Source organism: Aquirufa rosea (assembly GCF_004118285.1).
Lineage (GTDB): Bacteria > Bacteroidota > Bacteroidia > Cytophagales > Spirosomataceae > Aquirufa > Aquirufa rosea.
The window spans coordinates 288,356-346,026 of sequence record NZ_SDHY01000002.1; the positions used below are offsets into that span (position 1 = coordinate 288,356).

The following is a 57,671-nucleotide window of genomic DNA, read 5'->3' on the forward strand; positions in this document are numbered from 1 at the left end:
TCGAAAAAATTGCTGGGCTTTCTGCGGATGAGGCTCGTCAACAAATCATGGATGCTTTAAAAGCGGAAGCTGAAAGTAAAGCAAGTTCATTGGTAAAACAAGCGATAGAAGAAGCGAAATTAACCGCTACCAAGGAAGCCAAAAAAGTGGTTATTGAAACTATCCAACGAACTGCGGCAGAGAATGCCATTGAAAACTGCGTATCAGTATTCAATATTGAATCAGACGATGTCAAAGGAAAAATCATTGGTCGTGAAGGTAGAAATATCCGTGCGCTGGAAGCCGCTACTGGAGTTGAATTCATAGTAGATGATACTCCAGAAGCCATCATTATTTCTGGTTTTGATCCTGTTAGAAGAGAGATTGCCCGTTTATCCTTACACCGTTTGGTACAGGACGGACGTATCCACCCAGCTCGAATTGAAGAGGTGGTCAACAAAACCAAGAAAAATATTGAAGATGAAATTATAGAAATCGGAGAAAAGACGGTCATTGATTTAGGCATTCATGGATTACACCCTGAGTTAATCAAGATGATTGGTCGTATGCGTTTCAGATCTTCATATGGTCAAAACCTTTTACAACACTCCCGTGAGGTAGCAAAACTTTGTGCTACCATGGCAGCTGAACTAGGATTAAATGCTAAGTTGGCCAAGCGTGCTGGTTTATTGCACGATATTGGTAAAGTTTGGCATGAGGAGCCGGAGTTACCACACGCTTTATTGGGTATGGAACTGGCTCAAAAATACAAGGAACATCCTGAGGTATGTAATGCCATCGGTGCTCACCACGATGAGATTGAGATGACTTCAATGATCTCCCCTATCATCCAAGTTTGCGATGCCATTTCTGGCTCTAGACCAGGAGCTAGACGTGAGATGATGGAGTCTTACATGAAGCGCTTACGTGATTTAGAAGCACTAGCTACTTCATTTGATGGTGTACAAAAATGCTATGCCATCCAAGCTGGACGTGAGTTACGAATCATGGTGGATTCAGAAAGTGTAACTGATGAAAAAGCATCCAATTTATCTTTCGATATCTCACAAAAAATTGAGAAAGAAATGCAATATCCAGGTCAGATTAAAGTTACGGTAATTCGCGAAATGCGTGCCGTGAATTTCGCTAAATAATCTAGAACTTGATTATTTGAAAGAGTTATCAAGTAGTAGAAACTTACAGTGGCTAGAATCAGCTATTTTCACTAAATTTTCCAACGCTGTCAAGGTTTAAAACCTTGACAGCGTTACATTTTTCACCACAATCATATTTTCATGGAAATCCGTAGTCCAGAGAATCCAGAGGAATGGGAAGCCTATTTTCAGCTTCGTTTCACGGTTCTACGCGAACCTTGGAATCAACCAGCTGGTTCAGAACACTTAGCTGACGATTCCGAGGCCATCCATGTCATGGCTATTGAAAATAAACAGGTAATAGGAGCTGCACGAATGCATCAATCCAAGGCTGGACAGGGACAAGTAAGATGTGTGGCTGTAGATGAAGCCCACCAAGGGCGAGGAATAGGAAAATTACTAATGCAAAACCTAGAACAGCAAGCGAAAGCACTATACTGGAAAGAAATTATATTAGAGGCTAGAGAAAATGCAGTCCCTTTTTATCAAAGTTTAGGATACCGCATCGAAAAAGAATCCTATCTTTTATTTGGTAGCATTCAGCATTTTACCATGAAAAAAAAACTATAAACTAGTGCTAGACACACCCCTATAAAAATAAATGGGCAGAGATAAATCTCTGCCCATTTAAGCTTTAAAGATAGATTAATGCTTATGTTCTAGCCCCTGTGCACTAGGAATTTGATTGAATTCAATACCTTGCTTTTTAGCATCCTTAAATGCCTCTTTAGGCTTAATATTCAATATTTGAAATAACTCAGCATCCGATTTAGCATCTGGATTAGGCGTAGTTAACAACACATCTCCTGAAAAAATCGAATTCGCACCCGCCATAAAACAAAAGGCTTGACCTTCGTAATTTAATTCCAAACGACCTGCTGATAAACGCACTGCCGACTTAGGCATCATTATTCTGGCGGTAGCAATCACACGAACCAATTCCCAAACAGATGCTGTTTTTTGATTCTCAAATGGAGTTCCCTCAACAGGCACCAAATTGTTTACTGGCACAGACTCTGGATGCTCTGGCAAATTGGCTAGAGTCAATAACATGCCAATTCTATCATCCACACTTTCTCCCATACCAATAATTCCACCCGAGCAAACAGAAATATTTGCTTTCCGCACATTGCCTAAGGTCTCTAAACGATCATCATAGGTACGCGTGGAAACCACATCATCATAATATTCCTCACTCGTATCAATATTGTGATTATAGGCATACAAACCCGCCTCTTTAAGGCGCTCGGCTTGTTGCTCCGTCAACATACCAAGGGTACAACAAACCTCCATACCTAGGGAGTTAACCCCCTTCACCATATCCAAGACTTTATCAAAATCAGAATTATCGCGTACCTCTCTCCAAGCTGCACCCATACAAAATCGAGAACTTCCATTTTCTTTGGCTCTCAATGCTGCTTCTATTACCTCTTGATAAGGTAATAATTTATGAACCTTCACATTGGTATGATATCTAGCTGCTTGAGAACAATAGGAACAATCTTCTGGACAACCACCTGTTTTAATGGACAACAAAGTGCTGATTTGTACCTCATTGGGATCATGGTATTGACGATGTACCGTGGCAGCTTGATAAACCAAGTCTAAAAACGGTTGATTAAAAATCGCCTCCACCTCAGCACGAGTCCAATTATTACGAATCATATTTTAAATTTTTACCAAAGATACTTTGAAAATCTTTTACCACGAAACACTAATCCAATTCCATCATGTAAGGCATCATAGCCAAAAAGCCTTCTCTCTTTTTGATGCGGTCCAATTCAAAGATTGATTTAGCCCAAGGGATATTGGATTGGGCCCAACGTAATTCCATACTTTCAGAAGAGGTAGCTGATTCCAGAAGTGTATCAAAAAAAGACTTTGCCTTTGGGTAAACCGCTACTTTATAGTCACCATCTTTCAACTTAGATTTTTGAGCAGCTATGGCAATAGCCTTATCCAATCCTCCCAACTCATCTACTAATCCATTCTTTTGGGCTTGCTCCCCCGTCCAAACTCTTCCTCCCGCCAATGATTTTAATTTTTCAACCGACATTTTTCTGCCCTCAGCAGCCTTGGTCGTAAAACTCTCATAGCCCTTATTGACCATATTTTGAATAATCGACTTCTCGAAATCGGTTAATTGACCTGCAGAATTTAAAAAATGTGAATGCTCATGGGTACTCACATGATCTTGGGTAATACCAAGTTTATTTTTAAAGAAATTATCCAAATTTAACCATTGAGCAAATATGCCAATGGAACCAGTTATCGTAGTTGGCTGTGCCACAATCACATCTGCCCCCATAGCCATATAGTAACCCCCGGAAGCAGCATAATTAGACATAGAAGCAATGACAGGCTTCACTTTTTTGGCCAATAAAATCTCTCGCCACATAATATCCGATGCCAAAGATGATCCTCCTGGGGAATCAATTCGTAAAACAATAGCCTTTACAGAACTATTGTCCCTTAATTTCCTAAGTTCTTTTACAAAATCATCCGAGCCAATTGAGCCTTCTCCCCCTCTAGTACCAACAATTTCACCTTCTGCCACCAAAATAGCTATTTTCTTCGTTCCTTCTACCTCTGGGATGGGATTTTTTGCGTGTAAATAATCCGTTAATTTGACCAAAGATAATTTTTCTTTATCCCCAATCTTTATTGATTTTTTCAATAAGGACTCAAATTGATCCCAATAACCCAATTTCAACATACCTAGCTTTTCCGCTTTTTGAGGATTCATGGCTTGAAGACTATCCGCAATTCGATCCAATTTAGGAATGGACAAGCCCTTACTGAGGGATATTTTATTAAATACTACATGATTGATGGATCGAATAAATGATAAGGTTTGTTCCTTATTTTCAGGACTCATATCTTCTCGAATAAATGGCTCCACTGCCGACTTATACGTTCCCACGCGAAATACCAAAGGTTCGATTTCCAGTTTATCAAATGCCTTTTTGTAAAACATATATTGAACTGAAATACCATTAAAATCCAATAATCCTGATGGATTCAAGTAGACTTGATTGGCAACAGAAGCTAAATAATATGCCTTTTCTGAGTAAGAATTGGAATAGGCATAAACAAATTTCCCAGACTTCTTAAACTTCTCTAAAGCGTCCCTAATTTCAGACAGCTGGGCATATCCTGCCATTGGGAAGCTTATATCCAAATAGATACCTTTGATTTTATCGTCCACGCGAGCTCTCTCCAAGGCCGAAATGATTTGAATTAAACCTACCTTTTCGGTACTTGAAAAAAAAGGATTAGGTATTTCTGCGAAGGGATTATCCTCATCCGAGGCATTTTCTGCCATGGGGCGATTCAAGTCCAATTTCAAAATGGAGTTTTCCTTTACCTCATAAACGGAATCAGATGAACTCATAGCCGAACCCACTCCTACTAGTAAAATGATGCTTACTAGAAGAAACAAAAACATGCCAACTATGGTCGCTAGTGTGTATTTAACAAATTGCCACATATACATTTGAATTTACTTGCGAATTTGATGTCATTACTTAACAATCCATCACAAAATATGTTCAAAGGAAAATTCCAACAAACAACGGAGAAATGTCTATCCGAAATTTTTACGGTAATCTTCTCTTGATTGCTTAATCACTTCATGTGCCACTTCTCGGCCATATACATCGTCGATGTCCACTGCCAATGAACTCGTTTCCCCTGGCAACATTTTATAAGTCCAAAAATAATGCCTAATTCTTTGAACAATATCTTTGGGAGCCTCAGAAATATCTCTCCACTTACCGTAAATAGGATCATCTTTCAATACCGCAATGATCTTATCATCTGCTTCACCCTTATCAATCATACGTATTCCACCAATAGGAATGGCTTGACATAAAATATCGCCATGAGTAATAGCTCTCTCAGACAGGACACAAATATCTAATGGGTCACCGTCTCCTTGTAAAATTTCCTTTCCAGAATATTTCCTTGCTAACTCAGCAATGCCTTCCGCGCAATAAGTTTGAGGTAAAAAGCCGTATAAGGCAGGAACAATATTGGAAAACTTTTGAGGACGATCAATCTTCAAATAGCCTGTTTGCTTATCAATTTCATATTTAACGGTATCCGTAGGCACAATTTCAATAAAAGCCGTCACCAATTCTGGCATTTGATCTCCGATTTGAATTCCATGCCATGGGTGGGCTTTAAAGAAGTTTCTATTCATGATATTTTTCTGGGTTAAATTGCTACTCAGGTTTTAATCCTGCTAAATTACAAAAAATATACTGAAATCAGCCCTGCTAAGTCCTTTCTAAGCTCAGCCATTTAGCAAGCATTCCATTTAATTTAGTTAAATTCGTAGTTTGAATTCCATTGATTATGATTTATCCCATCATACCTTACGGTGATCCTGTCTTAAGGAAAGTGGCCAAGGACATTGAACCTGGCAGTATTGATTTAATCACCTTGGCAGATGATATGTTTGAAACCATGTATGCTGCTAGTGGTGTAGGATTAGCTGCACCTCAAATAGGTAAAGACATTCGATTGTTCGTCGTGGACGGCCGCCCTATGAATGAAGGTGAAGAGGATGAAGATATAGACACCTCGCTCATTGATTTTAAAAAGGTTTTTGTCAACCCTACTATCATCGAAGAAACCGGGGAAGAATGGGGATTTGAAGAAGGATGCCTTTCCATCCCTGGAATTCGAGGTGAAGTTTGGCGGCCAGAATATGTGAAAATTCATTATTTCACCGAGAATTGGGAAGAGAAAGAGGAGGTATTCGAAGGCCTTGCCGCTCGAATTATTCAACATGAATATGACCATATCGAAGGCATTCTATTCACCGATCATTTGAATGTGGTTAAAAAACGATTGATTAAAAATAAATTGACTGATATCACCCGCGGAAAAGTTTCTGTGGATTACAAAATGAAATTCCCTAGGTAATCAAATATGAAGATTTCAACTACTTGGCTTAAAGATTTTATTGATTTATCTCAACTTCCTCATCAAGGCAGCCCAGAAGAACTAGATGTATTATTAACCAATACGGGTCTAGAGGTGGAGGGCATTGAATCACACGACCAAATACCTGGCGGTTTAAAGGGCTTTGTGGTGGGCGAAGTGATGAGTTGTGAAAAATTCCAGGTGAAAGAAAAAACGTTAAGCGCTACTACCGTGGATGTCGGCCTGGAGGAATTATTACATATCGTATGTGGAGCAGCCAATGTGGCTCAAGGACAAAAGGTCATTGTGGCTACCCCAGGTACCACTTTATACGATAAAGAAGGAAAAGCGCTTTTTACCATCGAAAAACGCAAGGTATATGGACAGGCTTCCGAGGGAATGATTTGTGCTGAGGACGAAATTGGAATAGGAGATTCACATGATGGAATTTTAGTGCTTGATACGGACTTACCCAACGGCACTCCAGCCACTAAATACTTCAATATTCAATCGGATTTAGTATTAGAAATTGGTCTTACTCCTAACCGTGCCGATGCGGCTTCCCATTGGGGCGTAGCTAGGGACATTAGAGCAGTGAGTGGATTGTCCATCACATTACCTGATGTTTCTGCTTTCCAAGATGCGGAAGATAAATTACCTATCGAAGTCAAAATTGAGGATGATGGCTGCACCCGCTTTTGTGGCATCAGTTTAGATCAAGTGCAAGTAGGCCCTTCTCCGGAATGGTTAAAAGAACGCTTGCAAGCCATTGGTTTGCGTCCCATCAATAACATTGTCGACATCACAAATTTCATTTGTCATGGATTAGGTCAACCGATGCATGCTTATGATTGGGATCAAATCAAAGGACAACAATTGATCGTCAAAACCTTGGCCGCGGGCACTCCATTTACCACCTTGGATGGTGTAGAAAGAAAATTAGATGGGGAAGAAATCATGATCTGTGATGCCTCTGGGCCGATTGGTTTGGCTGGAATTATGGGTGGCGCGGGCTCGAGTATTCAAGATAGCACTCAAAAGGTATTTTTGGAAGTAGCCTATTTCAAACCCGAGCGCATCCGTAAATCATCACAAGTACATGGTTTAAAAACAGATGCCTCTTTCCGTTTTGAGCGTGGAACTGATATAGAGGCAAAATTATTGGCTTTGCAATACGCGACCATCTTGATTCAAGAATTAGCGGGGGGAAAGGTAGCCTCTCAATTAGTGGACTACTACCCGAACAAAGCTACCTTGGCATCCATCGATATGACTTATGAGCGAATTCATTCCATCATGGGAATAGAATTAGCTCCTTCGCGCATTCAAGAAATTTTGAAGGCATTGGATTTTGAAATTACTCATGTATCCGAACAAGGTTTTACTGCCTTGGCACCTGCCTATCGGGTAGATGTGACTCGTGAAGCGGATGTTATTGAAGAAATTTTGAGAATTCATGGCTTAGATAATATTCCTTTATCTGATCATCTTAGCGCGCATTTCATTTCTGAGTTTCCGGCTTTGGACAAAGAAAAAGTGCAAAAGGACCTTTCACTACAATTAGCGGCAAAAGGTTTTCAGGAGATTATCAGCAATTCCTTGACCAAAGCAGAATTTCATTCTTGGATTCAAAAGGATTTAAACTTTGAGACAGTAGAAATTTTAAATAAACTATCGGAAGATTTAGGGGTCATGCGCCAACACATGGTGTTCCATGGTTTAGAGGCTTTAGCTCATAATATCAACCGCCGTCAAAAAGATTTAAAATTGGTGGAGTTTGGGAAAACTTATCATAAAAAAGGCAACAAATACATAGAGAAGCGCCATGCAGCCCTCTATGCCACGGGTTTATGGCAAGGAGAAACCTGGGATGCCAGTCCTCAAAAAACTCAATTACACCACCTATATCAGGTTTGTCAAGCAGTGATGCAAAAACTGGGCAACAAGCCATTTGATACGGAGGCCATAGAAGGGTCTTCTGTCTTTGCCTATGGATTGCGTATTTCTGTCCAAAAGAAAGCCTGTTTAGAAATAGGCATGATTCAACCGCAATTGGCCGAGAAATTCGATGTCAAGCAAGATGTGTTTATGGCTGATTTCGATTGGGACTATTGGGTAAAACAGGAAAAATCAGATTTCGTCTATCAAGAAATACCAAAATTTCCTGAAGTACGTCGTGACCTCTCTTTGGTCTTAGACAAAGAAGTTAGCTTCCAGTCCATTCAAAGACTGGCGGATCAAACGGAAAAGAACATTTTGAAGCAAGTAGCCTTATTCGATGTCTATGAAGGTAAAAACTTGGGGGAAGGAAAGAAATCCTATTCCATCAGTTTCATTTTGCAGGATGAGAATCAGACCTTAACCGACAAGGTCATTGATGCTACCATGTCTCGATTCATCCAGCGCTTTGAGAAGGAATTAGGCGCCATTATTCGTAAATAAAATTCTTAATTGTCTTTAAAGTATAAGTTTACTGGTAATATTTTATCAGTAAACTTATATTTTCATACACTATTATCAGGCAATTATTTCATAATATTGCCCATAACTGCTTGATCTTTGCTGATATATCATGGGCAGTTTCGAAGCACTAATAGTTATGAATACCTTTGTCCATTTTCAACAAATACCTTTTTATTTTACCCATCTCATTCCAACAAAATTACAAGTAGATGGAAAAACATATCCTTTAAATGAAGATATCATAATCCATCATGACCCTGCAGTTCAGGGAGCTAATCAATTCAATCTAATTTACTGGGGTTTCATTCAATCGCAAGCCAGCTATTTATCTCTAGACGGCCAAGTATTACAGCTAAATGTGGTATTCATTAGAAATAAATTACCCGTGATTTCAATGAATGTATTCTTACTGGGTTTAGCATTATGGCATCGAACCAATATGCCTTGGATTATGGTCGCAACTATGACCATATTTCCGATTTCTTATTTGCTCGAAAGCATTATAAAATTCGTCAAAATCAGAAAATCCAGTTCTGTCTTATAAACAAAGAAAGAGGGCCAAAGCCCTCTTTCTTTTCTCAGCTTATAAAGCTTAATTATCTCTTCATGAAATTACCCATATTAGGCATTTTCATTTTTCCATCTTGCACCTTGTTCATCATGCGCATCATTTTACGCATATCTTCAAATTGCTTCAAAAGATTATTCACTTGTTGAATAGAAGTTCCTGAACCCGCCGCGATACGATTTTTACGAGATGGATTCAAGATATCCGGATTTTGGCGCTCTTTCAAGGTCATGGATTGAATGATTGCTTCAATGGGCTTAAAAGAATCATTCGAAATATCTACATCTTTGACGGCTTGGCCCATACCAGGTACCATACCCATCAAATCTTTGATATTTCCCATCTTCTTGATTTGCTGCAACTGCGTGTAGAAATCTTCAAAAGAGAAATTATTTTGACGAATCTTTTTATTTAAACGGGCAGCTTCATCCTCATCAAAGGCCTGTTGTGCGCGCTCCACCAAAGAAAGTACGTCACCCATGCCCAAGATACGATTAGCCATACGATCAGGATAAAACTGATCCAGAGCCTCCATTTTCTCACCCGTCGAGATGAATTTAATAGGTTTCTCTACAACCTGACGGATAGACAAAGCCGCACCTCCACGAGAATCACCATCCAATTTAGTTAAGACAACCCCATCAAAATCCAGGCGATCATTGAAGGTTTTGGCTGTATTCACCGCATCCTGACCCGTCATGGAATCCACTACAAATAAAATCTCTGTGGGTTTAATGGCGGCCTTAACCGCTGCTATTTCATTCATCATGGCCTCATCCACCGCCAAACGACCGGCGGTATCCACAATGACTACCTTCTTACCCATCTTACGAGCATAAGAAAGAGCATTTTCAGCTATGTTAACCGCATCTTTATTTTCTGGCTCTGCATAAACCTCTACTCCAACCTGCTCTCCCAAAACTTTCAATTGGTCAATCGCCGCTGGACGGTAAATATCACAAGCTACCAACAATACCTGACGACCTCCTTTTTTGATGTATTGAGCTAATTTACCAGAGAAAGTGGTCTTACCCGAACCTTGCAAACCCGCAATCAACACCACTGAAGGATCTCCTTTTAAATTGATATCCTGCTTTTGGCCTCCCATCAATTTGGTCAACTCTTCGTGCACAATCTTCACCAACAATTGACCTGGCTCCACTGAAATCAAAATCTTTTGACCCAAAGCCTGCTCTTTGATTCGATCAGTAATTTCCTTGGCTACTTTATAGTTCACGTCGGCATCCATCAAAGCTCTTCTGATTTCTTTGACGGTAGCAGCTACATTGACATCGGTAATTCGGCCATTTCCCTTGAGGGTACGCATGGCAGAATTCAACTTTGAACTTAAATTTTCAAACATAATGTGGAATCGATTAAAAAAGGGAGTGCAATTTACGCTTTTTCGAGCAAAATTTATTCAAATAAAATCGTCTTGTTTTGATGAATAAACACTCGATCCTCTAAAACTAAACGCAGAGCCTTGGCCAATACGATCTTTTCTACATCTTTTCCGGCCTTAGACATGTCCTTGGCTGAATAGGTATGATTGACGGGTACTACCTCTTGGCAGATAATTGGCCCTTCATCCAAATCATCCGTTACAAAATGGGCTGTAGCCCCAATAATTTTCACTCCTCGATTATAGGCTTGTTGATAGGGCCTTGCACCTATAAATGCTGGCAAAAAGGAATGATGAATATTTATTAATTTTCCCCTGTGCTTCAAGGAAAACTGAGGGGTTAAAATACGCATGTATTTCGCCAAAACTATCAAATCAGGTTGGTAAGTGGCAATTTGTTCATCCAATAATTCCTCATGCCTGTCCCTGGATAAACCTTCGGCAGAAATAAAATGAAAAGGGACTTGAAATTGAGCACAAAGGGGCGCCAAATCTTCGTGGTTACCAAGAACGGCTTCTACCTTAAAATTCAAATCTTGGTATTGATATTTAATCAATAACTCTCCGAGGCAATGATGTTCTTTCGTGACAAGTATCAGCACCCGCTTCTGCTTGGGTGAAATTATATCAACCTCGGCTTGGGCTGGGAGCATGTCTAAAAGCTGTCGTTGTATTTTTTCTACATCGCAAGTACCTGTAAAAGATATCCTCATAAAAAAACGATCGGAGTCCTCATCTACAAACTCATTTGTTTGAGTCACATTCACCATTTGTTCAAATAAAATCCCTGTGATCTTATGAACAAGGCCCTTCTCATCTCGGCAGGCAATTTTAATAATCGTTTCCATGAAAAAATTCTTCGTAAATTCTTCAAATTTAGGCTGAATTAATGGAGTAAAAAAGATTTAGTCCGTACCTTTGCAGGATTATCTGAAGCCTTACAGATAATTGTATGAACATAACATCCTTTATTTGATTTAAACAATGGAAAAAATTAAAGTAGCTAACCCAGTCGTAGAACTTGATGGGGACGAAATGACCCGAATCATTTGGAAATTCATCAAAGATAAATTGATCTTACCTTACCTAGATTTAGATATTAAATACTATGATTTAGGGGTAGAATACCGTGATGAAACCAATGATCAAGTAACGATAGAGGCTGCTGAAGCCATCAAAAAATATGGAGTTGGTATCAAATGTGCTACTATTACTCCGGACGAAGCTCGTGTAACTGAGTTTGGTTTAAAGCAAATGTGGAAATCACCTAATGGTACCATCCGTAATATCCTGGACGGAACCGTATTTAGAGAGCCTATCGTTTGTGCCAATGTACCTCGCTTAGTTCCTAATTGGACTGCTCCTATCATGATTGGTCGTCACGCATTTGGTGATCAATACCGTGCTACGGACTTCGTAACCAAAGGAAAAGGAAAATTAACTGTTACTTTCACTCCGGAGGATGGAGGTGATGCTCAAACTTTTGAAGTGTACAATTTCAAAGGTGATGGTGTAGCCTTAACGATGTACAATACAGACGAGTCTATCCGTGGTTTTGCTCACTCATGTTTCAACATGGCTTTGAGCAAGGGATGGCCTTTATACTTATCGACTAAAAACACCATTTTAAAGAAATACGATGGTCGTTTTAAAGATATATTTGAAGAAATTTATTTGGCTGATTACAAAGCGCAATTTGATGCCAAAGGCATCGTATATGAGCACCGTTTGATTGACGACATGGTGGCTTCTGCCTTGAAATGGAATGGAAATTTTGTTTGGGCATGTAAAAACTATGACGGAGATGTTCAGTCAGATACTGTTGCTCAAGGATTTGGTTCTTTAGGCTTAATGACTTCCGTGTTAATTACTCCAGACGGTAAAGTAATGGAAGCTGAGGCTGCCCACGGAACAGTGACTCGTCACTACCGTGATCACCAAGCAGGTAAACCCACTTCTACCAACCCTATCGCTTCTATCTTCGCATGGACTCGTGGTTTGGAATTCCGTGGTAAATTAGACAATAACCAAGCTTTAATTAATTTCTGCCAAACCTTAGAAAAGGTTTGTATTGAAACAGTGGAGTCTGGTAAAATGACTAAAGATTTAGCTGTTTGTATCCATGGAAATAAAGTTCAGCATGGAGAACACTACTTGTATACAGAAGAATTCTTGACCGCTTTAGATGAAAATTTAAAAGCTGCTCTAGGTAAATAATTCTTAGCATACTCATTAAAAAGCCCCTTAAATAAGGGGCTTTTTTGTGCTCTTGTATATCACCCAAATTGATCGATCGTCGGATTATTTAACGACTATCAGACTTTTGTTAAATACTTGTCCTTCCGACTTCAAGACAAGTTGATATTTACCCGAGTAGATTCCTGCTAAATTCAAATTAAAGGCCCCATCTTGACTGATTTTTCCTTGCAAGGCCAAACGACCGTCCCAATTGTACAATAAAAATTCTGCCCCAGCAAGACTGTTAATACATTCAATATTGACCTCGTTACTGGCAGGATTAGGGAAAATCGACATGCCACCATCAGCTGGTAAGGTATAATCAAACTCTGCTTTGGCACTGAGGCAAGTCAAGGTGTTCGTATATCGCTTAGAAAGGGTGAGCGCATATTTACCCGAAGACCTCACGCGCAACAAATTGGATTTCTCACCTAATGACACTCCATTTAACTCCCATTGGTAATTTATTTGAGGGTCTAACTGAGTAGTATTCAGTTTCAACATATATGGCCCAAAGGTCGTTATCGAAGCGACAGGCTGCGGGAAGGTTTGAACTTGAACTTTATTGGAATAATCAGAAATACAGCCATTGGCATCTGTAGTCTTTACCTGAAATGAACCAGTTGTCTTAATGGTCTGACTAAGTCCTTGGAAGCCATTGGACCAAGAATAATTTACACCACTTCCTAAAGCTTTTAACTCAACGGATTTGCCTTCACACATTAAAGTATCTCCTAACACAGAAATTCTAGGTTTAGCTGGAATTGGGAACGTATTCAAACTAAAATTAGGAACAGTAAACTGATTGCCTAAATCATCCTCTAAAATGGCAGAATAATCACCTGTACCAAGCAATTGATTTTTTAGCTGAGTTCCTATTTTAGCGGAGCTAGCATTTAACCAAGTTACCTTCTTGAAATTTGTTGATAAATCTACAGAAAGTTCATAGTTCGGAGAACAAGCAATTTGAATATTTGGCATTGCTTTTGGGATAATTGGAGTTTTAATAGCATCCAATTGTTTCGAGATTTTTTGATACCACAGGTCGGCTAAAGTCAGATAAGCACCTCGAGAAAAGTGAATACAATCTGATTTTCTAGGTATTTCAACATCTTCCGTATTAGGGCCCGAAAATAAAAAAGGAACACCACTAGTACTTACAACATCCTTCTGCGCTTGAACAATATCTGTCGACCACAGTGTGGGCGTACAGCTTCCGTCTGACAATTGAACAGAAACGGAAGAAGCTTCTGCAATTATCCAAGGTACGTCCATTCCCGTATGTTTTCGCAAGGTCGTGATGACTTCTAACAGGTAGTTTTTATAATCGGCGTAGCTTGTCTTATGAAAAGCATCATTTTCTCCTTGATGCCACAAAATCGCTCGAACACCATTCTTTTGTCCAAATACTTCCACCGCTCTCTTCAAATTGGCATAAGGAAATCCCTTGGGATAATAAATCTCTGGCGCCCACTGACTCGCCGTGAGTAGCCCACGTGAAGACTCCGCCCAATTTTTTATCCCCGTCCCTAACCAAGCTGTGTTGATAAAACAAACTGGAACATTGTATTTTTTAACCAGGGAATCTCCTAGAATAGGCCAATAAAAATTCGAAAGTCCCATAGGTCCTATGGTAACAGTAGAGTCAATCTTTCTGAATTCCGTCATGGGATAATCCAAACTATATTCTCCAATGTATTTATTATTGGTACTTGGATTATATTCTTTGAAATAATTGAAAAAATTGGCGGCAATTACCCGATCATCTGTGGCCTCGGTATCATTGGGTCTGCGAAATGTCCCCTCGGCATTGGACTGTCCTGAAATGATAAAATTTTCACCCACCCCTACGCGGGATAGGAGTGTACTATCTTTGACTTGTTGATTGACTAATGTCCTAACTAAGAGTTGGTACCAGCCCCCTTGGACCTTGATACTTCCTTGAAATAGTCCAGCCTTAGGCTTTGCATCCAATGTAAACCAATCCAATGGTTGACCTTGACCAGCCTCCACCGGAATTAGTTTAGCCTGAACCTGATCCACTGTTCCTGTATAGTTTCCTAAAACTGAAAATGTCGCTTCATTTAGATTATTTCTCTGAAAAACTTGCCGCAGGTGCGGATAGCTAATTTTAACTTGTGCCTGAGCAGTCTGAATGCACATGCCAATCAATAGTGCCAGTAAACTTTTCTTCATGAGGAATATTTTGTTTGCTAATTTAGGGATATAATCTAAATGCTAAAAGTCTATAAAAAAGAAAGTCGTACCAGAATAAACCTGATACGACTTCTTTTGAGTTTCAATCCAGAGTTTCTTATTCCGAAACTACTGAGAAAGTTACTTTATGCTTCACTTCTTTGTGTAAATCTAAGGTAGCAGAATAATCTCCGATAGTTTTTACTTCACTATCAAAAGAGATTTTCTTGCGATCTACATCAAAACCTTTTTCTTTCAACATTTCTGAAATCTGAAGGCTAGTAACACGACCGAAGATTTTACCACTATCACCTGTTTTAGCAACGATGGTTAAATTCAAATCGCCGATTGAAGCTGCTAAATCAGCTGCATCTTGACGAATCTTTTCCACTTTGTGAGCCGCTTGCTTGATGTTTTCAGCCAAGACCTTGCGGTTGGATGGTGTTGCCATCATGGCAAAACCTTGTGGAATTAGGTAATTACGACCGTAACCTGGTTTCACAACCACGACATCGTTCTTGTAGCCTAATCCAGCAATATCCGTTTTTAATATTATTTCCATTTTTATTTAAATCAAATGTTTTTAGGATGTAACTGGTTTATTTTAAACCGTCTGCTACATATGGCATTAAGGCCAAGTGACGAGATCTTTTTACCGCTTGCGCTACTTTACGTTGAAACTTCAACGAAGTACCAGTGATACGACGAGGCAAGATTTTTCCTTGCTCATTCACTAACTTTAATAAGTAATCTGGATTTTTATAATCAATGTATTTGATTCCCGATTTCTTAAATCGGCAATACTTTTTCCGATTACTATTTTTATCTACAGGTTCGTTTACAAGTGTCATCTTATGCTTCTGTTTTTTCTGGTTTTCTTCCTACTAAACCTTTTCTCTTTTTCTCATTGTACGCAACTGCGTGCTTGTCCAAGGCTAATGTTAAGAAGCGAATAACCTTCTCATCACGCTTGTATTCAATTTCAAGCTTAGCTATTAAAGCTGGTGCGGCTAAAAATTCAAAAATCTGGTAATAACCTGTGTGCTTGTTCTGAATTGGGTAAGCTAACTTACGTAAGCCCCATGCATCTTCGTGAACAATTTGTGCACCGTTATCTACCAACACTTTCTTGAATTTTTCAACGGCGTCCTTCGTCTGTTGCTCAGACAAAACGGGAGTTAAAATGAACACCGTTTCATAGTTTTTTAATTCCATAAAAAATTGTTGTTAGTAAAAAATTAAAATTGGACTGCAAAAGTATCAAAAATACTTCACAATTAAAAACTTGAATGAAAAAATTGCTTAGCGTACCTCAAATGAGCCCAGACCAATTAAGAAGCCCTCTGCATACAGCTCAATCTCATGCTTACCCTCACGATAAGGTACCGCACGTGCGTAGATAAATTCGACCGACTGGTGATTATTTTCGTAAAAAATACGTTGCTTAGCTGTGTAGGATAAGTCTTTCCCTTTAAAACTGAAGGTACCTGAGCCCAGTGAATAATCCGATAAGGTTTGACCAGTAGGCTCAATGATACGTAAATAGATCGTTTTTACCTCTTTAGTTGCCAATGGATTTTCTTGTAAATGGAAAATCACTCTTATCTTATCAATCTTCTTTGATTTATGAATTCCCACTTCCTTTCCTCTGGATGAAATGGCATACACATTAACCCCCTCAGCACGTAAAGCCGCCGCCACGGAAACCTTTTCTACTAATTCTTGATTACGTACTTCCAAAATCCTGGAACGCTCGTTCAACTCTCTCTGCTTTACTCCAAAGGTTTCAGATGAATCCTTCAAGGCCTTCTGAACATTGGATAAACCTACCTGCAAAATCTTCGCCTCTCTACTCAAGGAATCATTTCTAGCTATCAAAAATGTATTTTCTTTTCGCAACTTTTTGATTTCCAAATCTTTCAATCCCAACAGACGGAGATAATAGGCTAATTTTTGCTTAAAATCTTCTTCATTCATTTTGGGATTCTCTGCCAATTCCTTTTTATCCCCTAGGATTTGTTCACGAGCCATCTCCAACTCGCTCACTCGGCCGCCTAATTTCTTGATTTGGATCATGCGTAATTGAAGCTGCTTGGATATAGAATCCAACTGCTCACTGGCATTTTCTGCAAACTTCTCCTGGGTATCACCAAATGAAAATAGCTGAATTTGATAGCGCTCACTTATCCAGAGCCCACTCATGATGAGAAGAAGCAAAGCAAGCACTACAATTATCCGCTGCTGACTTTTTTCTTTGGAACTCATATTATCTGAATCCATGTTCAAATTTTTCTATTTTTCGGAGCCTTGGTGGAACAAGCTCCTAGATTCAAAAATAATAAATTAATTTTACTTTTATTTTTTTCTTCATTCATTCTTTTCAAAATTCAAGCATGTCCATTGCCCAACACATTGCCAACATCCAAGCGCAATTGCAAGGTAGCCAAGCGAAACTCATTGCAGTTACCAAAACCCGAAGCATAGCTGAGCTACAAGCTACCTATGAAGCTGGCATTAAGGATTTTGGAGAAAACCGAGTGCAAGAAATGGTGGAAAAGCAAGCACAACTTGCCTCTGATATTCGTTGGCACCAAATTGGGCATTTGCAAACTAACAAAGTAAAATACATTGCTCCTTTCGTTCATCTAATCCATTCTGTGGACTCCTTTCGTCTTTTAAAGGAAATAGATAGTCAAGGAAAAAAAAATGGACGTATTATTTCTTGCCTATTCCAAATGTATATCGCTCAAGAAGAAAGCAAGTTTGGTCTAAGCAAAGAGGAATTACTTGAAATACTAGCCAGTCCCGAATTTGCTTCCTTGAGTCATATTCGAATACAAGGACTTATGGGCATGGCAAGTTTTACAGAAAATGACAATCAAATTGCCAAAGAATTTAGTTCTTTAAAGGAATTATTTGACGAGTTACAAGGTCAAAAAATAGCTTATCAAACAGGCTTAGTTGAGTGGAAAGAACTTTCTATGGGCATGTCTGGCGACTACCTTTTAGCTGCCAAACTAGGTTCTACCATGGTCCGTGTGGGTTCAGCGATTTACGGCGCCCGTTCTTAAGGATTGACTATTCCACAACACCATAGCCATCTCTAAGAAAAAGCAAAGTAAGGCCAAACTGAAACACCATAAGGCCCAGCTTTTTCTCTCCGGCGCTTCACCAAGTCCCTCTGGTACCTCTTGCTCAACCTTCACGAGCGACTGACCTCGATAATGATCTTTCAATTCCTCCAAAGAATAGCTGGCAAGCTGACTGAATTCTTTAGGATAATTTAATGCCAAATGAGCCATGGTTTTTCCATCAACCTGTGCTTCTACAAATCCATTCGCACCAGACCTCAGGTCTTGCATCATCGCTAAAGGAATTCGACACAACCAGGATTTTCCTAGCCAATTTTGCTCTGGGATGAACCTTTGGCCCGATTTATTCCAAATCAACAAACTTTTTTCTGCGGATTGATAGATAAAATTAGGGCTGGCTTTCACTTCAATCCCATGAGAAGAAATGCGCTGATGTAAAACGGGATTAGAAGCACTAGACAATACCATCTCATGCCAAACAGGCAAAAATAATCCATGCTTATTAAATCCATCTTGAGGACCCAAAACTTGAGAAGCAAACATAAAAACCTTCCCTTGACCCAGGTTAATTTTTTCTAAAAATGGCTTCCCGTTCATCCAGGAAATCAAGACCTCTTTCCCTGGATTCCATTCCCAAAGGGGTTTAGAAGTCCATAATTTAGCAGCATTTTCTTTTGTTCTCTTAGCCAAAATTTCCTGAAAAAAAGCTTGCTTCGTAGATACTTGTTGGACTGGGAGAGTAGAAGACGAGGTGACCGCCATTTGCTTACCTGAACCCGCCAAAAAACGATTGATATCTTGAAGTGTGGCCTCATTGGGATTCTGATTGGGAATGATGGCCAGCGAATGTCCTTGACTCACCCATTGATTCAAAGCCTTCCAATCTGAAGCTTTTAGATTTTCTACGCCTACTAAACATACAAATGCATCTTCCGGCAAACGAGCCGGTAAAAGTTCCGAAGTCGTAACTTGCTTGAACTCGAAAAATTCTTCTTTCTCAAATACCTTCTCTAAACTTTGTGCTTGATTTCCCACTACGTAAATTTTTCTTGGGGCTGAACTCTGCAACAAGAAATAAAAATTATTGTCAAAGGCCACGGGATCATCCATTTGCAACCTCAACTTGTAAACGCCCGAATTGGCCAAGGAAAAAGGAAAACGAAGTTCGACCGTTTCATCAGGTTCTAAATTCAGAGTTTGACTTGCCATCCTAAAATCATTCATGTATAAGGCAATTTGCCTGCCTTTGGCGGCCTTAGTCCCTCCGTTTTTCATCCGTACTAGTAAGTCATAGTTGGAATTAGGTCGAATAAACTTGGACGATAAACGGATACTATCTACGTATATATTATCCGAATGGATTCCGTCCAATTTTTGTAAAACGATAGGCTCATTTGATGATATTGGTGGTAGTGCTTTATTCTTAGGGAAATCGGAAAACCAATACAAGGTATTTTTCTGCTGATTTTCCTCGGAAATTTGTTGAGCTTGTTGAATGACTTGAGAAGGTTTAACACGACTTAATCCAGTTCCAATTTGATTCCATTGTTCTTGTATTCGAGGCCAGGCTTTGAGTTCAAAATCCTGACTTTCAAAATCATTAAAAAATAGATAGGCCTGTCCGTTGGGACTTTTGGGCAAGTTTTGAGCCTTTTCCAAAAATGCTTTCCTACCCGCAATGACTTGTAATGGACTATTGTCGACGTATAAAATAGGTTTGGAAACCGCTACTGAAGGGCTCGGCCCATCCCCAAGCGGATTCGCTAAAGCAAGGATTAAAAAAATAAGACTAAGCAATCGAGCTGTAAGAAGCCAGATTTTCTGAATTTGTTTTGTCCCTTTTCCTTCTTGGTAAACTTTATTTAGCCAGCTTAGATCAGAATAATACCTCCACTTGCTCGCTTTTCTGTGATAGAAATGCATCCATATAGGTATGATTAATCCCGATAAGGCCCACAAATACATGGGATGAGCAAAATGAATATTCATATCCTCTAAAATACAAAAAATCCCAATCGAACGACTGGGATTTTAAGAAATGAATGATTTAATCTTAGCGAGAAATAGAAATGATTTCAAATTCTAGTTTACCCGCTGGAGCCTGAATTTCTGCCAATTCTCCTACTTTTTTCCCTAATAAGCCCTTACCAAATGGAGATGAGGCTGAAATTTTACCTGCTCTTAAATCTGCCTCCTCCTCAGACACAATAGTATAGGTTACCACTGCTCCTGATTTTGTATTTTTAATTTGAACAATCGAATAAATGGACACTTTAGACAAATCAATGGTAGATTCGTCCAGGACCCGAGCATTAGCAATAATCTCTTCCATCTTGGAGATTTTCAATTCCAAGAGTCCTTGAGCATCTTTGGCTGCATCATATTCTGCATTTTCACTTAAATCACCTTTGTCACGGGCTTCAGCTATTTGTTTAGCCATATCTGATCTACCCTGAATCTTTAAGTGATGTAACTCAGCCTTTAATTTCTCCAGAGCTTCCGCCGTGTAATATTGTAACTTTGCCATATACTTTATTCATTATAAAAGGTGGTAAAAACAAAATAGAACGGCCTCCGACCGTTCTACTTAATTTATTCGTAGTTTTGCTTCGGATTCGTTCTTAAAATAAATATTTTATTATCAACACGTATTTCGGTTTATTTTGCCCTGCAAAGGTAATCAAAAAGCTGATAGTTTACCAAATGATTTCCAATATCTAACATTTAAGATATTTAGCTTATGCGTATAATTTTTTTCGGTACTCCTGATTTTGCGGTGGCTAGTCTGGAGGCCTTGATGGAAGCTCAATTTCAGGTAGTGGCCGTAGTAACTGCACCTGATAAACCTGCTGGTCGAGGTCAACAAATCCAAGCTTCCCCCGTCAAACTTTATGCCGAAAAACATCAGCTTCCAATTTTACAACCCATCAAATTAAAAGACCCGGAATTTCTGGAAGAATTAAAGTCATATCAAGCTGATTTGCAGGTTATTGTTGCCTTTCGTATGCTACCAGAGGCGGTTTGGAATATGCCACCATTGGGTACATTTAATCTACATGCCTCATTATTGCCGAATTACCGCGGAGCCGCACCTATTCATTGGGCAGTAATTAATGGTGAGGAAGAAACAGGTGTGACTACCTTTTTCCTTCAGCATGAAATCGACACGGGAGATTTATTATTTCAGGAAAAAGAGCCCATCTATCCAACAGATACCACTGGTGATCTATATGAGCGCCTGATGAAAAAAGGGGCAAAATTAGTGGTTAAGACCGCTCAAGCCATACAAGATAAAAATGTCCATCCGAGTCCACAAGTATTGACTGGTGACATGAAACCCGCACCTAAATTACATCGGGCCACAGGTGAAGTACATTGGTCAAAACCGGGTAAGGAAATCATCAATTTAGTGCGAGGCATGCACCCATTTCCAGGCTCACATACTACGTTTCAAGGCAAAAATTGCAAGCTGATTCGCGTGGAGTTTCATCCAGAAGTAATTCCCGACTTAGGTATTGGCGTATGGGATTCTGACCAAAAGACTTATTTGAGAGTGGGCTGTGCGGATGGTTACATCCAAATATTGGAATGGCAAATGGAGGGCAAAAAGCGTATGCCTATCGCGGAGTTTTTACGAGGCTACTCGTTTATCCTTTGATTTTTCTTTGCCATTTACCCAATGGAAAAAAATAGCCGGTCGTTCCGCACTGTACATAAGCCCATTGCTCCTGCAAATTGACATGAATCCTAGGTTTAGGATCCTGCTGATATAGTTTTATCCAATCTTGGGCACTGGGAGGCACAGGCATAGCATATTGACATAGGCAGGCTTGATTTAATCGAAACTCATTCATGGCTTCCAATAAATCTTGGGTATCTTGGACCAAATCTTCTCTCCCTATATTAGCCTTTTGCTCATAAATTAATTCATAATTACTTTTAAAATGTTCAAATTCAAAAGCTAAATTAGGATGCTGTCGGAGTAGTGCCGCTGAATTTTTAAAAGCTTGAATATGTCCCAAATCTGGGAATCCAATAAAATCTCCTCCCCAAAAAAGCCCCAATTCTTTGGCCAAAGCGCCCATTTGATCATACATGGGCCCTCTTTTCAAATACCGTTTTTTCCTGTAGATGGCTACATCGGCAGCCAGGCTAAAATTATGCATAGAAAGAGCAATTTTGGAACGACCTCGCTTTTGTAACAATCCTTGTTGAGCCAAGGACCTTGTTTCAGACGAATAGCGCATGCGATAATACCTGAATTTAAATTTTGCATTTAAACTATCTTTCAAGGATTGAAATAATTGGATATCATCGACTAATTCCAAAGCCCAAAAGGCCGTCAAATCTGGCTTATCAATGAGCAATCGCTGAGCAAGGTACTCATCCACTTGTCCACCCATTCTAAAGGTACTATCTGCTTGATAGGTTTTTTCTGAACGTTGACCCGAGGTATTTTCTAGAATTAAGGTCAAATTTTGAATGGGCAACATCCTATCCAGACTATCTTGCTGCGCGTACATCCAAACTAAGTCTTTCCATGAAAGACTATCGATTCGACTGACCTGACAAGTTCGAAGGACAGATTGTGCCAAGCTCGCGTAAGTTGATATACATAAGACTATCAAAAGCCCTATTTTACGCATACTGCACCACATTAATGTAGAGGAATAATCAATTGTTCCCCACGCAAGGTGACATCTTGATCCTTGTGATTTACCTCCATCAAGGATTTTTTAGTTACCCCGTATTTTGCTGCCACTACCCGAAGAACATCTCCTGGACCTACGGTGTGAATGGCTTTAATTTTGACGTTCAACCTCGTTACACCCACTTTGATTCCGTTCGGATCTACTCCAGGATTAAGAGCTTTTAATTGGTCTGGCTTTAATCCAAATCGATTGGCAATACCGAAAAAAGTCTCCCCTTTTTCCACTGTATAGCTATGACTTTTGCCACCAAGATCTTTCACGGCTTCAGTATCAGGAACCTTCTCGGCTTCCGCCTCCTTTTTTTGCTCCTCTAATTCCTTCTCAGCACTAGAAATGGCCAATTCGGCATTAGGACTAGGGTTTGCAGGCACTGTATCCTCAGCGGATTCAACGATAACTGGAGTTGGATCCTCTAATAAAGATTCATTCTCCTCCAATTTAAGCTTCTCAGCTTTGACCAATTCTTCAGATTTAGGGCTCAAAAAATGCTCGTAACCTACCAGCATTAATCCCAACAAAGTCACCAATAATATCAAAAGAGTGATTAAAGGGAGCTTCGAAGAAGAACTATCTTTGATAAATGAAAAAGGATTTTTCATGAATTACTTCCAATTTGATTTAGTCTGTTGGCTCATTTCAGCCACCTTTTCTACCAATTCTTGCTTGTATGTCTCTAACTTATGAGCCAAAGCTTCATCTGCAATGGCTAGCATTTGAATCGCCAAAATACCTGCGTTCTTGGAAGCATTTAGTGCTACAGTAGCCACGGGTACTCCATTAGGCATTTGCAAAATAGATAAAACAGAATCCCATCCATCAATGGAATTGGAGGATTTTACAGGCACACCTATCACGGGCAAAATAGTAGCTGAAGCCACCATACCCGGTAAATGAGCGGCACCACCAGCTCCCGCTATGATCACCTTCACTCCACGCTCTTTAGCCGTTTGTGCGTATTGAAGCATCTTTACCGGTGTTCTATGGGCAGATACAATATCCACTTCATAAGCAACACCAAATGACTGACAGATATCGATCGCATCTTGCATGACCGAAAGATCTGAACTACTACCCATGATAATTCCTACCATACCTAAAATTATTGCTTCTTAACTGATGACACGAATGATATTTTTAACTTGATTGGCCTTTTCTTCCACGGCTTCTCTACTCTCTGCGATAATACTTACATGCCCCATTTTACGAAAAGGTTTAGTTATCTTTTTCCCATATAAAAATGGAAAAACTCCCGGAATAGCCAACGCCTCCGAAAGTCCTTCATACTTTACTTTTCCAGTATGACCAGGCTCCCCTAACAAATTCAACATGCCCGCAAATACGGAGGTGGAGGTATCTCCCAAGGGAAGTCCCGCAATCGCCCGTAAATGCTGCTCGTACTGGGAGGTCATATTGGCTCGAATGGTCTGATGGCCTGAATTATGTGGACGAGGAGCGACCTCATTGATTAACACCTGTCCATCCTTGGTCAAAAACATCTCTACGGCTAACAAACCCACCATTTTCATTTCCTGAATCAACCTGGTAGCTATGTCCACTGCTTGCTTTTCAACATCTTCCGAAATGGCTGCTGGAGAAATTAAAAACTCCACCAAATTTTGAACAGGATGAAATACCATTTCTACTGTGGGGAAAGCCTTGACTTCACCATGTATGTTTCTAGCTACAATAACAGCCAATTCTTTCTCAAATTCTACCGCCTTTTCCAATAAACCTGGGGCATCAAATCCATCTGATATTTGGCCCTCATGGGCAATCAGCTGAACTCCCTTTCCATCGTAGCCTCCTTTTCCTAGCTTCTGATAGGCCGGCAGAAAATCGATATGCTCTTTGATTTCCTCTCTGGATTCTATCAATCTAAAGTCAGCTGTAGGGAAACCATATTGTTGAAAAAACTGCTTTTGGGTTCTTTTATCTTGAATCATGCGAAGCAAATGTGGCTGAGGAAAAACTTGCTTCCCTTCTGCTTCTAATTTCTCCAAGGCATCGATATTTACATGCTCGATCTCAATACTAATCAGGTCATAGAATTGACCAAATTGATATACGGTATCAAAATCCTGAAAAGAGCCCTGTTTGAATTCATAAGCCAAACGATGGCAAGGCGCCTCAGAATCTGGATCTAGGCAGGAAATTTGAAAATCTAAATCTACCCCTGCCTGTAAGAGCATACGCCCTAACTGTCCTCCTCCTAATAATCCGATTTTTGGCAAGTCTCGATACATAAATTCTATTCGAATAGATAAAATTACGGCTTTTGTTTTACCTTTGGAAATTATTTTCTTTGTCCCAATTAGATTCTTACAAATTTTAAGGTAATGTCGAAAAGAACGCTCACCCTTATTTGCATTTTATTACTAGCTGTGGCTAGTCGACTTTTAATCTTAGCAGGACCCGCTTGGGCAAATTTTTCTCCCATTACTTCCATGGCCCTATTTGCTGGTGCTTATTTTAGTTCTAGAACCGCTGCCATCTCTTGGACCATTTTGAGTATTTGGTTGGCGAATTTGGTATTAAATAATCTTGTTTACCCACAGTATTATCAAGGATTTTCCTTCGGATTCGCCCCAGTTCACATGGCTTTGTTCGTGGGTATTTCAATGGTGGGTTCTTACATGCTGAAAAATAGAATCACAGTGCTAAACTTCCTAGGTTCCAATCTTATGGTGGTGATAGGTTTCTTTTTACTTTCCAACTTTACTGTATGGTTAAATTTACCTTCTTGGGGAACTGCAATTGTGGGAGATGAATTAGTATATTCCAAAGATTGGAACGGTCTTATGCAATGTTATGCCATGGGCCTACCATTTCTAAAAAATAGCCTGATTAGCCAATTCCTATTCTCTGGGATTTTATTTGGAGGTTTTGAGTTACTCAAAAAACAAATTCCAGTATTGCGCTAAAACAAGAATGAATAGGCAGGCTATTCATTCTTGTACACTTTGCCATCCTTCATGACAAATTTCACTTTACTCATCGATTGAATCGTCTCGGCAGGATTTCCATCCACAGCGATGATATCAGCCCATTTTCCTGGTTCAATAGACCCCAACATATCACTTTGACCTAATAAATCCGCGGCATTTACTGTGGCAGTTTGTATTGTTTCTAATGCTGGCATTCCTGCTTCATGCATCAGTTCAAATTCACGAGCGTTCTTACCGTGACCAAATACACCAGCATCTGTCCCAAATGCAATTTTAACACCTGCCTTATAAGCTTTACCAAAAGTAGATTGAATCATAGGACCTATCGCTAAGGCTTTTGCACGAACCATTTCAGGATAGTAATTAGGAATTTTTGCCGAGTCCGCAGTAGATCTACCTGCAATCACAGTAGGCACATAATAGGTGCCATGCTTTTTCATTAATTCCATGATTTCATCTGTCATAAAAGTTCCATGTTCAATGGAATTTACCCCGCCCAAAACGGCCCGTTTTATACCTTCTGCTCCATGCGCATGAGCAGCCACTTTAAATCCATAGTCCTTAGCTGTTTGAACTATGGCTTGCACCTCTTCTACCGTAAATTGTGCTCCCATGCCATCTTTAGCATAACTTAAAACTCCCCCAGTAGAAGCTATTTTAATGACATCTGATCCTTCTTTATACCGTTGTCTTACGGCTTTGCGAGCTTCATCAACTCCGTTTATTACCCCTTCATCAGGGCCTAAATCTTTGGTGAAATATTGATTTACGCCGTTAGTTCCGTCCATATGTCCACCCGTAGTAGAAATGGCTACTCCAGCAGCAAATATTCTGGGCCCCTCTACTAAACCACTATTAATAGCATTTCTTAAACTAATACTAATCAATCCACCCAAGTCGCGAACTGTGGTAAATCCTGCCATCAGATTTTTCTTTCCAAAAACTAAAGCTTGATAGGCCTGATCTCCTGGATTCTTAACAAATTTATCCAGGTAGGCATTGGGATTGGTTTCACTTCTCAAATGAACATGCATATCAATCAATCCAGGCATGACTGTTCTATTTTTCAAATCAATAACTTGATCACCTTTTTCTGGATTAATATAACCAGATGAAACACTTATAATCTTTTTCCCCTGTACCGTGATGGACATTTTTGGCCAAACCTTCAATGTTTTCACATCGATAAAATTTCCACAATGAATAATGGTTTTTTGAGCAAGAATAGGCTGAACTGCCCACAAAAGAATCAGTAGAATTTTTTTCATTCGTTGTTGATTTAGTGATGTCGTAATTTATGCAAATACCTTGTTGATACCCTGTGTACCTTGTTGTTACCTAGTCGTTGCCTTACTGTTGCCTTGTTGCTACCTTGTAGATTTGACAACCTTCCAAAGGTTGTCAAATCTAAGTGGAAATCGCGCAATTCTGATGTATTCTGAAAAAAAATCCAGTATACTTATTGCTTCGAATCCAATATTTTATCCACATGTGACCAAAAGCTAGGGTAAGATTTAGCCACTACCCCTGGTTCATGAATCACGATTTCTTGAAGCAAGCCTAATGGTGCAAAGGCCATCGCCATACGATGGTCATCGTAAGTTTCAAATTCAGGAACTGATTTGCTTTCTGCTCGTTTCGAGCTTGTCAACTCATACCTCAGGCAAGACTCCACCTCCACTAATTGAGCGCCAATTTTACGTAGTTCTTGTTGCAAGGCAAAAACCCGGTCTGTTTCTTTCACTTTTAAGGATTCTATTCCCAATAGGGTGAGGTGAATATTTTTTGCTGCAGCTACTACGCAAATTGTTTGGGCCAAATCCGGACAATCCGTAAAATCCCAGGTCAAGCTAGATTTAGCATTTATTTTAGTCAACAAGAATCCTCTACCCGTGTAAGTACTTTTTACACCCATCTCTGCCATAATATGTTGAATGGCGGAATCCCCTTGTAAAGAATTCTCTTTTAAACCCAAAAGCTCCAATGAACTATCTTCAAAAGGCGACAATGCAACCATGGAATACCAATAACTGGCACCAGACCAGTCTGATTCCACAGCAAAAGGATGAACTTGATATTTTTGTGGAGGAATGTTGATCATTGCTCTATTCCAATCCACTTCAGCTTGAATACCGAAATGGCGCATTTGAGCTAAAGTCATTTCTATGTAGGGCTTAGATCCCAAAGAACCCCTAATTGTCAGTTCCAAACCATCCGGTAGCGAGGGTGCCAACATCAGGATAGCAGAAATAAACTGGGAACTTACGTCTCCACGAATAGATAATTGCCTGTTACCAGCATATGTAAATCCATTCAACTGCATGGGCGGATAACCTTCCTGATTCAAATAACTAATATCTGCACCCAAAGTCCTTAAAGCATCTACCAATATACCTATAGGTCGCTCACACATACGTGGAGTTCCTGTCATTTTTTTAGGTTGGCCCTTAATGGCATAATAAGCAGTCAAAAAGCGCATCGTGGTACCAGCATCCAATACATCCGCCACTTCCCCATTTTCTGACAATAAGCGTATCATTGTTTGAGTATCGCGGGCTTCAGCTAAATTGGAGAGATTGGACAAGTCCCCTCCCGCCAAAGCATTGATAATCAAAGCACGGTTACTTTCCGACTTAGAAGCGGGTAATGGTATAATTTCTTGAAAAGACTTTTTTCTCGGGAATAGGCGAATTTGACTCAAAACGGAGGGTGCTTAGCGCAATTTTAATGTGACAAGTGAAATAACAGCCAAAATAATCCCCACAATTAGAAAGCGGATGACAATTTTAGCCTCATGATAATTTTTCTTTTGAAAATGATGGTGCAAGGGAGACATTAGGAAGACGCGCCTACCCTCACCATACTTTCGTTTGGTATATTTAAAATAGGCCACCTGAATGATAACAGATAGATTTTCTACCAAAAAGATTCCACATAATACGGGAATCAACATTTCTTTACGAATAACGATAGCCAAGGTGGCTATCACACCACCCAGCATTAAACTTCCAGTATCTCCCATGAATACTTGAGCTGGATAGGCATTATACCACAAAAATCCTATACAGGCACCCACGAAAGCCGCACAAAATATGGCCAATTCACCTGAGTTAGGGATAAACATTACGTTTAAATACTGAGAGAAAACTTTATTTCCTGATACATAGGCAAGAATGGCCAGAGTCAAACCTATGATTACAGAAGTTCCTGCTGCTAGGCCATCGAGTCCATCCGTAATATTGGCCCCATTTGAAACGGCCGTAATAATGAAAATTACCACCAGAACATAAACTACCCAAACATAATGGTCTGGGATGAAGTCTGGCAATAACATATTATAATCAAACTGATTGTTTTTCAAAAATGGAACCGTGGTCATCAAAGATTTGTGATCTGTAAAAGACTGAATAGTGGAACCATCCGCTAGTACACTGACTTTGGAAAACAATCGTACTTTAATATGCTCATTAAAATACATAGTCAAGCCCACAATGATACCTAAACCTATCTGACCTACGATTTTAAATCGTCCAGAAAGGCCGTCTTTATTCTTTTTAAAAACCTTGATATAATCATCGGCAAATCCGACAGCACCTAACCAGATAGCCGAAGTCAATAACAATACAATGTAAACGTTGGTAATTTTTGCAAAAAGTAGTGTGGGTATAATCAAAGACAAAAGAATGATAAACCCTCCCATAGTAGGGGTCCCCTTTTTCTGCATTTGACCTTCCAAACCTAAATCACGAATTTCTTCTCCAATTTGAAGGCGTTGCAAGCGGTAAATTACCGTCTTTCCCCAGATGGCCGCAATCCCAAGGGACGTAATAATGGCCATAAATACCCGAAATGAAATATATTGAAATACCCCTGCGCCTGGAAGGTTCCATTGCTTATCTAAATAATCAAAGAGGTAATACAGCATACATATGGGTTTTTGGATCAGATATTAAAAGCAAAAATGCAAAATTTTACAGCTTTGTACAAATTAATTCAAGGCTTCGAAAGCTTCTCTGATCACCTGTTTATCATCAAAATCATATTTCACACCTTGAATCTCTTGGTAGGTTTCATGACCTTTACCCGCTACTAAAATAATATCTCCAGCTTGGGCCAATTGGTGGATGGCGTAAAATATCCCCGCTTTTCGATCCACAATTCGATTCATCTTAGCCTTTTCTTCCTGACTCAAACCTGCTTCCATTTGATCTAAAATCAATTCAGGATTTTCCTTCCTAGGATTATCGGATGTTAACACAAAAGCATCTGAATATTTGGCCGCTAATGCTGCCATGATTGGTCTTTTACCCGCATCACGGTTTCCTCCACAACCTATTACAGTAATGATTTGCTGATGTTTATTACGTATAGCTTGAATGGTTTTCAAAACATTTTCCAATGCATCAGGCGTGTGTGCATAATCGACTATGGCCATTTTATGTTGTTTGCCTGCCATTTGCTCAAAGCGCCCTGGTGCGGTTTTGAGGCTGGACAACTGTATCAACACTTCCATAGGATCTTCTCCCATGATTACGGCAGTGGAATAAATTGCCAATAAATTATAGGCATTAAATGTCCCTATAAGTTGAGCATGTACCTGATGACCATTGATATCCAACTGCAAACCAGCTATTCCATTACTTATGATCTTGGCCTTAAAATCTGCAGCATTTAACAAACCATAACTATATTTTTTAGCCTTGGTATTTTGTAACATGACCATACCTCGCTTATCATCCACATTGGTAAGGGCAAAGGCCTTTGAGGTCAATGCATCGAAAAATCCTTTCTTAGCTGCAATGTAGGCATCAAATGTCTCATGAAAATCCAAATGATCTCGAGTAATATTGGAAAAAATGGCCCCATGAAACTCAACGGCAAAAATGCGCTTTTGAACCACCGCATGCGAACTAACCTCCATAAATACATGGGTGCAGCCCTCATCCTTCATTTCTTTCAGTAATTCCTGTAAACTAAGCGAATCAGGCGTGGTATGTGTGGCAGGAATAACGCGGTCTTGAATCTTATTTTGAACCGTGGAAATTAAACCACAGCGGTGACCTAATTTTCTAAACAACTCAAATAATAAGGTGACGCTAGTAGTTTTACCATTGGTTCCCGTAATACCTACCAATTTCAAGGATTTGGAGGGATGACCATAAAATTCAGCTGCTGCTAAAGCCAAGGCCTCATTGGAATCTGCTACCTGTACACAAGTCACATCCGAAGGAATTTCAGTCGGTATTTGTTCCACCACCCAAGTTTTACATCCTTGCTCATATACTTGCGGCAAAAATTGATGGCCATCTACTTGAGTTCCTTTAATCGCAAAAAACAAAGAACCCTCTTTCGCCTTCCTAGAATCAAAGCACAAACTTGCTACCGATTGTTCATTTCCCAATAAGTTGATTACTGGTATCGACTGAAATAAAGACTGAACAGATAACATATTATCGGAGTTGAATTTGCAACAAAAGGTTTTTACGAGTCGGGCTTCCTGGAGGAATCGACTGACTAACTACAGTTCCCAGGCCATTGGCTTTCACTTTTAAGCCTCTGTTTTCTAAGGCAAATAAGGCATCTCGTAAATTCATACCCACCACATTCGGAACCGTTTTAGCAGGAAAGCTGAGTGGTGTATTTTGCACAGTTTGCTTGTCCATTTTAAACTCGAGCCAACTTCCGTCCTCTTCCACTCTAGGCAATCCAAGGCTGGAATATAAAATTGACTGATCCATGGGATGAACAGTATGACTCAAAGATGCCGTGTTCAAAGAATCAGGTAATGTACCCGATAATTTGCGGTGCAACTTCATATCTCTCAAATAAATATTATCCGCAATCTCTTTAAATACAGGCGCCGTTACCTGACGGGCGTAGGTAGCCTCCGCATGTCCTTGTGGATTATCAATGGATACCAATATGGTATATTTCGGTTTTTTAACAGGGAAATAACCAATAAATGAGGTATAGTATTTCCCAGGAATATATCGTCCATTGATGATTCTTTGGGCCGTACCTGTTTTACCTGCTATCCCATAGGAAGTTCCCTTGATGTTATTGGCGGTACCTCGAGTCACGACACCCTCTAACATCGTTTGGATTTTTTCTAGGGTTTTAGGAGAACATAGCGGACTGGCATCTCGAACTTGTTTTGATCGATAATCAATCACTACTTCATCTGCTCGGGTAGCCTTACTTACGATAATGGGTTGTACCCAATATCCATTATTGGCAATGGCATTATAAAATGCAATCAACTGCAAAGGAGAGTATTGGGTCGAATATCCCACAGATGACCAAAGCAATTGAAACGCATCCCATTTGGCTGGAACTGGAAAGTTAGGCTTAGGGTTAGGCTGTATTTGAAAATGTAAAGATTCAATTAAATGATACTTCTTTAGATAATCGTAAAATTTAGCTGGCTTGCTTGAAAAAACCTTCTTCATCAAAACCATGGTACCCACATTTGAAGAACTTTCTATGACCTGTGCCACGGAGATAGTTCCCATGGGATGGGAATCAGACATAGTTCCATTGTAATGATGATATTTACCATTGCCGGTAGAAACAGGCATATCCAAAGGTAAATCCGCTTCCTCTAACATGGCCATCATGGATGGTAATTTAAAAACTGACCCCGGGTCTCTAGCCTCTCGGATAGCATAATTGAAACTCTCCGAATATCCCGTTGGGGAATTGCTATTCTTAGATAAATTGGAAATTGCCTTAATCTCTCCAGTAGCTGTTTCCATCACAATCACCACGCCATAATCACCTTCGTAGGTGGTCATAGCTTTCATCAAGGCAGATTCCACAATATCCTGAATGTTGATATCTAACGTTGTATAAATATCCAATCCTGGCTTTGGCACTGATTCCTCCCCACCTTCCACGGGCCGCCAAGTATTTTTATCCATTTTCTCAAAAAAGCCTTTCCCCGGTGTCCCTTTCAGCTCTGCATTAAAACTACCTTCAATACCCACTGCTACCTTATCTTTCAAATAACCCACGGTTCGATAAGCCATTTGACCAAAGGGGGCATAACGAACATTGACTTTATCAAAAACAATCCCCGTTTTGGTAGCCTCACCTAAATTAAACAAAGGGAATTTGGCCACTTTTTTGCGCTCCTGAAAATCGAGTAAACGATTATTAAGCAATAAGTAAGTTTTACCGCTCTTTTTTGCTGCAACTATTTTATTTTTATATTCTTCGGCTGATCGATCTTGGAAAAAATTAGCTAAAGCATTGGCCAATTCATCAATATGCTCCTTAAAATTCTTTTCTGAAATTGCATTTCGATTATAAACGGATGGATCTAAACCTAAACGATATTTTGGCAAAGAAGTAGCTAGCAAACTTCCATCATCCGAATAAATATTTCCGCGAGTAGCATCTACACTTCGCTCTTTGATGTAGGTATTAAATACGTCATTGCGTAATATCTCGCCATTGATAAAAACAATTTTGTATAAATTAAAAAGTAATACCACAAACAGCATCACCACCAAGATAAAAAAACCAATAAAACGCTTGGTGATAATTTCACGTATGTTTTGTCTTTTACCAACTGCCATATACTATTCGATACTTTTACTTTTCTTTGGACTGATCCACCACCACTTTAGTCGGTGGGGTTAAACTTACCTCCAGGGAATATTTTTTCATGGCACCCGCCAAGTAGCTCTGCTTCCCTATCTTCATAAATTCTGCTTTCTGAGTAGTATAATCCGCCCGGATTTCCTCTAATTCTGCCTTTGTCTTAGCTATCTGATGGATCTTGCCATCCGCCAACATGGAATAATAGATGTAACCAATAATTAAAATAGCTATATGGGTAATTCGGTACACCAATTTCATGGGTAATTCGCCACCTGTCAATGGGTCCATATTGAACAACAAATCCAAGATTCCTTCTTTAGGAACAGAAGACTTGGAGGCCTGTCGTTCGGTATCTGAAACTTGTTTTGCCATCTTATATTTTAACTGCTATTCTCAATTTAGCGCTTCTTGAACGAGAATTTCTTTGTAATTCTTCTTCTGAAGCAGTAATAGGTTTACGTATGACAGACTCCAAAGGTTTATGCACCACCCCAAACATATCCTTGTCCTCTTTCCCTTGACAATTTCCTGTACGAATGAAATTTTTGACCAATCGATCTTCCAAGGAATGAAAAGATAAAATGACCAATCTCCCTTCAGGGGCTAAAACTGCCGCCGCTTGTTCTAAAAATTCCTCAATCACCGCTAGTTCCTGATTTACCTCGATGCGGACTGCTTGAAAGGCCTGAGCAAAGTACTTAAACTCACGGGATCTTGGAGCTAATTTAGCCAATATTTCTTTGAATTCCGATGTCGTTTTTAGTGCTTTTTGAGTCCTGGCTTGAAGTACTGCCTGGGCCAATGTTTTGGCATTTTTTATCTCTCCATACATGCCAAAAATCTTCTGCAATTGATCTGCTGAATAGCTATTCAACACCTCTGCCGCATCTCTGGAGGCAAAAGGTCCCATGCGCATATCCAAAGGACCATCAAAGCGAATGGAAAATCCTCTTTCGGCAGCGTCCAACTGAAAAGACGACACTCCAAAATCCGCCAAAATCCCATCCACTTGTTTAACCCCATGTATACGTAAATATTTCTGGATATATCGGAAATTGGCCGTAATCAAAGTCAATCGATCATCCTCTATTTTCTCTGCTTGTTTCCAAGCATCTGGATCTTGATCAAATGCGAATAATCGTCCATCTGGTCCCAATTTATCCAAAATAGCTCTGGAATGTCCACCCCCACCGAAGGTAACATCCACATAAATGCCTGCCGGCTTTATGGCTAAACCTTCAACGCATTCATGCAATAAAACGGAGGTATGGTAAGGGTTCTCAATCATAGGGTTCATTCCAAACAAATTTACAAATTATCCTGTGCTCCTTTTTATCAATTTGGGAATTTGTCCTCATTTTTTTTAAAGCCGCCTTGCTTTGTCCTATCTTTGTGCACAAGCATTTCTACATCATGATGAAACAATACATATTAAGTATTTTAATTGCCTGCCAAGTCACTTTCAATCTATCAGCTCAAAACTCGCAAGCTCCTAAATTGGGTCCATGGAGAGCTGAGCTACAGTCGCAAGGTGGCGGCCTGCCTTTTAATCTACATGTTGCTCCTGGCAAGAAGAAAAATACATTTTTAATTAAAGTAATCAACGGTTCCGAAAGCTTTCACCTGGGTGAATCTTTTTTTCGGGGTGATTCCTTGGTTATCCCTTTTGATCTGTATGATTCTGAACTGGTTGCCTCGCTAGATAACCAGCAACAAATGAGGGGTTATTGGATCAAAAAAAGAAATGGGAAATTTGTCAATCAGCTACCTTTCCAAGCTCAATTTGGTTCCACTGAACGTTTTAGCAAACTGAAAACACCAACGGTCAATGTAAGCGGGAAATGGAATGTGGATATTTCCGTGGACGACAAGCATACGCCTAGTGTAGGTGTATTCCAGCAAAAAGGAAATAAAGTAACTGGATCGATATTACAAACTTCTGGAGACTACCGTTTCTTACAAGGAAATGTGTCCGGAGACAGTCTATTTATCAGCTATTTTGATGGCAGCTTTGTTCTTTTGTTTAAAACTAAAGTGACTGGCAAGGAAATCTCAGGAACATTGTTTTCTGGATTTGCCACTAAAAAAGAGGTGAAAGGCCAACTAGACCCCAAGGCGAGTTTACCTGATTTAAAAAAATTAACCTTTTTAAAACCCGGTTACGATCGATTAAATTTCAATCTCCCTACTCCAAAGGGGGAGAATATCAACCTGTCTGACGAGCGATTTAAAAACAAGGTTGTCATAGTGGAAATTATGGGCTCATGGTGCCCCAACTGCATTGATGAGGCGAGATTTTTAGCTCCATTTTATGCCAAGAATAAATCGAAAGGAGTGGAGGTAGTCGGTGTTTCTTTTGAGTATTCTCCAGAGATGGTCGTTTCTGGTCCCAAAATTGAAAATTTTAAGAAAAAAATTGGCATAGATTACCCGATCGTGCTTGGGGGTGTGCCTAATGATGAGACCATCGCTCAGGTTTTTCCGATGTTAAACAAATTTTATGGATACCCTACCACTTTTATAATTGATAAAAAAGGGAAAGTGAGAGAAATACACACTGGTTTTTCTGGACCAGGCACGGGATTATATTACACGGACTGGGTACAAGAGTTTGAAAAAACTATTCAAAATTTACTAAAAGAAAAATAATGCTTTCTTTCAAATCCATTTACTTATTAATCTTTTCTGTTTTAATCATTGCTCAACCCATCTTAGGCCAAGAGAAGAAGGAAAATAAACTAAAACCTTGGGTAGCGAGTATAGGCTTGGGACTAGGAGGTGCCCTACTTTATAATCAAGGCGCCCGAGACCAACAAATTACTTGGCATCATGATAATTATGCCAACTTCCATAGCCAGGCAGATGATTTTCTTCAATATAGTCCCACACTGGTACATATTGGTGCTCGTTTACTTGGAGCCAAGGCTGTGCATGCAGGAAAGGAGCAAGTAGGTTTATTTATTTTAGGTACAGGAATCTATGCCCTAAGCACTCAAGGCTTAAAAAGAATTATTCAAGAAACCAGACCCAATGGGGAAGAATATTCATTTCCCTCGGGTCACTCAGCCACTGCCTTTTTTGGCGCAAGAGTTTTAGCTAAAGAAATAGGTAAGGAATATCCTTGGCTGGCTGTCACAGGATATACGCTAGCCGCCAGTACTGCTTACTTGCGAATAGCCAATCACGAGCATTGGTTAAGTGATGTCCTCGTTGGCGCTGGGATTGGCATTGCCTCTGCAGAATTGGCTTATTGCATATATCCCCAATTGAAAAAGCTCTTCTCTGACAAACAAGCTTTACAATGGGAGCCTAGAATCGCACCGAACTATTATGCTGCCAGCATCAGTTACCGATTTTAATTCTTCCTTCATCAACGCCATACATGAAAGTCACCAAATTATTTAAAGAGTTTTTTGAAAGCGAAAAATCGAGTGGAATTATCCTGATTTTTTGCACCCTGTTTTCTCTTTACGTCAGCAATTCGGCCTGGGGAAGTGATTATCATGAGCTCTGGAAGACACCCATATTTGGACATGCTTTTGAGCATTGGATCAATGATGGCTTGATGACCATATTTTTCCTCTTGGTTGGGTTAGAACTGGAACGAGAAATCTACATTGGTGAACTTTCAAAAATCAAAGAAGCTTCCTTCCCGATCATTGGGGCTTTGGGTGGAATGGTGGTACCAGTAATCATCTACACCTTATTTAATTATGGAACTGAAAGCATTTCAGGCAGCGCCATACCTATGTCGACTGACATCGCATTCGCACTTGGAATCCTTTCTTTGTTAGGGAATAAAGTGCCCTTGTCTCTAAAAATATTTTTAACTGCTTTGGCGGTAATTGATGATTTGGGCGCCATTGTGATCATAGGCACTTTTTATTCGAGCGGTTTGGATTGGACCAATTTATTCCTGTCATTGGGAACTTTTGCCATCTTAGGAGGAATGAATTTTGCCAAAATAAGATCTATTCCACTGTATTTATTGGGTGGTATAGTGATGTGGTATTTTATGGGTCAATCGGGTGTTCATCCTACTATCACGGGTGTGCTATTGGCTTTTGCCATTCCATTTGATAAGGGCGATCATCATTCGATTTCAACTAAAATCCAACACTTTTTACACAAACCCGTCAGCTTCATTATTTTACCCATATTTGCATTGGCCAATACAGCAATTATATTGAATACGGATACCACCAGTAAGTTATTGGAAAGCTATAGTCTTGGGATATTTACTGGTTTAAGCTTGGGCAAACCCATCGGTATATTTTTATTTTGCTTCCTATCTGCTAGTCTAGGCATCAGCAAATTACCCAAAGATTTATCTTGGGCCTCCATTGTGGGTGTTGGCTTTTTGGGGGGTATTGGTTTTACTATGTCCATCTTTATCACCAACCTATCGTTTAATCAGGAGGCCATTGTGGATGTATCCAAATTCAGCATTTTATTAGCTTCCTTGGTTTCGGCCATCATAGGATTTAGTATGCTGAGTCAGACATTAAAAAAGTAATAATCCCTCAAATGCTATAGTTTTTTTTAAAAAAAAGGTTAGCTGTTAGGCTAACCTTTTCTATGAACCTAAGTATTTACTATTTCAATTTCGCAACCGCATTTTTAATACGCTCACAAGCCTCTTCTAATTGTGCATCAGCAGCAGCAGTCGAAATACGCATACAATTTGGCGCTCCAAAGCCTGAACCAGCCACGGTAGCTACATGTGCTTCCTGCAATAACCAATTACAGAAATCATCGGAGTCATTGATGGTGGTTTTCCCATCTGATTTTCCATAGAAATAAGAAATATCTGGGAAAGCATAAAATGCACCATCTGGCATATTTACTTTAAATCCTTCTATTTCACGCAATTTACCAACTACCAATTTACGGCGACGGTCATATGCAGCTTTCATTTCATGTGCATGATCTAAGGTGCCATTGAAAGCCGCAACAGCCGCTTTTTGAGCAATGGAATTAGTTCCAGAGGTTACCTGTCCCTGCAATTTCTCCACACCATCTGCAATCCATTTAGCAGCCGCAATGAAACCGATTCTCCAACCTGTCATGGCGTGGCCTTTAGCTACTCCATTAACCGTAATGACACGGTCTTTAATTTCAGGAATGGAACCAATAGAAAAATGGCCCCCTTGAGTGAAATTGATGTATTCGTAAATTTCATCTGCCAAAACAAAAATGCGCTCATGACGAGCTACCACATTGGCAATGTCACGTAATTCTGATTCTGTATATACCGATCCTGTTGGATTATTTGGTGAAGCAAACATCACCATTTTAGTCTTTGGCGTAATAGCTGCTTCAAATTGCTCTGCAGTTACTTTAAAATTATTCTCAAAAGAACCTTGAACAATCACGGAAGTTCCTTCCGCTAATTTGACCATTTCAGAGTAGGAAACCCAATAGGGGGAAAAGATAATCACTTCATCACCTGGATCAATCAAAGCCGCAATAGCATTGGCCAAAGAATGTTTGGCACCGGTAGAAACCACAATATTTTCTGAAGCCCACTCTAATCCATTATCGCGTTTTAATTTATTAGCAATAGCCATACGCAAATCTGGATAACCTGCTACGGGAGAATATCCATGAAAACCATCATCAATGGCTTTCTTGGCAGCCTCGCAAATGTGTGCTGGAGTTTTAAAATCTGGCTCTCCTACTGATAAACTTATAACTTTATGACCTTGGGCGGCTAATTCACGCGCTTTTTTGGTCATTCCTAATGTGGATGACTCTTCTAAAGCCTGAATTCTTTGTGCTAATAATGAGGATGACATAGTAATGAATGCTGGTTTTACAATTCGAACGCAAAATTACCCTTTTCTAAATGGAATTACTAATGAAATCTTGATAAATCAAGCATCATTTCCATGACTATGATTTTTCGGATGACTCAATTTCGCGTAAAGTCCTTTAGGCTGACTGATTAGTTCTTCATGTGTCCCTCTCTCTACTATTTTCCCCTTTTGAATGACCAATATTTGATCAGCATGCTGAATGGTACTCAGTCGGTGTGCAATCACCAACACCGTCCTATGCTTCATCAAATTGGTAAGTGCAGCTTGTACTAATTTCTCAGATTCATTATCTAATGCGCTGGTAGCTTCATCTAAAATTAAAATAGGAGGATTTTTTAACACCGCCCGAGCGATTGAAATGCGTTGCCTCTGCCCTCCCGATAACTTAGACCCTCGGTCTCCAATCACTGTTTGATATCCATCCGGGCTTGCCATGATAAACTCATGGGCATTGGCAATTTTAGCCGCTTCTTCTACTTCCTGCTGACTTGCCTGAGTTCCAAAGGCAATATTATTGAAAATGGTATCATTGAATAAAACAGATTCTTGAGTTACTATCCCCATCATGGAACGCAAATCTTCCAAAGGCACTTGTTTGATGGGTACGTCATCAATCAAAATTTGACCAGCCATGGGATCATAAAAACGAGGAAGCAAATCAGCTAAGGTAGATTTACCTCCACCCGATGATCCTACCAAAGCAATCGTTTTCCCCTTGGGTAATTCAAAGCTTATTTGATCTAGAACCAATTTATCTGACTGATAGGAAAAACTCACCTGATCAAAAATAATACTGCGTTCCAACTGCCTCTTGGAAATAATTGGCTCTTCTGCTAGGATGCTCGGCTGTGTATCCAATATTTCGATAATCCTATCTGCGCTTGCAACCCCACGTTGAATGCCACTAAAGGCATCAGCAATGGCTTTGGCTGGTCGCATAACCTGAGAAAATGTAGCAATAAAAGCAATAAAGGTGGAAGCACTTAATTCACCCTCGCCTGAAATCACCAAAGTACCTCCATACAGCAAAATGCCCGTAACCACCAAAACACCCAAGCTTTCTGAAACAGGTGAAGTCAATTCTTGTCGGAATACCATTTTCAACAAAGAGTTACGATATTTTCCATTCTCCTGTTGAAATCGTTCATCCATCATGGGCTCCGCGCGGAAGGCTTTCACCACACGCATAGCACCAAATGTCTCATCTAATAAACTAATCAAGCCACTTAAATGCTGTTGCACTTCTCCTGCTGCCCTTCTTAGCCTCCTAGTTATGGTAGCAATTACTCCACCCGAAAGTGGCAAAATCATAAGTGAAAATAATGTCAGCTTGACCGACATGCTGGCTAAAAAGACAAAAAATAAGACCAATGAAAATATTTCTTTGAAGGTGGCTGTGAAAGCTCGACCAATACTATTCTCCACTTCTTGTACGTCCGTGGTTAAACGAGACATCAAATTCCCCTTCTTTCGATCACTAAAATAGCTTAAATCCAAGCGAATTGCTTGTTCAAAAACCGCTTGACGTAAGGAAGCAATGGTATCTGCCTCGACCGTCTTTAACACTCTTTGAGAAAAATAGCGAAAGATATTGGACAAAATCACGGATATCATGATGGCCCCACAAGCATACTGCAATGCTCCAATCCGTCCATATTGTTCCAAAGCCCCATAAAAATAATGGTTGAAGGCAAAGGAAAAATAACTTGGTGAAAAACTGAATTCAGGCAAATTTCGATATAAAGTAATATTAGCAGTACCAGCTTGATTAAATAATACATTCAATAATGGAATCAGCAAGGTAAAATTTAAGATACCAAACAAACTGGCCAACAATGAAAAACCAAAATAAGGAAAGATATACTTCCGAATGGAGACTGCGTAACTAAGTAATCGGAGATAGGTTTTCAATGATAAACTTTCTTAAATTTAGGCCAAATTACTATAATTTTAATAAACTACTTTAGAATTTATACCCTTTCCATGCCCTCCTCCAAGAATAAGAGCCAGATTCCGCCATTGATCTCTATCGTTATGGCTTGTTACCAAGGCGAGAAATTTATCGAAGAACAGATTCTATGCCACTTGGATCAGGATTATCCAAACCTAGAATTTATTTATGTTGATGATGCCTCATCTGATAATACTTGGTCCATTTTACAACAATTCGCACAAAAAGATAGTCGCATTAAAATTTATCAAAACTTAGAAAACTTAGGGTACATTGGGTGTTTTGAGCATGCCATCCAGCTGGCTCAAGGGGATTGGATTGCTCTCTCAGACCAGGACGACCGCTGGAAAAGTCATAAAATAAGTCGATTATATGAATCCATAAGTACTTTCTCTCTTATTTACTCGAATTCTCAGTTGATGGATGAAAAGGGCAATCTGTTGGCAACTAGAATGTCTGACATCAAAAATCAAATTTCTTATCATTCGCCATTGATGTATACTTTTGGTGCCTGGGCGCCAGGTCATAGCATGTTGTTCCGAAAAAACATCTTGAAAACAGCTTTCCCTTTCCCTCGTTTTGTTTCTCATGACTATTATATCGGATTTCTAGCTACCTGTTTTCAAGGCATTACTTACTTGCCCGAAGTTCTGGTGGATTACAGGCAACACAATCAAAACGCCATCGGAGCTAACCTGAAAACGGCTCCCAAATTGTATCAAACAAGAAAACAGCGTGATAAACGTATACAACAGCGCGTTCAATTGCTGGCCGAGATCTGTCCCCAAGAAAAAAAAGAGGAAAAAGAAGTACTGCTGATGCTTGCCTATGATTTTTGCTCCAAGAGTTTACTGCACCGATTCCGCAGAATGTACTTAGTCATGAAATACCGAGATAGCATGCTGGCCTACAAGAAAAAAGGGGCCTTGGGTAAATGGCTATACCCATTTAAATTACTGTTCGCTATTTATTAAACCATAAACGCCATCGATAATACCCGTTTTTCCAATGAACCCAAAAGGGTATCCATTTTTTCTCCAAAGGGCCTGTAAAGGGCTTACCTCTTTGTAAATAATATTTAGAAAAAGTACCTGAACTCATACCCCAAGTACGAATAAATTGATAATAACCTTTATTTTGTTTAACTCGCTTGACCGAAATTGAACCAAAATGGTACACACGACTTCGCGCTACCCCTTTAAATAGCCGCACTCCTGCCTGCCATAATTTCATGGAAAAATCTGGATCTGAATACATTCCAGGGGAAAATTCTATACTATAACCTCCTACCTGATCCCATAAATCCTTATGCACCACATTGGGTGGCCAGGTACTTCCTTGCCAATCCTTTTTTTCCCAATGGTTCCACTCTTTCAACAAACGCTCTTCATCGAAATTGGCTAAAGTAGTTCCATAATTTTGCTCAATCGAGCAATTACTTTGAGCACTAGGCTCAATCATGGTGGCTGATATAAAAAAATAATGATTGGGACAGCTTAAAACCTCCTCTTTCAATATTCCATCCCAATTAGGTAAGACGTACATGTCGTCATTTAGATACAATAGATAGTCTGCAGTGGCCAATTTACGCATGGCGTTCATGGCATAACAAACTCCTACATTTTCATGGCTATAGGAATAGGTTATATCTCCTTGCGCTTGAATCCATTCCAAGGTTCCATCAGATCCTTCATTGATATGCACCACCAATTGGTAGGAAGTAGTAGAATGTGTCCGAATGCTGCGAATGCAATTTTGAAGAAATGCCAAATTGTTCCAAGTAGGAATCAAAATTGAAAAAAAAGGTTTATCCTCAGAATTAGCAGGCGAGAAATAGGAAATTTGTGGCTCCATCAGTCGATTATTCGATAATTTCTATATTCCCCAATCCGCTTTCCAGTCCAATCCTCTATTTGTTGTAAAATCTTTCTTCTCCAACTCATCCGCTTCCTCAGCTCCTTAGCATCCACCTGAAAAGGCCAATTCTGCTGAGCTATTCGGTCATGCATAACCTGTGGATGCGTACCCTCAAATCTGGTCAATCTTTCGGCATTGCCATAGTCGAATTGATAATTTGGAGGAACATTGGCAGCTAACCAATCGTCATCATGATAAAATTGGGTGAAGTTTCTAACCTTATTATTTAAACCCTGAGGAGGTTTCACCCAACCATAATGGTATATACATGCCGGAATATGTTTCACAAACATCTTTCTCCCATCCTTCCTGAAACCTTGCGCATCCTTATAAGAGTGTACAGCTGAATTAAATCTCACGACCCTAATTTCTCTACGGTACCAACGCCTAGAAACGGCCACAAAATCATAGGAACCGTAAAAATGACGGTAATTGAATAGTAAACCTTCCACCTTTTCATCTGACAAATAATGCTCCATACACTGTTTGATGATAGGCAAATCATCCTCATGAACGCATTCATCTCCTTGAATATAAAATGCCCAATCGGTATCTGGAGAAATGGCAGCATAAGCCTTGTCCGTCTCCAAGGCAAAGGTCCTCCCTCCTTCCCTTTGGCTTTCATCCCAAACCGTTTCTACAATCCTGATTTTAGGTGAAGCTATCGATTGAATTAAGGCTAAAGTGTCATCTTCTGATTGACCAACGGCCACCACCATTTCTTCACAAATGGGCAAGATGGAGTTAATCGCTTCCAAGATCGCATAATCATTTTTGATTGCATTTCGAATGAAAGTAAATCCTGCTATTTTCATTCGCTTAGTATTTTACCTTAACTCCATGGTAAGTATCTGGGTCATCATAGTCCTTTCTTAAAGGATGACCTTTCCAATCTTCTGGCAATAGAATTCTTCTTAAATCAGGATGATCTTTGAATTTAACTCCCACCAAATCATAAGCTTCCCGCTCGTGCCAGTCGGCCGTTTTCCAAATATGAGAAATAGTCGGCACTTCAGGCAAAGCTCCTGCTGAATCCAAGCGAGGCAATTCTAAACGAAGATGGCAAGTCAGGTGGTTTGGAATAGAATATAGGGTATAAATAATTTCCAAGGTACCTGCCTCAAGGCCATTATCTATGGCTGTCAAGCAGGACAATGAGTCAAAATAGGTGGCCGGATTACGCCATAATAAATCGCAAACAGGTACCAATTCATCCACACCTAAGGTCAACTGGCCTCTTGGCTCATCCATGGATATACTTATCCCCAAATGCTGTTCAATTAATTCTTTGATGGCTGATATGGAGTTCATGGGAATTTCTTAAGAGATAGCTTCCAAAATTCGGGCAGGGACCACTAAACTTTCCTTTTGGATTTTTTCCTGCAATTTGATAATCCCTCCCAATAATGCCTCTGGCCTCGGTGGACAACCTGGCACATAAACATCCACAGGAATAATACGGTCAACCCCCTTCACTACATGGTATCCATGGTCCCAGTAAGGGCCACCACAATTAGCACATGAACCCATGGAAATTACATAACGAGGCTCAGGCATTTGTTCATACAATCTGCGTATGCGGTCAGCCATTTTAAATGTAACAGTACCCGCCACAATCATCACGTCAGACTGCCTAGGGGAAGGACGAGGAAATACCCCAAATCGATCCAAATCATATCCAGAAGCAAAGGCTTGCATCATTTCGATAGCACAACAAGCTAAGCCAAAACTCATAGGCCATAAAGAGCTTGCCCTAGCCCAATTCAGCAAGTCTTCCACTTGACTGATAACAAATCCCTCTGACTGAAACTGCTGGTCTAATAAGCTCTTCATATTTATCTTAAAATAGTTAGATTACCATAAATAGTACCATATTCCTCACTTGGAGTGATTTTATACATATAAGTTCCAGATGGTAAATCCTTCCCATTAAATTTCCCTTTAAAAGGTCTCTCTTCATATTGATAACCAGTACTCTCAAAGACCGGCTGACCCCAACGATCAAATATAACTATTTGGGCATCAGGATAATTGTATAAATAATCGATAAACCACTCGTCATTGGTATCATCTGAGTTAGGCGTGATGACATTGTAAGGATGTATTTTCACTAAAATCACCACATCGATGGTGGCAAAACTCTGACAAGCTAGTCCAGTCGTGGCATCCTTTCCTACACCCGTAATGTAATAAGTCAAAGTGAAACTAGTCCCCTCTAAATCTTGATGACTTTGAATGATTTTCTTGATATCGAAGGTCGTATTTAGTTTGGTCGTATCTGTAATACCTATTTCCTGTCCACGATTGGTTCCAGCTAGAGTCCAAGTCCATTTGATGTCCGCATTTTGGGCTCCATTCACAGGAATTGGAACGGGATCTGGATAGGGTTCATTTTTCAATATATTGGGAGAAAAAACCACCACTTTTTTTTCTGTGGCTACCCATACTGGACACTGTGCCCAAGAAGCGTATGAAATACCCAACAAAAAAATAACAACCAATAATTGCCTAATGAAGGTGAATGAAGGGTTCTTACATCTAGAAATTAATAAAGTGCTTGTTAAAAACATAAAGCTTGAAAAATTCTCCCTAAGGTTTTGTAAATATACCTAAATTCACAAAATTTTTGTTGATAGCCCATGACCCATTTTTTTGAAACAGATTTAGCTTTGTTACGCGGAATGACACCTGCCCGACTTAGCTTGCTTCAATCTGAATTGGGGCTATTCACTTATGGCGACCTCATTCAATATTATCCTTTTCGCTACGAAGACCGAACTGCCATTTATCCTATTGACCAAATCACGGAACAATTGGAGCATTCCCAGTTTATTGGACGCATTCGCTATAAAGAAAAAATTGGTCAAGGACCTAAGCAAAGACTAGTAGCTCAATGCTGCGATGAAACAGGCTGCATAGAACTGGTTTGGTTTCAAGGCATCAAATGGCTTGAAAAAACTTTAACGCCAGGAGTTGATTATTTATTTTATGGAAAGCCCACCAGTTTCAATGGACAGATTCAAATAACCCACCCTGAAATGGAGGTCTACAAGGGCAAAGCCAACAATGATACCTATTTTCATCCCGTTTATTCCCTGACTGAAAAATTAAGGAAAAAGTACATCGACAGTAAATTGATTGCCCAACTTCAAAAGAACCTGTTACAAGTCGCCTTCCCTTACATTCGTGAAACCTTGCCCACCGAGATCATACAACAATTTAAACTGATTTCTAAGCAAGAAGCACTATACCACATACATTTACCGCAATCGGAAAATTGGTTACGTCAGGCTAAAAGAAGACTGAAATTTGAAGAACTATTTTATAATCAACTCCGCTTGATTAAACAGAATTTAGTTCGAAAAACAGCTTTTCCAGGACAGGTTTTTTCCTCGGCGGCCTTGTTGACCAATTTTTATCAAAATCACATGCCATTTGAACTCACAGGAGCACAAAAAAAAGTGATTCGTGAAATTTTTCATGACATGAAATCGGGTCAACAAATGAACCGCTTGTTGCAAGGCGATGTAGGTTCTGGCAAGACCATTGTGGCATTTATAGCCATGTTACTGGCCATTGATAATGGTACGCAAGCCTGCCTGATGGCCCCTACTGAAATATTGGCAGACCAGCATTTTCAGGGCTTAAAAAAATTAGCCGATTTATTGAATATTCGTATTGCCAAATTAACCGGTTCTACCAAAAAGAAAGACCGACAAATCCTCCACGAGGAATTGGCTTCTGGCCAGATGCAAATACTGGTAGGTACACATGCCATTTTTGAAGATGTCGTTCAATTTCATAACCTTGGCTTGTGCATCATCGATGAGCAACATCGCTTTGGAGTGGCGCAGCGAGCTAAACTTTGGGATAAAAACAAAAAAACACATCCTCATGTAATGGTCATGACGGCCACTCCGATTCCTCGTACGCTAGCCATGACCTTGTACGGAGATTTAGACATTTCCATCATCGACGAGCTTCCAGCAGGTAGAAAAGCCATTCAGACTATCCACCGCTACGACAGTCACCGTCTGCAGGTTTTTGGTTTTATCCAAAATGAAATCAACAAAGGCCGACAAGTGTACATTGTCTATCCGCTGATTGAAGAATCTGAAAAAATGGACTTCAAGGATTTAATGGATGGATTTGAGAGTATCTCTAGGGCATTCCCAGAGGTTCCTATCGGTATATTACATGGTAAAATGAAAGCCGCAGACAAGGACTTTGAAATGGCTCGTTTTGTGAAAAATGAAACCAAAATCATGGTCGCCACGACGGTCATTGAAGTAGGGGTGAATGTACCAAATGCCACCATTATGATCATTGAAAGTGCGGAAAGATTTGGTTTGGCCCAATTGCATCAATTACGCGGACGAGTGGGCCGCGGTGCCGAGCAAAGCTATTGCATCTTAATGACGGATTACAAATTAAGTGCCGATACCAAAAAACGTATTGAGACCATGGTACGGACAAACAATGGCTTTGAAATTGCTGAGGTGGATTTACAGCTTAGAGGACCAGGAGATTTGGGTGGTACAAGACAGAGTGGGGCAGTAGATTTAATGATTGCTGACTTGGCCAAAGACGGGGAAATCTTAAAAGTTGCCAGAGAAACAGCTCATAAAATCCTAGAAGAGGATCCTCAGTTAATCGAACCCAAACATCAAATGATTCGTGAACAAGTGGTCCATCAACGCAAGGATACGACCAATTGGGCTAAAATAAGTTAATCGGAAACTTAATTTAAATTGGGATCATCAGGGTAGGTGGAAAGCACCCGATAATCTCCTCCTTTATCAAACAATACTTTTCGCCAAAGCTGGGTGCTGGGTTCATCAAATACGTAATCCGCCTTGGCAGGATGTAACATCCAAGCATTGGATTTCACTTCCCGCTCCAATTGTCCTGCACCCCAGCCTGAATAACCTATAAAAAATTTAATCTCATCAAAGCCTAATTCTCCAGCCACCACTAGTTCAATGGCTCTTTCAAAATCTCCAGACCAAAAAATACCCTCGCCCAATTCCAGCCCCTCCGGAATTAAATCCGGTCTTCGATGGACAAACTGCATGATGGTTGGATCTACTGGACCACCCAAATAAATAGGCACTTCCTCCATCATCTTTTCGTCCATATAGGAATCCAACACGATTTCCTGCCTTTGATTCAATACCAAGCCAAAGGAATGTGAGGAAGAATGTTCACATAACAATATCACCGACCTGTGAAAAGAAGGATCATCCAAAAAAGGTTCCGATACTAGTAAGATACCAGCTTTCAATTCCAAGGGAGCATTTTTCTTAGGCATATAAAAGAAATTTGTAAGTTTGTTAGAAATGAATTCGCCTATGGCCACCAACATTTACCTCTCTTTAGGGGGCAATCTAGGAAATACCCTTGAAATTTTTAAAAAAGTCTATCCAATTATTGAAAAAAAAATAGGGGTAATTCTACGATATTCTTCCATTTATCGTACTAAAGCCTGGGGAAATACCGATCAAGCTGACTTCTTAAACCAAGTAATTCAGATAGAAAGTTCATTAAGTCCGCAAGAATTACTCCAGAAATTGTTGGCGATAGAATCCGAATTAGGCCGAGTGAGAAAACAACCCTGGGAAGCTCGAATCATTGATCTGGATATTCTCTTCTATCAAGATCAGATTATACAAGAAAGTCATTTACAGATTCCTCATCCCTATATTTCGCAGAGAAAATTCGTGTTAGTTCCCCTAGCAGAAATTGCTCCCACCTGGGTGCACCCAATTCTTGAAAAAGATATTAGAACGCTACTCGATGAGTGCCCAGATCAATCCTTGGTCACGCCTTTAGAATTATAGATTCTCCTGAACTTTGTTTTTGTCCATGGTATCCATGGTGCCAAATACATAATCCCAGATGGGAGAAGAAACTCCAAATACGGCATTCCCATCCTTATAATGATGCACCGCATGATTTACCCATAACATCTTAAAATAATTTTTAGGAGGAGGATAAGCATGTACACAATAATGCACTAATAGGTAGGAAGCATAACCCCAAATGAATCCAGGGAAAAAGGCAAAAGCATATTCACGTAAAGCGAAATAGCTGATGGAAAAAAGCAATGCCACTACCAACACCGCAATAACCGGCGGCATGGCTAATCGGGACTTATCTTTGGGATACTCATGATGCACTCCATGAGCAATGTATTGAAACTTCGATCTAGCCTCCGTAGTAGGTTCAATGTGATAAATACTACGATGCACCCAATACTCGATGAAAGTAAATCCAAAAAATCCAATCAAAAACAAAGTCAGAATGACCAAATTATCTAATACGGCAAAGCTGAAAGCAAAATACAAAAGAACCATACCCGTAAGAAAAAATAAAGTCACCGGAATGGCTATATGAGTTCTAGAGAGTCTTTCTAGGATGGGATTTTCAAACAATTGTTTGGAACCCGAGTGTTTCGGACGTATAGTTTGTTTTTCCATATTTCGAATTTTTAGAAAAAAATCGGAATCGAATGTAATGTTAACTTAGGCTTTAGTCACAAAAATACGACAATCTATTCGCTATCCAAAAGATTCTGAGTAGGGAATTTCCAACTTTGACTGATAATTCTTTGGTAATAATTTTCGTAAAGTGGCAAAATTTTCTCAATGTCAAATAGCTTCGCTCTTTCTAGGGAATTTTTCTTCATTTGAGTCAATAGGGCTTCGTCAGAAAGTAGCTTAATGGTATTTTTAGCCATATCCTCCACATCACCGATTTCACTCACAAATCCCGTTTCCCCATGGATATTCACCTCGGTAATTCCACCGGCATTAGAAGAAATAACAGGCACCTCGCAAGCCATCGCTTCCAAGGCAGCCAAGCCAAAACTTTCCTTTTCAGAGGTTAAGAAAAATACATCTGCTAAAGAAAGAGCCTCCTCGATGGTATCTAATTTTCCCAGAAACCGCACGTCACCCTGAACTCCTAAATCACGGCACAAAACCTCTATAGCAGAGCGCTCAGGACCATCACCCACCAATAGCAATTTGGAAGGAATCTTTTTACGAACCTTTTCAAAAACATGTATGATATCCTCGATTCGCTTCACCTTCCGAAAATTGGAAGTATGCATCAAGAGTTTTTCCCCATGAGGACAAATGGCTATTTTAAAATGTTCTTTAGCTTGTTTCTTAAAACGCTTTAAATCGATGAAATTGGGAATAACTTCTATGGCACTTAATATCTCAAATTCAGCATAAGTATCACTTCTCAAACTTTCTGAAACCGCAGTTACCCCATCCGACTCATTGATAGAAAACGTTACCACAGGTTCAAAGGAAGGATCTCTACCTACCAAAGTAATATCCGTACCATGCAAAGTCGTAATAATGGGTACATGTATACCTTTATATTTTAAAATTTGCTTAGCCAAATAAGCAGCCGAGGCATGGGGAATAGCATAGTGCACATGTAACAAATCCAATTTTTCATTGATGGTTACATCCACCATTTTGCTAGCTAATGCTGACTCATAGGGTAAATATTGAAACAATGGATAGGATGCCACACTTACCTCGTGATAGAAAATATTTTCAGAGAAAAAATCCAAACGAGGGGGCTGGGTGTACGTGATAAAGTGCACCTCATGTCCGGCAGAAGCAAGAGCCTTTCCTAATTCGGTGGCTACTACCCCACTACCTCCATACGTTGGATAGCAAATAATTCCTATTTTCATGTTACTATTATTACCTGAAGAACAAAACTTGATATTTTACCTAAAGGTTCCGCAATATGGGCTAAATTTGTAATATATTAATTCATCCAGCTTGAAAAACATTGTCATTTTTGCCTCAGGTTCAGGTTCCAATGCGGAAAAAATTGTCCAACATTTCCAAGACACAAACTTGGCAAAAGTAGTCCACATTTATTGCAACAACTCCGAAGCAGGGGTCATCCAACGCGCTGAAAGACTTCAAATTCCATGTCGAGTATTCACCAGAGAAGAATATAAAAACGGCACTATTTTAGACGAAATCAAGGCCTTAAATACCGACCTCATCGTTTTGGCTGGTTTTTTATGGTTAATACCTGGCAGTTTTGTTCAGGCATTTCCTCAGCGAATCATCAATTTGCACCCTGCCCTATTACCTAAGTTTGGGGGCAAAGGCATGTATGGGCATTTCGTTCATGAAGCAGTGAAAGAAGCGAGAGAAAAAGAATCAGGTATCACCATTCACTATGTTAATGAGCACTATGATGAAGGAAACATTATTTATCAAAGCTCATTTAAAATTGACCCAGACGATAGCCCTGAGGATATCGCCCGAAAAGGTCAAATTTTAGAGCACAGGGATTTTCCTGTCGTGATAGAAAAATTGATTAAAAAGCTATAATAACTACCAGCCTCCACCTAAAACGCGGTAAAGCTGAATAGCATGTATCCATCGCTTTCTAGAAATTTCCAACAACTCAAGCTCGGAGCGCAATGCGTTTTGCTGTGCGGTTAATACCTCCAAGTAATTGGCCTTGGCGGTCGTGAAAAGCGTACCCACTGTGGCAATGGCCCCTTTGGTCAGCATCACTTCTCGCTCTTTCAGCTGATCCATTCTTTGCAAATAAGCCAAAGACTTCACTTGGGTATCCCATTCCAAAAAGCCTTTCAATAAGGCATTTTGATAGGCTAAGTCCAAGGACTTCCAACGAGCATTCTCTCGATTAATATTAGAATATAGTGCCGAACGATTTAACCAAGGGGTCGTTAAACCACCTATCAATTGATATGCCATCGTAGAAGGTAGTTGGAATAAATATTCAGGTCTAAAACCTTGTACACCTAGCATACCGGATAAAACCAAAGATGGTTTCAAGGCCAATTCGGCACTTTCTTTATTCAATAGCTGGGCTTCTAACTCCAATTTAGCTTGACGAATATCTGGCCTTCTTTCCAATTGATCAATCTGGATTTGAGCATACATGGTGCTATCCAAAGAACAATTGAATGGATATTGGGATCGAACAATCTTTTTGTTGGGAGAATTTAACCAATATCGTAATTGGTTTTCCAATTCCGTGATTTGTTGTAAAACTAAACCTTCCTGCGCCCTTGAATTCAGCCATTGTGCTTCCAATTGCTGAACGGCAGATTCATTAACTACTCCCGCTTCCTTTTGAATTTTCACTAAACTCAAAGCACTATTTTGAATAGCTATATTGGTTTTTAAAATATCCAATTCTTGATCTAATGCCACCAATTGGCCATACATGCCGGCCACTTCAGATACCAAAGATGTAATATACCATTGCTGACCGGCCTCCGTAGCCAAATACCTCAAAGCACTCGCTCGTTTGCGTTTAGAAAGTTTCCCCCAAAGGTCCACCTCCCAAGAAGATTGTAAGCCAATCATGTAATCAGGCAAATGCTCCGGGATGATTTGATCCTTAGAAATATTGGGAGAAAACTGGGTATCAAAATTACCCACCCCATCCATGGAATATTTACTGAATCTCCGTAAGCTAGGTTGAACTACCCCTGCTACCGTTGGCTTCATTGCCCCACGGTCAAAAGTATATTGGGCACGGCTCATGGCCAGATTTAAAAAACCTATCTTAATATCATTGCTTCTTACTAACACTGAGTCGATGAGCTGCACCAACAAACTATCCTTTTTCCAACAAGCCTCAACGCTTGTTACGGATTGTCCAGCATCCCTTAATCGATAGGAATCCAATTCAGCATCCACTTTACGTGCATCACGAAAGATAGCTTGCTGACAAGAAAGCAAACTCATGGATAAAATACTTATTATGACTACTAGACGCATATTAGACCTTAGATTTAGAAAATTTAGCCGAGATACTAGCAAAAACCACAAACAAGCCCGGAATTAATATCAATCCACCTATCGTTCCCAAAATCATCCCTCCCGCAGAGGCAGTACCAATGGTACGATTACCAATGGCACCTGCACCACTGGAAATCATCAATGGAATTAGACCGGCCACAAATGCGAAAGAAGTCATCAATATTGGACGTAAGCGAGCAAATGCTCCTTGTTTGGCAGATTCAATAATACTATAACCTTGCCTCATTTGCGCCAGAGCAAACTCCACAATCAAAATGGCATTTTTACCCAATAGACCAATCAGCATAACCATAGCCACTTGCGCATAAATGTTATTTTGAAGTCCGAAAACCTGCAAGAACAAATACACTCCAAATGCTCCCATAGGCAAGAATATCAACACAGGGAAAGGCATTAAAAATGACTCATACTGGGCAGATAGCAGCAAATAAACGAATACCAAACAAATGATAAAAATGAAAATAGCTTGATTCCCCGCTAAGAACTCCTCCCTAGTCATACCCGACCACTCAATGGTATACCCACGAGGTAAGTTTTTGGCGGCTTGTGCCTGAATCTCTTTCAAAGCTTCTCCCGTACTAAATCCAGGTGCTGGCTCACCGTTTACCATAGCAGAAGTAAACATATTAAAACGAGTCAATTGTTCCGGACCGTAAACTCTTCTCATTTTCATGAAAGAAGAATAAGGCACCATTTCTCCGTCTTTATTTTTGGCATAAAACTTCATCACATCATCCGGATGAATACGGTAACTTGGGTCTACTTGTACCATTACTTTATACATCTGACCAAAGCGAATAAAATTAGTAGCATAGAAACTTCCCAACAATGTTTGTAAGTTGTCCATGGCCGTCAATACATTCACCCCTTTTTGTGCGGCGGCGGCTTGGTCTACTTCCAACATATATTGAGGAAAAGTAGGGTCAAAGCTGGAGAAGGTGTTCTGAATGGCGGCAGATTCATTTAACTTCTTGGCAAAATCTAAGGTCACGGCGGAAAGCTTTTGCAAGTCGCCACTACCCGTTCTATCTTGCACTCTAAACTCAAAACCTGAAGCATTTCCAAAACCAGGCACGGCTGGAGGGGGGATTAATTGGATACTCGCCTCCTTGATTTCTTTAGTCTTTTCCCGAATCTCTTTTACGACCTGATCTAGATTCTTATCGCGCACTTCCCAGGGCTTTAATGTCACAATACCCATACCAAAAGAGGCACCGCTTCCGTCGGTCAACAAGCTAAATCCTGCCAAACTGGAGAACGATTCGATAGCTGACACATTCTTAATTTGACTATACACATCATCCATCACTTTCTCCGTTCTTTCCAAGGTAGCCCCTGATGGAGTAGTAACATTGACATATAATGTACCTTGATCTTCTGTCGGGATAAAACCTGTCGGCACTTCGCGAACTAAAAATACGGTAGCTACAGTGAAAATACCCAAGGTTCCCCAAAGAATGGTTCTTCTATGGATAATGAATTGAACAACGCCCAAATACTTATGAGCAATTTGCTCGTAGCGTTTATTAAAAGCTAAGAAAAAACGACCTAAGAAATTTTTGTTATCTAAATGCGGAGCTTTCAACAACAAAACGCATAAAGCAGGCGTTAAGGTCAATGCCGTCAATCCAGACAAGGCAATGGAAATAGCCATGGTCACAGAAAACTGTCTAAAGAATACGCCGACTGGACCAGATAAAAAGGCTACAGGCACGAAAACAGATACCATGACTAAGGTAATGGCCATGATGGCTCCAGAGATTTCTGACATTGCCTCTTTCGTGGCCTCCAGTACCGTCATGTGCTTTTCTTCCATTTTGGCATGGACAGCCTCCACTACCACAATGGCATCATCCACCACAATACCAATGGCCAACACTAAAGAAAATAGGGTCAATAGATTGATAGAAAAACCAAAAAAGAGCATAAAACTAAAGGTTCCTACCAAGGAAACTGGCACCGCAATAATGGGCACCAAGGTAGCCCTCCAATCTTGAAGGAATATAAACACCACCAACGCCACCAATAAAAAGGCTTCTAATAAGGTCTTGATTACCTCATGGATAGATGCATCCAAGAAACGAGAAACGTCATAACTGATGGTGTAACCCATACCGGGAGGAAAAGTACTTACTTTCAATTCCTCTAAACGTTTCTTTACCGTAGCAATTACTTCGGCGGCATTGGAACCAGGTCTTTGCTTTAACAAGATAGCGGCAGATGGTTTACCATTTTCTTTAGACAAAACATCGTAATCCAAAGATCCGAATTCAATGTCTGCCACGTCTTTTAATCGAAGAACTTGTCCCGATTCTGTGGACTTAATAATTAAATTCTCATATTCCGAAACTTGCGTAAACTTACCCGTGTAACGAAGCACATATTGTAAGGCTTGCGCTCTTTTACCTGAACTCTCACCAATTTTTCCTGGTGCAGCCTCCACGTTTTGGCTTCTCAAAGCGGCTACCACGTCATCTGCGGATAACTTATAAGCAAATAAGCGGTCAGGATGTAACCAAACACGCATGGCGTATTCTCTTTGTCCCATGATATCTGCAAAACCTACCCCGTTGATACGCTTTAGTTCTGGCAACACATTGATATCCGCAAAATTGTAAATGAATTTTTCATCGATGCTGGTATCTGAACTTAACAAGTTCACATACAACAGCATACTATTCACCTCTTTCTCTGTTACCACACCGGCTTTAATTACCTCTTCTGGTAACTCGTCTAACACGGTCTGCACCCTGGTTTGAACGTTAACTGCGGCAATATCAGGATCTGTCCCAACTTCAAAATATACTTGAATGATGCTAGTTCCATCGTTACCAGAAACTGAGGTCATGTAAGTCATCCCAGGCACCCCATTGATGGCACGCTCGAGAGGAGTTACTACGGCTTTCGCACAAACTTCCGCATTGGCACCCGTATATTTGGTGGTAACTGTAACCGCTGGCGGAACGATATCAGGGAACTGTGTAATGGGCAATTGCTGCATGGAAATCACTCCCAAAATGACAATGAAGAGTGAAACCACAATCGCAAGAACCGGTCGTGTTATGAATTTTTGTACCATGGCTCCAGCTTAAAGGGTTTTAGATTTTTCCAAAATACGACGCATGGGAATAAATTCACCCTTGATCTTTTGGCCTTGTTTAACCAATTGTATCCCTTCTACTAGAACAGTATCCGCAGAACTGAAACCTTTTACTAAATAAAAGTGCGGCATCCGAATTTCAGGAACTAAGCTTTTCATCTTTAAAATTCCAGATTTATCTTTGACAAAAACGTAGTTTTTTTCCTGAATTTCGAATACCGCCTTTTGTGGTAACAACCAATAACCCGTCACTTTTTTCGGCATTTGAACACGACCCGAAGAACCATGTCTCAGCAATTTTTCAGGGTTATCAAACCGGGCTCTAAATGCAATATTACCCGTGTTTTTATCAAACTCTCCTTCAATCGTTTCCACTTTACCTACATGAGGATATTTGTCTCCATTAGCTAATAATAAGGAGACAGTCGCATTACTTTTAAAGCCTTCACCTAATTCAGCAAATGCCAAATACTCCTTCTCCGAAACATTAAAGTAAGCAAACACATTCTTCGTGTCTGATAAAGTAGTCAATAAAGTACCCTCATCTACTAAGCTACCTGATTTGAACGGCAATCGGTCTACTACTCCATCAAATGGCGCCCGAATGGAAGAATATTCCACACGCAATTGTGCGGCTTTCACATGGGCTTCAGCCTCTTCTTTTTTGGCTTTTAAACCATCTATTTTGGCAAGAGCAATAGCTAATTGGTTTTTAGCAATCACATTTCTATCGACCAATAAACGGGTATTAATCAATTCCAATTCCTCGGCTTTTAAATCAGCAATGGTTTGATTCAATACAGATTTGGCACGCATCACTTCGGCCAAATATTCCGAATTATTAATGGTAAACAAAATCTGTCCCTTTTTCACTGACTTCCCTTCATCCACATGTATTTTATCTAAATACCCTTTCACCCGAGCTCGTATTTCTACGTTATTAATGGCATGAATATCTGCCACAAACTCCTGGGATACAGTAGTATCTAACTTTATGGGCACGCTGACTTCCAAACTGGAAATCTCTTGATTACTAGATTCATTTTTTGTGCCACATGCTTGCAAAAGAAGAAATCCCGTACAAAACGCTAATAGCTTACTCGCTTGATTCATGTTACTTTTCTTTAGTTTGGGCTACCGCCTGCTGTTTATAAGAACTTCGTTCAAGTCCTTGATTCACTGGTACTTTTTGTTCGATTAAAGTTTCTCTTGTTCTATATTTCGGAGTTTCATTACTTACTTGATTTGAATACTCCTTATTTACTATTTGAACTACTTTAGGCTCGGATTTTAAATTTTTGTTTAGTTGTGCTTTATAATTAGCCGGTACTTGGCTAACTCCTAGGTGCGCACAACACACGCCCAAGATTAGCATGAAAAATTTCATTTGAATAAATTTTTTAAAGGTGTACCAAAGCAATTGATGCTTGACATACCTGTTTCAAGAAATGATTTTGTTTTGTTTCTATCGGATGGGCTTATACCAATCCTTGCGGAGGAGGACTAACCATGTCTAATGATATGTCCTGATATGAATGATCCTTAGTAGGAATAACAAGCTCAATAGCCAGTAAATGAAAAAACTGGTCTTGTAAGGGGGGCTGTAGAAGAAATGCGAAACCCTCTTCTTCTATATCTTGAAGCTCATCTGAAGACGAACCTTCAGCTTCGATGTCTGAGAACTGTTCTACCAAAATCTTGGATACCTCATGAGATTTTTTGATGGTGCTAATTAGTAAACCGTCGTTTATCA

The 57,671-nt window shown here is 39.9% G+C and carries 54 protein-coding genes (2 of these 54 running past the window's edge); 16 read left to right on the forward strand and 38 right to left on the reverse strand.

Going from position 1 to position 57,671, the window contains the following annotated elements; all coding sequences use genetic code 11:
• A protein-coding gene (rny, locus tag ESB04_RS04210) for a ribonuclease Y (RefSeq protein WP_129026470.1) crosses the window boundary here: on the forward strand, window positions 1-1,133 show its 3' portion. It extends 445 nt beyond the left edge of the window; the window shows 1,133 of its 1,578 coding nt (coding positions 446-1,578); its start codon lies off the left edge, out of view; the stop codon is at window positions 1,131-1,133.
• A 141-nt stretch (window positions 1,134-1,274) separates the two neighbouring features.
• Window positions 1,275-1,703, forward strand: a complete 429-nt coding sequence (locus ESB04_RS04215) for a GNAT family N-acetyltransferase (protein ID WP_129026471.1) — start codon at window positions 1,275-1,277, stop codon at window positions 1,701-1,703.
• A 75-nt stretch (window positions 1,704-1,778) separates the two neighbouring features.
• Here ESB04_RS04215 and bioB read toward each other — a convergent pair whose 3' ends face one another.
• The 3 genes from bioB to ESB04_RS04230 form a co-directional block, all read right to left on the reverse strand.
• Complete coding sequence (bioB, locus tag ESB04_RS04220) at window positions 1,779-2,798, reverse strand: biotin synthase BioB (protein WP_129026472.1); 1,020 nt, start codon at window positions 2,796-2,798, stop codon at window positions 1,779-1,781.
• Window positions 2,799-2,847: 49 nt separating this feature from the next.
• Window positions 2,848-4,623: a signal peptide peptidase SppA gene (gene sppA / locus ESB04_RS04225; RefSeq protein ID WP_164969591.1), complete on the reverse strand. Its 1,776-nt coding sequence runs from the start codon at window positions 4,621-4,623 to the stop codon at window positions 2,848-2,850.
• A 96-nt stretch (window positions 4,624-4,719) separates the two neighbouring features.
• Window positions 4,720-5,337, reverse strand: a complete 618-nt coding sequence (locus tag ESB04_RS04230) for an inorganic pyrophosphatase (RefSeq protein ID WP_129026474.1) — start codon at window positions 5,335-5,337, stop codon at window positions 4,720-4,722.
• 155 nt (window positions 5,338-5,492) lie between these two features.
• On the opposite strand from ESB04_RS04230, the gene def reads away from it, so the two are divergent.
• The 3 genes from def to ESB04_RS04245 all read left to right on the forward strand — a co-directional run bounded on the left by def (window position 5,493) and on the right by ESB04_RS04245 (window position 9,072).
• Window positions 5,493-6,065: a peptide deformylase gene (gene def / locus ESB04_RS04235; protein ID WP_129026475.1), complete on the forward strand. Its 573-nt coding sequence runs from the start codon at window positions 5,493-5,495 to the stop codon at window positions 6,063-6,065.
• A gap of 6 nt (window positions 6,066-6,071) precedes the next feature.
• Entirely contained in the window at window positions 6,072-8,507 is a 2,436-nt protein-coding gene (pheT, locus tag ESB04_RS04240; RefSeq protein ID WP_129026476.1) for a phenylalanine--tRNA ligase subunit beta, read from the forward strand.
• Window positions 8,508-8,664: 157 nt separating this feature from the next.
• Window positions 8,665-9,072 (forward strand): hypothetical protein, encoded by a 408-nt coding sequence (locus tag ESB04_RS04245; protein WP_129026477.1) that lies wholly within the window; start codon window positions 8,665-8,667, stop codon window positions 9,070-9,072.
• Window positions 9,073-9,124: 52 nt separating this feature from the next.
• Here ESB04_RS04245 and ffh read toward each other — a convergent pair whose 3' ends face one another.
• Together ffh and purU are read right to left on the reverse strand one after the other, a co-directional pair.
• Complete coding sequence (gene ffh / locus ESB04_RS04250; protein WP_129026478.1) at window positions 9,125-10,459, reverse strand: signal recognition particle protein; 1,335 nt, start codon at window positions 10,457-10,459, stop codon at window positions 9,125-9,127.
• A gap of 53 nt (window positions 10,460-10,512) precedes the next feature.
• Entirely contained in the window at window positions 10,513-11,346 is an 834-nt protein-coding gene (gene purU / locus ESB04_RS04255; protein WP_129026479.1) for a formyltetrahydrofolate deformylase, read from the reverse strand.
• Window positions 11,347-11,482: 136 nt separating this feature from the next.
• On the opposite strand from purU, the gene ESB04_RS04260 reads away from it, so the two are divergent.
• Window positions 11,483-12,715, forward strand: coding sequence for an isocitrate dehydrogenase (NADP(+)) (locus tag ESB04_RS04260; RefSeq protein ID WP_129026480.1), 1,233 nt, complete (start codon window positions 11,483-11,485; stop codon window positions 12,713-12,715).
• Between the two features lie 84 nt (window positions 12,716-12,799).
• Here ESB04_RS04260 and ESB04_RS04265 read toward each other — a convergent pair whose 3' ends face one another.
• The 5 genes from ESB04_RS04265 to ESB04_RS04285 form a co-directional block, all read right to left on the reverse strand.
• Complete coding sequence (locus ESB04_RS04265; RefSeq protein WP_129026481.1) at window positions 12,800-14,932, reverse strand: sialate O-acetylesterase; 2,133 nt, start codon at window positions 14,930-14,932, stop codon at window positions 12,800-12,802.
• Window positions 14,933-15,050: 118 nt separating this feature from the next.
• A complete protein-coding gene (gene rplI / locus ESB04_RS04270; RefSeq protein WP_129026482.1) occupies window positions 15,051-15,494 on the reverse strand; it encodes a 50S ribosomal protein L9 in 444 nt (147 codons plus the stop codon).
• Between the two features lie 37 nt (window positions 15,495-15,531).
• Window positions 15,532-15,783 carry a 30S ribosomal protein S18 gene (gene rpsR, locus ESB04_RS04275; RefSeq protein ID WP_129026483.1) on the reverse strand — a complete coding sequence of 84 codons (252 nt, stop codon included), beginning with the start codon at window positions 15,781-15,783 and terminating at the stop codon, window positions 15,532-15,534.
• Window position 15,784: 1 nt separating this feature from the next.
• The gene (gene rpsF, locus ESB04_RS04280) at window positions 15,785-16,147 is read right to left on the reverse strand and encodes a 30S ribosomal protein S6 (protein ID WP_129026484.1); all 363 of its coding nucleotides are present in this window, start codon (window positions 16,145-16,147) and stop codon (window positions 15,785-15,787) included.
• 87 nt (window positions 16,148-16,234) lie between these two features.
• Window positions 16,235-17,212: a hypothetical protein gene (locus ESB04_RS04285; protein ID WP_129026485.1), complete on the reverse strand. Its 978-nt coding sequence runs from the start codon at window positions 17,210-17,212 to the stop codon at window positions 16,235-16,237.
• Window positions 17,213-17,325: 113 nt separating this feature from the next.
• On the opposite strand from ESB04_RS04285, the gene ESB04_RS04290 reads away from it, so the two are divergent.
• Complete coding sequence (locus ESB04_RS04290) at window positions 17,326-18,003, forward strand: YggS family pyridoxal phosphate-dependent enzyme (RefSeq protein ID WP_129026486.1); 678 nt, start codon at window positions 17,326-17,328, stop codon at window positions 18,001-18,003.
• Here the strand turns inward: ESB04_RS04290 and ESB04_RS04295 are convergent.
• Window positions 17,977-20,013: a BatA domain-containing protein gene (locus ESB04_RS04295; protein WP_129026487.1), complete on the reverse strand. Its 2,037-nt coding sequence runs from the start codon at window positions 20,011-20,013 to the stop codon at window positions 17,977-17,979. The two genes, ESB04_RS04290 and ESB04_RS04295, sit on opposite strands and share 27 nt — an antisense overlap.
• Before the next feature lie 64 nt (window positions 20,014-20,077).
• Window positions 20,078-20,551, reverse strand: a complete 474-nt coding sequence (gene greA, locus ESB04_RS04300) for a transcription elongation factor GreA (protein WP_129026488.1) — start codon at window positions 20,549-20,551, stop codon at window positions 20,078-20,080.
• Between the two features lie 213 nt (window positions 20,552-20,764).
• Between greA and fmt the strand changes: the two genes are divergently transcribed.
• Complete coding sequence (gene fmt / locus ESB04_RS04305) at window positions 20,765-21,682, forward strand: methionyl-tRNA formyltransferase (protein WP_129026489.1); 918 nt, start codon at window positions 20,765-20,767, stop codon at window positions 21,680-21,682.
• Here fmt and ESB04_RS04310 read toward each other — a convergent pair.
• From ESB04_RS04310 to ESB04_RS04325, 4 genes are all read right to left on the reverse strand, one after another.
• On the reverse strand, window positions 21,672-22,619 hold the full coding sequence (locus ESB04_RS04310) for a M15 family metallopeptidase (RefSeq protein WP_164969593.1): 948 nt from the start codon (window positions 22,617-22,619) through the stop codon (window positions 21,672-21,674). The genes fmt and ESB04_RS04310 overlap by 11 nt on opposite strands.
• Window positions 22,620-22,681: 62 nt before the next feature.
• Window positions 22,682-23,335 carry a LysM peptidoglycan-binding domain-containing protein gene (locus ESB04_RS04315; protein ID WP_129026491.1) on the reverse strand — a complete coding sequence of 218 codons (654 nt, stop codon included), beginning with the start codon at window positions 23,333-23,335 and terminating at the stop codon, window positions 22,682-22,684.
• A gap of 3 nt (window positions 23,336-23,338) precedes the next feature.
• On the reverse strand, window positions 23,339-23,827 hold the full coding sequence (gene purE, locus ESB04_RS04320) for a 5-(carboxyamino)imidazole ribonucleotide mutase (protein WP_129026492.1): 489 nt from the start codon (window positions 23,825-23,827) through the stop codon (window positions 23,339-23,341).
• A gap of 18 nt (window positions 23,828-23,845) precedes the next feature.
• Window positions 23,846-24,979, reverse strand: a complete 1,134-nt coding sequence (locus ESB04_RS04325; protein WP_129026493.1) for a 5-(carboxyamino)imidazole ribonucleotide synthase — start codon at window positions 24,977-24,979, stop codon at window positions 23,846-23,848.
• 93 nt (window positions 24,980-25,072) lie between these two features.
• On the opposite strand from ESB04_RS04325, the gene ESB04_RS04330 reads away from it, so the two are divergent.
• Window positions 25,073-25,657, forward strand: coding sequence for a DUF6580 family putative transport protein (locus ESB04_RS04330; protein ID WP_129026494.1), 585 nt, complete (start codon window positions 25,073-25,075; stop codon window positions 25,655-25,657).
• A 20-nt stretch (window positions 25,658-25,677) separates the two neighbouring features.
• Here ESB04_RS04330 and ESB04_RS04335 read toward each other — a convergent pair whose 3' ends face one another.
• The 7 genes from ESB04_RS04335 to rsmH form a co-directional block, all read right to left on the reverse strand.
• Window positions 25,678-26,949 carry a metal-dependent hydrolase family protein gene (locus ESB04_RS04335; RefSeq protein ID WP_129026495.1) on the reverse strand — a complete coding sequence of 424 codons (1,272 nt, stop codon included), beginning with the start codon at window positions 26,947-26,949 and terminating at the stop codon, window positions 25,678-25,680.
• Between the two features lie 191 nt (window positions 26,950-27,140).
• The gene (locus ESB04_RS04340) at window positions 27,141-28,382 is read right to left on the reverse strand and encodes a 3-phosphoshikimate 1-carboxyvinyltransferase (protein ID WP_129026496.1); all 1,242 of its coding nucleotides are present in this window, start codon (window positions 28,380-28,382) and stop codon (window positions 27,141-27,143) included.
• Window positions 28,383-28,394: 12 nt separating this feature from the next.
• Window positions 28,395-29,606 (reverse strand): phospho-N-acetylmuramoyl-pentapeptide-transferase, encoded by a 1,212-nt coding sequence (mraY, locus tag ESB04_RS04345; RefSeq protein ID WP_129026497.1) that lies wholly within the window; start codon window positions 29,604-29,606, stop codon window positions 28,395-28,397.
• A 63-nt stretch (window positions 29,607-29,669) separates the two neighbouring features.
• Window positions 29,670-31,130, reverse strand: a complete 1,461-nt coding sequence (locus ESB04_RS04350) for a UDP-N-acetylmuramoyl-L-alanyl-D-glutamate--2,6-diaminopimelate ligase (protein WP_129026498.1) — start codon at window positions 31,128-31,130, stop codon at window positions 29,670-29,672.
• Between the two features lies 1 nt (window position 31,131).
• The gene (locus ESB04_RS04355) at window positions 31,132-33,261 is read right to left on the reverse strand and encodes a penicillin-binding protein (RefSeq protein WP_129026499.1); all 2,130 of its coding nucleotides are present in this window, start codon (window positions 33,259-33,261) and stop codon (window positions 31,132-31,134) included.
• Between the two features lie 16 nt (window positions 33,262-33,277).
• A complete protein-coding gene (locus ESB04_RS04360; RefSeq protein ID WP_129026500.1) occupies window positions 33,278-33,658 on the reverse strand; it encodes an FtsL-like putative cell division protein in 381 nt (126 codons plus the stop codon).
• Window position 33,659: 1 nt separating this feature from the next.
• On the reverse strand, window positions 33,660-34,574 hold the full coding sequence (gene rsmH, locus ESB04_RS04365) for a 16S rRNA (cytosine(1402)-N(4))-methyltransferase RsmH (protein WP_129026501.1): 915 nt from the start codon (window positions 34,572-34,574) through the stop codon (window positions 33,660-33,662).
• Window positions 34,575-34,699: 125 nt separating this feature from the next.
• On the opposite strand from rsmH, the gene ESB04_RS04370 reads away from it, so the two are divergent.
• From ESB04_RS04370 to nhaA, 3 genes are read left to right on the forward strand one after another with little or no spacing between them, the layout of a single operon-like run.
• Complete coding sequence (locus ESB04_RS04370) at window positions 34,700-35,935, forward strand: peroxiredoxin family protein (protein WP_129026502.1); 1,236 nt, start codon at window positions 34,700-34,702, stop codon at window positions 35,933-35,935.
• Window positions 35,935-36,645, forward strand: coding sequence for a phosphatase PAP2 family protein (locus tag ESB04_RS04375; protein ID WP_129026503.1), 711 nt, complete (start codon window positions 35,935-35,937; stop codon window positions 36,643-36,645). Before ESB04_RS04370 ends, ESB04_RS04375 begins: the two co-directional genes overlap by 1 nt.
• A gap of 23 nt (window positions 36,646-36,668) precedes the next feature.
• A complete protein-coding gene (gene nhaA, locus ESB04_RS04380) occupies window positions 36,669-37,802 on the forward strand; it encodes a Na+/H+ antiporter NhaA (RefSeq protein ID WP_129026504.1) in 1,134 nt (377 codons plus the stop codon).
• A gap of 79 nt (window positions 37,803-37,881) precedes the next feature.
• On the opposite strand, the gene ESB04_RS04385 is transcribed toward nhaA, so the two are convergent.
• On the reverse strand, window positions 37,882-39,084 hold the full coding sequence (locus tag ESB04_RS04385) for a pyridoxal phosphate-dependent aminotransferase (RefSeq protein ID WP_129026505.1): 1,203 nt from the start codon (window positions 39,082-39,084) through the stop codon (window positions 37,882-37,884).
• A gap of 78 nt (window positions 39,085-39,162) precedes the next feature.
• Window positions 39,163-41,016 (reverse strand): ABC transporter ATP-binding protein, encoded by a 1,854-nt coding sequence (locus ESB04_RS04390; protein WP_129026506.1) that lies wholly within the window; start codon window positions 41,014-41,016, stop codon window positions 39,163-39,165.
• Window positions 41,017-41,088: 72 nt separating this feature from the next.
• Between ESB04_RS04390 and ESB04_RS04395 the strand changes: the two genes are divergently transcribed.
• Window positions 41,089-42,030 (forward strand): glycosyltransferase, encoded by a 942-nt coding sequence (locus ESB04_RS04395; RefSeq protein ID WP_129026507.1) that lies wholly within the window; start codon window positions 41,089-41,091, stop codon window positions 42,028-42,030.
• On the opposite strand, the gene ESB04_RS04400 is transcribed toward ESB04_RS04395, so the two are convergent.
• From ESB04_RS04400 to ESB04_RS04420, 5 genes are read right to left on the reverse strand one after another with little or no spacing between them, the layout of a single operon-like run.
• Window positions 42,020-42,910, reverse strand: a complete 891-nt coding sequence (locus ESB04_RS04400; protein ID WP_129026508.1) for a glycosyltransferase family 2 protein — start codon at window positions 42,908-42,910, stop codon at window positions 42,020-42,022. The two genes, ESB04_RS04395 and ESB04_RS04400, sit on opposite strands and share 11 nt — an antisense overlap.
• Window positions 42,910-43,788: a glycosyltransferase family protein gene (locus ESB04_RS04405; protein WP_129026509.1), complete on the reverse strand. Its 879-nt coding sequence runs from the start codon at window positions 43,786-43,788 to the stop codon at window positions 42,910-42,912. Before ESB04_RS04405 ends, ESB04_RS04400 begins: the two co-directional genes overlap by 1 nt.
• A gap of 4 nt (window positions 43,789-43,792) precedes the next feature.
• Window positions 43,793-44,284, reverse strand: a complete 492-nt coding sequence (locus ESB04_RS04410) for an NADH-quinone oxidoreductase subunit C (protein ID WP_129026510.1) — start codon at window positions 44,282-44,284, stop codon at window positions 43,793-43,795.
• A gap of 9 nt (window positions 44,285-44,293) precedes the next feature.
• A complete protein-coding gene (locus ESB04_RS04415) occupies window positions 44,294-44,806 on the reverse strand; it encodes an NADH-quinone oxidoreductase subunit B (protein WP_129026511.1) in 513 nt (170 codons plus the stop codon).
• A gap of 2 nt (window positions 44,807-44,808) precedes the next feature.
• A complete protein-coding gene (locus tag ESB04_RS04420) occupies window positions 44,809-45,543 on the reverse strand; it encodes a gliding motility-associated C-terminal domain-containing protein (protein WP_129026512.1) in 735 nt (244 codons plus the stop codon).
• 69 nt (window positions 45,544-45,612) lie between these two features.
• Between ESB04_RS04420 and recG the strand changes: the two genes are divergently transcribed.
• Window positions 45,613-47,706: an ATP-dependent DNA helicase RecG gene (gene recG, locus ESB04_RS04425; protein ID WP_129026513.1), complete on the forward strand. Its 2,094-nt coding sequence runs from the start codon at window positions 45,613-45,615 to the stop codon at window positions 47,704-47,706.
• Between the two features lie 8 nt (window positions 47,707-47,714).
• On the opposite strand, the gene ESB04_RS04430 is transcribed toward recG, so the two are convergent.
• Complete coding sequence (locus ESB04_RS04430; protein ID WP_164969596.1) at window positions 47,715-48,284, reverse strand: YqgE/AlgH family protein; 570 nt, start codon at window positions 48,282-48,284, stop codon at window positions 47,715-47,717.
• Window positions 48,285-48,324: 40 nt separating this feature from the next.
• On the opposite strand from ESB04_RS04430, the gene folK reads away from it, so the two are divergent.
• A complete protein-coding gene (folK, locus tag ESB04_RS04435) occupies window positions 48,325-48,813 on the forward strand; it encodes a 2-amino-4-hydroxy-6-hydroxymethyldihydropteridine diphosphokinase (protein WP_129026515.1) in 489 nt (162 codons plus the stop codon).
• Here the strand turns inward: folK and ESB04_RS04440 are convergent.
• A complete protein-coding gene (locus ESB04_RS04440) occupies window positions 48,808-49,452 on the reverse strand; it encodes a sterol desaturase family protein (RefSeq protein WP_129026516.1) in 645 nt (214 codons plus the stop codon). The genes folK and ESB04_RS04440 overlap by 6 nt on opposite strands.
• 74 nt (window positions 49,453-49,526) lie before the next feature.
• Entirely contained in the window at window positions 49,527-50,690 is a 1,164-nt protein-coding gene (bshA, locus tag ESB04_RS04445) for an N-acetyl-alpha-D-glucosaminyl L-malate synthase BshA (protein ID WP_129026517.1), read from the reverse strand.
• 91 nt (window positions 50,691-50,781) lie between these two features.
• Here bshA and purN point away from each other — a divergent pair, with 91 nt between their 5' ends.
• Window positions 50,782-51,348 (forward strand): phosphoribosylglycinamide formyltransferase, encoded by a 567-nt coding sequence (purN, locus tag ESB04_RS04450; RefSeq protein ID WP_129026518.1) that lies wholly within the window; start codon window positions 50,782-50,784, stop codon window positions 51,346-51,348.
• A gap of 3 nt (window positions 51,349-51,351) precedes the next feature.
• On the opposite strand, the gene ESB04_RS04455 is transcribed toward purN, so the two are convergent.
• The 5 genes from ESB04_RS04455 to ESB04_RS04475 form a co-directional block, all read right to left on the reverse strand.
• On the reverse strand, window positions 51,352-52,776 hold the full coding sequence (locus tag ESB04_RS04455) for a TolC family protein (RefSeq protein ID WP_129026519.1): 1,425 nt from the start codon (window positions 52,774-52,776) through the stop codon (window positions 51,352-51,354).
• A gap of 1 nt (window position 52,777) precedes the next feature.
• Window positions 52,778-55,897, reverse strand: a complete 3,120-nt coding sequence (locus ESB04_RS04460) for an efflux RND transporter permease subunit (RefSeq protein WP_129026520.1) — start codon at window positions 55,895-55,897, stop codon at window positions 52,778-52,780.
• Window positions 55,898-55,906: 9 nt separating this feature from the next.
• Window positions 55,907-57,031: an efflux RND transporter periplasmic adaptor subunit gene (locus ESB04_RS04465; RefSeq protein WP_129026521.1), complete on the reverse strand. Its 1,125-nt coding sequence runs from the start codon at window positions 57,029-57,031 to the stop codon at window positions 55,907-55,909.
• 1 nt (window position 57,032) lies between these two features.
• Entirely contained in the window at window positions 57,033-57,305 is a 273-nt protein-coding gene (locus tag ESB04_RS04470; protein ID WP_164969597.1) for a hypothetical protein, read from the reverse strand.
• 91 nt (window positions 57,306-57,396) lie between these two features.
• A protein-coding gene (locus ESB04_RS04475; RefSeq protein ID WP_129026523.1) for a hypothetical protein crosses the window boundary here: on the reverse strand, window positions 57,397-57,671 show its 3' portion. Its footprint extends 46 nt past the window's final position; 275 of the gene's 321 nt are visible here — the last part of the coding sequence; the start codon falls outside the window, past its right edge; the stop codon is at window positions 57,397-57,399.

What these genes read in the sequence shown, in the direction of transcription:
- purU (WP_129026479.1), bottom strand. Translation starts at nt 11,346, where the DNA reads ATGGAAACGATTATTAAAATTGCCTGCCGAGATGAGAAGGGCCTTGTT.
- ESB04_RS04265 (WP_129026481.1), bottom strand. Translation starts at nt 14,932, where the DNA reads ATGAAGAAAAGTTTACTGGCACTATTGATTGGCATGTGCATTCAGACT.
- rpsF (WP_129026484.1), bottom strand. Translation starts at nt 16,147, where the DNA reads ATGGAATTAAAAAACTATGAAACGGTGTTCATTTTAACTCCCGTTTTG.
- ESB04_RS04355 (WP_129026499.1), bottom strand. Translation starts at nt 33,261, where the DNA reads ATGGCAGTTGGTAAAAGACAAAACATACGTGAAATTATCACCAAGCGT.
- ESB04_RS04420 (WP_129026512.1), bottom strand. Translation starts at nt 45,543, where the DNA reads ATGTTTTTAACAAGCACTTTATTAATTTCTAGATGTAAGAACCCTTCA.
- ESB04_RS04460 (WP_129026520.1), bottom strand. Translation starts at nt 55,897, where the DNA reads ATGGTACAAAAATTCATAACACGACCGGTTCTTGCGATTGTGGTTTCA.
- ESB04_RS04285 (WP_129026485.1), bottom strand. Translation starts at nt 17,212, where the DNA reads ATGGATTCAGATAATATGAGTTCCAAAGAAAAAAGTCAGCAGCGGATA.
- rsmH (WP_129026501.1), bottom strand. Translation starts at nt 34,574, where the DNA reads ATGATTGAGAACCCTTACCATACCTCCGTTTTATTGCATGAATGCGTT.
- ESB04_RS04430 (WP_164969596.1), bottom strand. Translation starts at nt 48,284, where the DNA reads ATGCCTAAGAAAAATGCTCCCTTGGAATTGAAAGCTGGTATCTTACTA.
- ESB04_RS04245 (WP_129026477.1), top strand. Translation starts at nt 8,665, where the DNA reads ATGAATACCTTTGTCCATTTTCAACAAATACCTTTTTATTTTACCCAT.
- ESB04_RS04290 (WP_129026486.1), top strand. Translation starts at nt 17,326, where the DNA reads ATGTCCATTGCCCAACACATTGCCAACATCCAAGCGCAATTGCAAGGT.
- ESB04_RS04385 (WP_129026505.1), bottom strand. Translation starts at nt 39,084, where the DNA reads ATGTCATCCTCATTATTAGCACAAAGAATTCAGGCTTTAGAAGAGTCA.
- def (WP_129026475.1), top strand. Translation starts at nt 5,493, where the DNA reads ATGATTTATCCCATCATACCTTACGGTGATCCTGTCTTAAGGAAAGTG.
- ESB04_RS04395 (WP_129026507.1), top strand. Translation starts at nt 41,089, where the DNA reads ATGCCCTCCTCCAAGAATAAGAGCCAGATTCCGCCATTGATCTCTATC.
- ESB04_RS04415 (WP_129026511.1), bottom strand. Translation starts at nt 44,806, where the DNA reads ATGAAGAGCTTATTAGACCAGCAGTTTCAGTCAGAGGGATTTGTTATC.
- bshA (WP_129026517.1), bottom strand. Translation starts at nt 50,690, where the DNA reads ATGAAAATAGGAATTATTTGCTATCCAACGTATGGAGGTAGTGGGGTA.
- mraY (WP_129026497.1), bottom strand. Translation starts at nt 29,606, where the DNA reads ATGCTGTATTACCTCTTTGATTATTTAGATAAGCAATGGAACCTTCCA.
- ESB04_RS04455 (WP_129026519.1), bottom strand. Translation starts at nt 52,776, where the DNA reads ATGCGTCTAGTAGTCATAATAAGTATTTTATCCATGAGTTTGCTTTCT.
- nhaA (WP_129026504.1), top strand. Translation starts at nt 36,669, where the DNA reads ATGAAAGTCACCAAATTATTTAAAGAGTTTTTTGAAAGCGAAAAATCG.
- ESB04_RS04330 (WP_129026494.1), top strand. Translation starts at nt 25,073, where the DNA reads ATGTCGAAAAGAACGCTCACCCTTATTTGCATTTTATTACTAGCTGTG.
- purE (WP_129026492.1), bottom strand. Translation starts at nt 23,827, where the DNA reads ATGGTAGGAATTATCATGGGTAGTAGTTCAGATCTTTCGGTCATGCAA.
- bioB (WP_129026472.1), bottom strand. Translation starts at nt 2,798, where the DNA reads ATGATTCGTAATAATTGGACTCGTGCTGAGGTGGAGGCGATTTTTAAT.
- ffh (WP_129026478.1), bottom strand. Translation starts at nt 10,459, where the DNA reads ATGTTTGAAAATTTAAGTTCAAAGTTGAATTCTGCCATGCGTACCCTC.
- ESB04_RS04360 (WP_129026500.1), bottom strand. Translation starts at nt 33,658, where the DNA reads ATGGCAAAACAAGTTTCAGATACCGAACGACAGGCCTCCAAGTCTTCT.
- ESB04_RS04325 (WP_129026493.1), bottom strand. Translation starts at nt 24,979, where the DNA reads ATGTATCGAGACTTGCCAAAAATCGGATTATTAGGAGGAGGACAGTTA.
- ESB04_RS04470 (WP_164969597.1), bottom strand. Translation starts at nt 57,305, where the DNA reads ATGAAATTTTTCATGCTAATCTTGGGCGTGTGTTGTGCGCACCTAGGA.
- fmt (WP_129026489.1), top strand. Translation starts at nt 20,765, where the DNA reads ATGCGTATAATTTTTTTCGGTACTCCTGATTTTGCGGTGGCTAGTCTG.
- recG (WP_129026513.1), top strand. Translation starts at nt 45,613, where the DNA reads ATGACCCATTTTTTTGAAACAGATTTAGCTTTGTTACGCGGAATGACA.
- pheT (WP_129026476.1), top strand. Translation starts at nt 6,072, where the DNA reads ATGAAGATTTCAACTACTTGGCTTAAAGATTTTATTGATTTATCTCAA.
- sppA (WP_164969591.1), bottom strand. Translation starts at nt 4,623, where the DNA reads ATGTGGCAATTTGTTAAATACACACTAGCGACCATAGTTGGCATGTTT.
- ESB04_RS04315 (WP_129026491.1), bottom strand. Translation starts at nt 23,335, where the DNA reads ATGAAAAATCCTTTTTCATTTATCAAAGATAGTTCTTCTTCGAAGCTC.
- ESB04_RS04465 (WP_129026521.1), bottom strand. Translation starts at nt 57,031, where the DNA reads ATGAATCAAGCGAGTAAGCTATTAGCGTTTTGTACGGGATTTCTTCTT.
- rplI (WP_129026482.1), bottom strand. Translation starts at nt 15,494, where the DNA reads ATGGAAATAATATTAAAAACGGATATTGCTGGATTAGGCTACAAGAAC.
- folK (WP_129026515.1), top strand. Translation starts at nt 48,325, where the DNA reads ATGGCCACCAACATTTACCTCTCTTTAGGGGGCAATCTAGGAAATACC.
- ESB04_RS04375 (WP_129026503.1), top strand. Translation starts at nt 35,935, where the DNA reads ATGCTTTCTTTCAAATCCATTTACTTATTAATCTTTTCTGTTTTAATC.
- ESB04_RS04295 (WP_129026487.1), bottom strand. Translation starts at nt 20,013, where the DNA reads ATGAATATTCATTTTGCTCATCCCATGTATTTGTGGGCCTTATCGGGA.
- ESB04_RS04405 (WP_129026509.1), bottom strand. Translation starts at nt 43,788, where the DNA reads ATGAAAATAGCAGGATTTACTTTCATTCGAAATGCAATCAAAAATGAT.
- ESB04_RS04410 (WP_129026510.1), bottom strand. Translation starts at nt 44,284, where the DNA reads ATGAACTCCATATCAGCCATCAAAGAATTAATTGAACAGCATTTGGGG.
- ESB04_RS04335 (WP_129026495.1), bottom strand. Translation starts at nt 26,949, where the DNA reads ATGAAAAAAATTCTACTGATTCTTTTGTGGGCAGTTCAGCCTATTCTT.
- ESB04_RS04400 (WP_129026508.1), bottom strand. Translation starts at nt 42,910, where the DNA reads ATGGAGCCACAAATTTCCTATTTCTCGCCTGCTAATTCTGAGGATAAA.
- greA (WP_129026488.1), bottom strand. Translation starts at nt 20,551, where the DNA reads ATGGCAAAGTTACAATATTACACGGCGGAAGCTCTGGAGAAATTAAAG.
- ESB04_RS04350 (WP_129026498.1), bottom strand. Translation starts at nt 31,130, where the DNA reads ATGTTATCTGTTCAGTCTTTATTTCAGTCGATACCAGTAATCAACTTA.
- ESB04_RS04260 (WP_129026480.1), top strand. Translation starts at nt 11,483, where the DNA reads ATGGAAAAAATTAAAGTAGCTAACCCAGTCGTAGAACTTGATGGGGAC.
- ESB04_RS04440 (WP_129026516.1), bottom strand. Translation starts at nt 49,452, where the DNA reads ATGGAAAAACAAACTATACGTCCGAAACACTCGGGTTCCAAACAATTG.
- rpsR (WP_129026483.1), bottom strand. Translation starts at nt 15,783, where the DNA reads ATGACACTTGTAAACGAACCTGTAGATAAAAATAGTAATCGGAAAAAG.
- ESB04_RS04215 (WP_129026471.1), top strand. Translation starts at nt 1,275, where the DNA reads ATGGAAATCCGTAGTCCAGAGAATCCAGAGGAATGGGAAGCCTATTTT.
- ESB04_RS04370 (WP_129026502.1), top strand. Translation starts at nt 34,700, where the DNA reads ATGATGAAACAATACATATTAAGTATTTTAATTGCCTGCCAAGTCACT.
- ESB04_RS04230 (WP_129026474.1), bottom strand. Translation starts at nt 5,337, where the DNA reads ATGAATAGAAACTTCTTTAAAGCCCACCCATGGCATGGAATTCAAATC.